This is a genomic window from Paenibacillus sp. FSL L8-0502, assembly GCF_038593055.1.
GTDB classification, from domain to species: domain Bacteria; phylum Bacillota; class Bacilli; order Paenibacillales; family Paenibacillaceae; genus Paenibacillus; species Paenibacillus polymyxa_D.
The window spans coordinates 3,402,745-3,460,415 of record NZ_CP151958.1; the positions used below are offsets into that span (position 1 = coordinate 3,402,745).

Below are 57,671 nucleotides of genomic sequence, written 5' to 3' on the forward strand. Positions count from 1 at the left end.
AATCGGCGAAACGGCGTAAACTCGTACATGCATTTGGACTGATACCATCATATGTATCCCCTCCGTAAAATATGTTTAGTTTTTTGAAAAATAGATTACGACAGAGCGATCATTGCAGAAACGATATTTTACGTTTGGTTCCACTCACCTAATATATGCGGGGCAGGACTCTCCCATGACTTCGTCGCTAGATTAAATAAAAAAAGGATGTTTCTCCTGACCGTTTAGAGTCGTCGGAAACATCCTTTTTCTATTCTCCTGATATAATCGGCATTACCACAGTTCATCATCCAGCGCCTGACGCTCCAGTTGCCGTCTGATAGCCGCCTTGAGCCTATCCTCCGGTATGGTTACCTCCATATCGCCTTGGACACGTGCCTGGCAGGATAAGCGCATTCCTTCATCCAGTAAAGGCCCCAGCTTACGCTGCTCTGCATCTCTGGGTTGGTCTGCAAATTCAGCCCATTCCGGTGATATTTGTACCTTACACATCAGACAGGCTGCTTTTCCGTCACAACGAGTGGGGATATATACACCCGCTTTACGAGCAGCCTGAAGCAATGACGTACCCTGACCGACCTGTACGCGCCTACCTGACGGCCTAAACGTAATCTGCACATTCATGAATAGTCCTCCAGTTGTCTTTCTCCTAACACACACAACTTATACTTCATTGCCCATCTGGATGACGGAGTGCAACTCTGGCCAAGGCAGAAGTTCTACAAGCTTGTCCAATTGCTCCTCATTCCAAATATTACTGACTAGTAGCTGCTTCAGTACAATTATATGACGTCGCGGGTCGCGCTTCATGACTTCTGCAATCGCTTTATATCGGTCGGGTCGATTTCGCAATATATTGAATAAAAGTTCATGACTGAGCGGCATCAGACGCAGTGAAGCACTCCCCAGCTCAAGCTGAACACCAGCCGACCAAAGTAGTCGCTCGATCTCTAAGCGGTATAACGCTCCGTCACATAATACTTCAAATCCCCCCACCAACTCGACTGGAAATCCCTCCAGATCATAGTGGCTCAGCAATGAAACGTAAGAGCCGCTACGATCAACCTGCTGTCGATCTATACTCATACCCAGGGGGTGCGCATGAAGTTGCTTTGCTGCATGAATATCCGCATAAATATCAATGTCCCGAGGCAGGCGATCCAGTTCAACTTCATGTACAAGTAGTGAACAACTCCCGCCTAGCATCCACGGAACCGACACTGTTGACCAGTTCTCAGCCAAGCTACTCAGCGCAACTGCCAGATTGTGAGGAAGCCTGTCTACTAACACCGATGATATTGCCTCCTTCAACATTGTTTCCTCCTTTGCTGTCTTTCCTTCCGTTTCCTGATGGGCATCATTATAACATGTTCGACAGGGCAGTTCGATATTTTGTGTACTGTAAAAGCGGTTACCCACTCCAAAATATAAAAAAACCGCGAACCTTCCCGGTCCACGGTGAATAATACTAACTGGCGTGCGGCCAGCGGTCTATTTTTTCATCATCATTTTCATCAACGCTTCCATATTGGAAGGATTCATTCCGCTCTTTTTGACGGCACCAACAATATCCCTTACTGTATCTTCCGACACCGGAATGTTGGCCATCGCAGACACTTGCTTGATAAGCTGACGCAGTTGCGCTTCGCTTTGAAGCGTGTCCGCCTTTACCGTGCCTGCCAGCTTTTTCACTGCATTTTCGGATATGTTTTTGCCGCCTTTTTTGTTAATGGCCTTCAATGCATCTTTCGGAAAGTTTTTATTCATAATCTCCCCTCCTCCGCCATTGCTCAACTCAGTCTATGAGTGGCGGAGACAAAAGGTGATTAAGCGTACATAAGACATGCCAAACGCCTAACTAAAAAAGGCTATCTCATTATAGAAAAAATCTACCATGAGACAGCCTTTATATTATTAAAGCTCATCTGAGCCTTTAAGAATGCCATTGCTCCCAAGTCTGAAGTGGCATGACTTCCATCTCGGTCTTAGGGTCGCGACCCATCAGCGCCTCAACGGCCTTACGGACGTCACGTCCTTCAAACAGTACTCCATACAGTACCTCTGTAATAGGCATCTGAACACCTAATTTTTGAGAGATGGCGTATGCCGCTTTTGTCGTTCGAATCCCCTCTACGACCATGCCCATAGATTCCAGCACATCATCAAGCTGTTGGCCCTGTCCTAATAGTGACCCTGCACGCCAGTTGCGACTGTGACGACTCGTTGCCGTGACCACTAGATCGCCAATCCCAGCCAGACCGGCAAAGGTTAATGGATTAGCACCCATCTCAACTCCGGCACGGGTAATTTCAGCCAATCCACGGGTCAATAAAGCCGCTTTGGCATTATCACCGAAACCAAGTCCATCTGACATTCCCGCACCCAATGCGATAATGTTTTTTAGCGCCCCGGACAGTTCCACGCCTAGCAAATCGCGGTTTGTATAGACACGGAAATAGGAGTTCATGAACAGCCCCTGAGCAGCCTGTGCAGCCTGCTCATTGGAGGAAGCTACAACGACCGTTGTAGGACATTTCCTCACCACTTCTTCCGCATGACTCGGACCAGACAGCACGGCAATATCGCCCTCCGCGACTTCCAGTTCTTCCGAGATCACCGTGGACATACGTTTAAGCGTTTCTGTTTCAAAACCTTTAATGGCATGCACTACCAGCATATCCTTGCTAAAATGAGCTTTCAGACTACGTGCTACCTGACGAGCAGCAGCAGAAGGAGATACGATTATCACTGCTTTAGCACCAGATACCGCAGTCTGCATATCAGTTGTAGCTGAAATGCGATCAGACAAAATAGAGCCCGGTAAATAATGCTCATTTGTATGCTTCTCATTGATTTCAGCTGCTTGCTGCTCGTTTCTCGTCCAGACAGAGACATCGTTGTTATTGGCCGCAAGAACGGAAGCCAGGGCTGTTCCCCAACTCCCCGCGACCAGCACAGCTATTTTCTCAGACAAGACGATCTCCTCCTTTGGAGCCAAGCTTATTCTCATTCCCCCGCACCAGCTTGACTATGTTGGTACGGTGTCTCCACACAGCGAACAGACAAATGATTAGAGCCGTCCAGAATAACGGCCATGCAAAACCAAGCACGAGTAATATCCAAGGGGTCAAAATGACAAAAATGAGCGATCCAAGGGATACGTAACGCGTCATTACGATTGCAAGTATCGCAATGATTCCGGCATATAGTGCGGGCAGTAAGGCAAGCGATGCCAATACACCAATAGCAGTCGCAATACCTTTTCCTCCACGGAAGTGAAAATATACCGGCCAGTTATGGCCCGCAATCGCCGCGATGCCGCACAAACCCGGTACCCAGGATGATTCCCCACCTAACCAGTGCCCTATTAGTACCGCAATAACCCCTTTAAGTACGTCCAGCAGCAGTACCAGAATAGCTGGGCCTTTTCCAAGCACACGCAGCGTATTCGTCGCACCGGCATTGCCGCTCCCATGTTGGCGAATGTCGATTCCTTTTAATTTTCCATACAGCAAACTAAAGCTGACAGAGCCAAGCAAGTAACTGAGTACGATGGCAACGATTTGTAAAATCAACCTATTCGCTCCTAACTTTCGTCAGACTTGCGCCGTGTAAAGATTCGAATTGGAGTTCCTTCAAAATTGAAGGCGGCGCGGATTTTGTTCTCCAGATAACGCTCATACGAGAAGTGCATTATTTCTGGATCGTTTACGAATACAACCATCGTAGGCGGCTTAACAGCAACCTGGGTCACATAGTTAATGCGCAGACGACGTCCCTTGTCTGTTGGTGGAGGATTGATGGCAACCGCATCGGAAATTACATCATTCAGCAAATGTGTCTGAATACGCAACACATGCTGCTGTGCCACATGCTGTACAACAGGAAGCAGCTTTTGCAGGCGTTGCTTCGTTTTTGCAGACAAGAACACAATCGGAGCATATGTCATAAACAAAAAGTGATCGCGAATTTTCGTTTCAAACTGGTGCATCGTTTTGTCGTCCTTGTCCACGACATCCCATTTGTTAACGACAAACAGCGAAGCTTTACCCGCTTCATAAGCATAGCCAGCAATGTGCTTATCCTGTTCAATAATGCCTTCCTCGCCGTTAATAACGACCAATACAACATCTGCACGCTCAATGGCACGCATGGCACGCATTACACTATATTTTTCGGTCGTTTCATATACCTTGCCACGTTTACGCATACCTGCCGTATCAATCAGTACATACTTTTGACCGTCTTTTTCAAAGGGTGTATCAATTGCATCACGTGTCGTACCTGCAATGTCACTAACGATAACCCGCTCTTCTCCCAGAATGGCGTTAACCAGTGAAGACTTACCTACATTCGGGCGGCCGATCAAGGCAACACGAATAACGTCTTCATCATAGTGATCTTCTTCCAGCTCAGGCAAATTGGATGTAATGGCATCTAGCAGATCGCCTATCCCTGTACCATGGCTACCAGAAACAGCGATTGGATCACCAAATCCATAAGAATAAAACTCATAAATCAGATCGGCGCGACTGAGGTTGTCCACCTTGTTGACAGCTACGATGATCGGTTTACCCGAACGATATAGCATTTGAGCAACCTCTTCATCTGACTGTGTAATTCCTGCTTTCGCATCACTCATAAATACAATTACATCTGCTTCTTCTATTGCAAGTTCGGCCTGCATACGGATGGATTTTAAAATGACATCCTCACCATCAATCTCAATGCCGCCGGTGTCAATAATACTGAAGGATTTACCATTCCACTCCGATATACCGTATATACGGTCACGAGTGATTCCGGGTTTATCTTCCACGATGGACAAACGATCCCCGATTATCCGATTAAAAATAGTGGACTTGCCCACATTCGGACGACCAACGATAGCCACAACGGGTCTTGCCATAAATTCACTCCTCCTGTCAATTCTTCCGCTATCATCATAGCAAAAAACATACCTATTGGCGATATGGTCACGTAACAACAATCGGCGAACCCTCTGGGTCCGCCGATGGTGTACGTTATGCATATTATAAAATGTATTGATTTAAACTCATTTAAATTTGTTCAGCTTATCGCCAAAACGCTCGCCGAGCGTGATGCTCAGACCGGAATTATTGAGGGAAACGTTAGGATTATTCAGTTCCTCACGAGGTGCACGAGATGCACGTGGTGCTCTTTCTGCTTTAGGAGCAGCTTCAGGAGCTTCCTCAGTTTCTTTAATGCTCAGGCTAACACGTTTTTCGGAAGGATTCATTTCAAGAATTTTAACTTTCACTTCTTGCCCTTCTTCCAGAACTTCTTGTGGAGTTCCAATGTGTTTGTGGGAAATTTGGGAAATATGAACCAAACCTTCCACGCCAGGAGCGATTTCAACGAATGCGCCGAAGTTAACCAGACGTTTTACAACACCTGTTACGATGTCATTGTTGTTGAATTGTCCAGCAGCCGATTCCCAAGGACCAGGCTGTGCAGCTTTCATGCTCAGGCTGATTTTTCCTTTTTCAGGATCTACTTTCAAGACTTTTACTTTCACTTGGTCTCCTTCAGAAACTGCATCAGAAGGCTTATCGACATGAGTCCAAGCAATTTCAGATACGTGAACAAGACCATCCACGCCGCCAACATCTACGAAAGCACCGAACTGAGTAAGACGTTGAACCGTACCTACGATTTCTTGGCCTTCTTTCAGCTCAGCCATTACTTTAAGCTTGTTGGCTTCGAATTCTGCTTCCAGAACGTCTTTTTGAGAAAGAATCACTTTGTTATTTTCACGATCCAGTTCTTTTACAACAACACGCAATGTGCGGCCTTTGTAATCACTGAAATCTTCTACGAAGTGACGTTCTACCATGGATGCAGGGATAAATCCGCGCAGACCCACGTCTACCACGATGCCGCCTTTAACGACATCATTTACAACGACTTCAAATACTTCTTTGCTTTCGAACAGTTGCTCCAACTTTTCCCAAGCATTTTCACTGTCGATTGCACGTTTGGACAGAACAAGTTTTTCCTTGCCATCGTCAATGCTGATAATTCTAGCTTCAACCTCTTGGCCTACTTGTACTGCTTCTTCTGCGTTATCCAGACCAGAAGACAACTCGCGAATTGGAATAATTCCATCGTATTTATATCCAATGCTTACTACCGCTTGGTTATCTTCCAATTTCACGATTGTACCCTTAACGGTGTCACCTTTTTTCAGGGAGACGATTTGATCGAGCTCGTCTTGATTTGCCGCTTCAGCAGCTTCTTGATTTTTAATTTCTTCCGACATGTCAATACCCTCCTCAATTCAAAAAAAACCATTTATTTAAACCTGCGCATGGCAGAGTTCAAAACATAAATAAACTTTTGTTCTAGTTTTCCGAGCTTAGACACAATTCATACAAGCCTTTCAGTTATTCGTAGGCTTACCCGTTTCCTTCATCGTGCGAATACGAGACATAATTGCTTCTGTTGCCAGTTCAAGTGGATCTCCTTCGATATCGGCACCCTTTTGGTAAGCTTCCAAATTGACAGGTTTACCGTATAACACTTTCGTTTTACGGAAAAGCTTGTAATCACCAATAATGGCGACCGGAACGGCAGCCGCTCCACTGCGTAGCGCAAAGCTTGCAGCACCCTTTTTACCGATTCCCCCAGCTCCTCTGGAACCTTCGGGAAAGATTCCCATAACCTTACCATCACGCAAAATGTTCAATGCCAACTTAATGGATTCCTTACTTACACCGCCACGTTTGACTGGAAAAGCTCCCAGTTTCCCAATTAGTGGACCCAGTACAGGAACATTAAACAGCTCGGCTTTTGCCATAAAGTGAACCTTTCTTTTCAGCAAAATACCAACTGTAGGAGGGTCAAGATTACTAATATGATTAGAACACAACAGCACTCCACCCTCAGCAGGAACATTTTCCCTGCCTACCGCCTCAAGTCTAAACAGAACGCGGTAAATGAGACGCAAAATACTGGCGCATACAGTATATATCATTGGCTGATCTCTCCATCCTTCTCCGTTAAGCAATAAGATACGATCGTATCAACGACATCCTGAATGCCCATTTGGGTCGTATCGAGCACGATGGCGTCCTCACTGCAACGAAGCGGAGATACCTCCCTCTCCTCGTCAAGCTTGTCACGTGCCGCAATGTCACGTTCCAGTTGCTCCAGAGTGATATCATCAGTTTCGCTCAGTTCTTTAAAACGGCGGGAGGCACGTTCCTGAACACTTGCGGTCATGAACACCTTGACTTCCGCATCGGGAAGTACAGTTGTTCCAATATCGCGACCATCCATAACGACACCCTTGCGTGCAGCCATCTCACGCTGGTTTTCAGTCAAACGTGTCCGTAAACCAGCAATACTTGAATACTGTGACACGTTGCTAGTCACTTCCATCGAACGGATCACAGTGGTTACATCTTCCCCGTTACAATAAACCTTTTGGCCTGTGGGGTCCGGTACTAATTCAATCACCAGCTCAGGTACATGTTGAAGCACTTTTTGTACATTTTCTGCAGGAATTTCCTTACGCATCATGTACCACGTTGCTGCTCGGTACATGGCTCCAGTATCTACATATACATAAGAAAGTGCTTTCGCCACCAAGCGGGCCACTGTACTTTTCCCTGCACCAGCAGGTCCATCAATGGCTACATTTATTTTGTTAATTGAAGATACATGTTGCCTTGCCAACAGGGAATTCCTCCTAACCTAACCTCAAGAAAAAAGCAGGCATTGCCTGCGACGTGAAAATTATACCACACATTTATAGGCGATGCAAAATAAGCGACAGGTTTACTAAAAAAGAAAAATTTCGGATGATTAAGATTTCCCCCGGAATTCCAGCTGTCTTTCAAAGCAATATTTAATCAGTTTTTGACGCTCCTGATCAGCGATTTCCTCATATTTCAGCATAATGAGTTTGCGACCGTTTTCCATCTGCTGAATGCGCACAATTTCAGATTGGAACGGAACATGCTCCTGAGTACCGTTTTTATATGGAACTAAAATCCAGCAAGACAATGATTCTCCTTCTTCAAGATGATGAGTTCCCTGGGTGTGAAAAGAAACACCCCCACCTCCTACATCATGTGTCTCTGCTACAAATCTGGACTCGTTCGCACCATGCTTTACAGCAATTTCCAAGTTGGCCTTAACCCGAAGAAAGTTTCGACGCTGAATTTTGCTGATGCTGTCTGGAGCAGGTTTGTGGATACGAATCATCCGGAGGATATCCTCTTTGAAACCCGTAACGTGGGTATTAAAATAATTTTTAATCCCACCCTCGCTCAAAAAAAATATAGACAGTTCTTCCCCTAGAAACAATTTTTTCAAATGCCCACTTGTTTGTGACATAGGAATTTCAATTAAAAAGTTCTGTGACTCCTCTTCTGCAATACGAGACTTAAATTCAAAAATCTCGTCCTTATGGTCAGTACCTGCCACTTGTATGTATAACACATCATTAATTTTGGGAAACAAATGATCCACCATCCTTGTCCATTAAAAGCTCTAATTAAGGTATATAATACCACGACTTTGTGCCTATATTAAGCATAATATTTGTTTGATCTATGACTAAAGCACAAAAAACCTCCTTCATGAAGGAGGTTTAGAGTGACTATTGATTCATTTTCATGTAATCAACTAGACATTACTTGCAGTAACCTGAGGTTCATCTGAATCTTTAACCTCTTCAATCGTTTCTTCCATCCCCGTATTGGCGTTAATGTATATCCGGTAAACGGAACCATTGATTTTACCACCAAATTCATAACAGAGAACTTCATTCGAAAGTTCATTTTCAATTAAGGCTTTACGGTGGTAAGTTTCACGAAACTCAGGATTCAATTTTGCTCGTGCTGCATTCAAATTCAATTTCGCTTGCGGTATGCGGCGGAGATGACTATGCTCATACACATAATCACTGGCTTGAAAACCGATCACTTGTCCGTTATCAAGGCCTGATCTGACTGCGATTTTTTCTGGATAGATAATCACATCCCCTTGTTGGCTCACAAATGTAATGTTAGCTAAATTCCCGCTTTCATCATACGCAACGGGCTTCATGTCTTTGTAACCTTTTTGTTCAAGGTATTCACTAGCATAGCGAATCGCTTCATTACGTGTTGCTTTTTTAGGACCTACTGCCCTCATGTCATGATAAGAAATAAGCTTGCCGCCTTTTTTCGTAAAATCCATACTGGCCACAGGCTGCTTCTTATTTAGCAGGGTAGCTGTATAAGATGCCCATTCCGTTCCTTTACCGTTTTCGTTCACCCTGATCTGACTTTCCGGTTTTCCTGTAAATTCAGCAGCATTTTGTTTAATTTGTTCTGCATTTACTGGCGGGAGACTCAATTTTTTCACAGAGCGTTTATCATAGATGCTGGCTACAGACGGTCCCCAATCCAGCTCTTTATAGTTTTCCACCTTTTTGTCCACGGTTTTAAAGCCATCAATAATGGTGTTGTCCTTCGGCCCAGTTTGAGAACCTGCCGCCATATCCACATCCGTCCAGCGCAAATTTTTGCTAATGACTTTCTGCTGCACTTCCTGCATGTTTTTCGAAATTTCTTTGGAATTGTTATACAACGTTTTCAGGTTCGAAATTTCTTTCTCGTTTAAGGGCTCGTGATCCAGATCACGGACAGCGGTCTGATACGAAAATGCAGATAGATGTGACAGCAAATCTTTAGCATGATTAAAAGGCATTACATTGAGGGGCAACTGATTAACCTCATTTTGAGCCTCACTTGTAATCCTCCACACGTTCATCAAACATTTGCGGTGCATCGCGTGTGAAGTATTATGGACAGCAACCGCGTTACCGAGTTGAGAATGCAGCTGATCCATATGAAACGACAAATCGTGAAACGCACGCTGGTATTGATTTTCCGCTTTTATCGACATGCTATTTGCCTGAAGAGACACCTCTTTTCTCATCTGGCTTTGCTGATAACCCCACACAAATGCTCCTATCATCATCAGGGTAACCACCGGGAACAATACGGAACTAAGTCGCTTATACATTGGGAGTCTCCTTTCTTCAAGTACACTACCGATAGTGTGACAAGAAGAAAGCTCTCTTATGCATGGTTTTCCATGACTTCAACAATAAACTCACAGTTATCGCAAATACAGCGTTTAAAGCCGGTCTGAATCTGTCCTTGCTCTATGCGTCCTCTCAGCACAAAGCGTTCTCCGCATCTTTTACAATGAATTCTAACTTTTATACGCAAAAAAGACACCTCTTTCTCTAACAGGTTTGTCAGATCAGTGTGTCCCATTTTGTTACATGTTAACCTTTTCTTCCCGTTTTAACAAACGAAAAGGAGAACGGTTATTAGCCCGACTGATCTTCGCCATTCCTCCATACCATAGAAAGGCCATAAGTGGAATGATAAACCAGATCCAGTCATGCGAAAATTTCGTTAAAATCAAATCGTATACTCCGTGCCAGAACCATGGAAGCACCAATGACAGCAGCAACATGTATTTGCTCCTCAAGCCTTCTGAAAACTTGGCCTTCCCCATGTAGTAGCCCATCATTACGCCAAACATCGCATGACCGGATACCGGTAGCAATGATCTCATCAGCATCATGCTAACCGAAGCATGGCCCGCCCAGGCATATAACAGATTTTCAACCGTTGCAAATCCGAGTGAGACTGCGGTCGCATACAAAATACCATCATAAGGCTCGTCGAACTCGGTATGATTATAGATGATGTGATACAACAGAAACCATTTAAAAAACTCTTCCACTCCGGCTGAAATGCCGAACGCCTGGATTAACGTGTGATCCCCTAGCCAAAGCAGCAGCCCTCGTTGAAAAATCATGACAGGAAGAACCACCAAAAAGCCGAGCAAAAACACTTTAATAACCATGTGCAGTGGCTCCGAATCATACCTGTCCTTCAAGTAAAAATACATCAATAAGGCGAGACCCGGCGCTGTGGCTGCCGCTATAACTGAAAACAGAAGCACCGATCATCCCTCCATAAAAATGAGTCGGCTCTGCTTTCAGCGCAGAGCCGACAAATTCACTTCAATATCACTTTTGATAAAACGAATCAAGAACGGCTGTCAAAATGAGTGCAGATGACAGCAACTGCCTGTTCAGGAATGACCAGTTTGCCGTACTCTTCCAACATAGCTGGTGTAACGGATGAGCCTTCTCCAAATTCAGCAAGAACCGCGATTAAAGCGGCAAGCTTGGACTCCTCTACTTCTTCTGGTTCCAAATGCAGAATCCATTTTCCTCTATAATGATACAGCTTACCTGCTTCCGTAGTGTTGCTACGAAGCATATGAGCCGCTTCTATGAGTACTTCGAAATCGCTAAACGCATAAACGATGGAATCACTATGCTCCAACGTGACTTCCATTTCGTAGACTTCCTCTGGAAGCTCCTCATCGGGACCCGAACCATACTGTTGATGGTCGTATTTACCCCGAGTGACGATAACAACCATTCCTTGAGCAGGAAGCGCAAAGACTTCGACAGCTAACGGTCCCGTGGCGTCGAAGCCCAGCTCACTGTATGCCTGATCCATCATTTCGGTAAACAGCTCATGAACTCTAGGAATTTCTTGCCACATATCGTCTTTTTGAATACCGCGTTCGCTCAAATCGTCAAAGGTAAGGAAAATCCGTATCTTGTCCTGACTTAATCTTTCTATTTTCATACTGGACCCTCCTCCTGGCAGCCGAGTGTTATTAACAGATTATGATGCAATTATGATGCCTGTGATGAAAATGGTTCTATGTAATCATGTTATCATTTTATAATCGTAAATGCACGCAATAAAAAGATAAAAAAAAGAATCATTTGAACGGCTTTTACAAAAAAGCCGCAAAATGATTCGGAATAAAGGTTTCTGGGTTACAATCCCGGTACGGCTGTATGAGTTTCTTTCAAAATTTGCTCGACCTCACGTTTAACATCGGGACTTGTGCTGATGAAGTCTTTAATCAACTTCATATTCTCTTCTTTGTTCTTGGCAGTATGGGCGTTATAAGCGGTTTTATCTGTTTGTGAATGATGGTCTTGATCCTTATGGGTGTCTTCTTTATTGAGCGTAATCTCGCCCATCCCGGGGAATGCCGCGTCCATCATTTTAGTACGGGCTTGCTGCACTAAATTGCCGCCTTTTTTTCCACCTATGTCCATAGATAAGCCCAACATGTTGCGGTTACGGGAGATCATAGAGCTTGCGACAGCGCCCAAAACGATTCCCAGGAAAAATGAAGATGTTTTCACAATTAGAACCTCCCTTTGTGGTAGAATCAAGCATAGTGTTCGTCAGTAGTGACAAACTCATACGGTATAAAATACAGGAAGGTGAGATGAAATAATGGGTACAAAAACAGCAGCCATTTTGTTCACCGCATGTCTGCTGCTTAGTGCTTGCACTGCAACCAAGCCTGAATCTGCGGCAACAAGCAACCAGCAGGATTCGGTAGCCTCTGACTCAAGTAACAGCGCCAAAGATCAGAGCAACGTCTCTTCCCCAAAAAGTAGCAGTAAGCAAGCAGGCAGTGATGATCACAACTCAGCGGATAAAACCAATGCACAAAATGATAAAACCAGCGAAAGCAACGAAACAGGAGCTGCGACATCTGCAACTACCAATAACAAAATGTATCACTTGGACAAAGCTTACAATGTAATCCCTGACCAACAAGGTACCGAAAAAAAAGTCGTGTTATTGACCTTTGATGATGGTCCTAAGGAAGCAGCCATGATTAACAAAATCATAGATGTACTGGACAAACACAAAGCGAAAGCAATTTTCTTCGTAAACGGTTACCGTGTAAAAAAGCATCCTGAGTTGCTTAAGCTTATCCATGACCGTGGACAGCCCATCGGCAACCATAGCTGGGATCACATCGTGCTGAAAAACAAATCTGAGCCCGAGGTCAAAAAACAGATTGAAACGGTACAAAAAGCTGTTAAGGACATTACAGGCCAAGCCCCTGTCTTCTTCCGCCCCCCTCATGGTGCAGGCGGGGACGTAGGTCGCAAGGTCGCTAAGGAAAACGGTCTCCTATACATGACATGGTCCGTCGGTTCTCTGGACTGGACAATGAAAAAGAATCGGCCTAATAAAACGGAGGCACTTCTCAAAAATGTAACAGAACAACTTCATCCAGGCAGCAATATCTTGATGCACGAACTGCCATGGACAGCTGAGGCGCTGGACAGTCTATTGACGCGCCTTGAGCAAAAGGGTTACCAATTTGTCGATCCGCAAGGGATTGAGGTTCCTGCCAGCTAGTAGACACTTGCGTATACTCCGGATTAACTATAGATGATGCAATTAAGGCCTCCATTCTCCGTTATTCATGTGGAGATGGAGGCCTTTTCGCCGTATCACTACGCGCCTTGACCTAAGCACAGACGTCCATAATAACTTTATATTACCAAAGCATTTCACTGATGGGTGGTGCACCCTTGACGCCCCACCACAGTAATGCTGCAGTAATCAGCACAAAAAGAGTGCTCAAAAAATTTAAAAACCACTTGCTTACCCGAATACGGCGGGACGGAAACATTTCTGCCCGCGTTCGGTACTCACTGGCAGGAGTGTCACCCTCCATCGTCACAGCAACTTCTGGTGCAGCGGCAACGTGAGCCAATTCTGGCACGGGCCGTGAAGCACGGGAGCGAACTGGTTTAGATTTTGACCTGTCCTCTTCCTTGCCTTTGCGACCATTTCGACGGCTACCATAGGTCTGCACTCTGCTAAGTTCCTGATTCATTCTTCATACCTCCGAAAACGTAATGCTAAACCAGATATAAGGTCAATCACAAAATGACAAATAATCGGTGCCCACAGACTACCGGTCTGCACATATATGTAGCCCAATCCATAACTGCTAAGAAAAACCCAGCCAGTGGGAATCCAATGCCGTAAATATCGGATATGAATCACCGCAAATAAAATGCTTGTCCAATAAGGACCAAAGCTGTACTGAATCGCACCTCTGAACAAGAGTTCCTCACAGATAGAAACGATAGCTGCTATACAAATAATATGCCAAACTGGACGATTTTGAAATAGCATTTGGTTAATACCACCGTCATCCATAGCATCCTCAGGCATAATCCGGGATAGCAACAGATCCACAAGTAACATAGCGGCGGCCAATCCCAATCCCCACCATAAGACGTGCAGAGTGTTCGGCAATGCAAATAGTTCTAACAAATTTCTTTTCTGAAAAAATATCCAGATTGCGCCAATCAGCAGGGTCAGCCCCTGAGTTAGATACAAATTGTAAAGCAGCAAGCGGTCGTTCAATTCATGAATTTGCGCTCTTTTCCATTTCACTTTAAGCTTTTTCATAGTTAGTTAGTCCTCTGCATAGTCTTCTTTAGCATCATAGCCAAAAAATCGGGCGGATTCAAGAAGACTTAAATCTTAATTTTCCGCATTCTGTAGCTATATATCTAACCTGCTATCCTCACATGTCGCATGTCCTATTGACATGCCCATGTAAGCCATGATACATTATGAAAAAATTATTAGCGACAACAACAATGATGGAGAAAAGGTATTGATTTCGTCCTCAGAGAACCGGTGCTTGGGTGGAAGCCGGTGACGAAGTAACTACTTTCAGCGCTCCTGAGTTATTGCACCGAGGTCTGGGGAATATTTCCCGGCATTAGATGCAATCGGCAGAAAACCGTTATCCTTTCGGTCATTTTATGACCGCTGAAGGCAGTCCATTGCGAAATGGCTGCGAATTAGGGTGGTACCACGATAACTCTCGTCCCTTACTATGGAGATAGTATGTGATTCGGGGGTTTTTTTGATGCCCGAAAACCGCAAAGCGTCTCCGCATAAGACTTTTGGTCGTTAGTTTGGTGCATAATGCTATTCCATCCCTTTTCTGCGTCAATGCGTTATCACACTAGTATTTCACACCGCTCTCCTGTACTTTTAGAAGCATTTCAAGTTTTTTCATGTTCTTTATGGAATGTATTTCAGTTTGAAGTGCATCCTGTCCATAAAAGAAGTTAACTTTGAGGAGGAAACCAAATGTTTAAAGTGTTAGTATCCGATCCAATCAGTGACCTGGGCATCCAGCAACTGATGGATGCAGACGATGTCACGGTGGACAAGAACACAGGTCTCAGCGAGGATGAATTGGTTCAAATTATTGGTGACTATGACGCATTACTCGTTCGAAGCCAAACTCGGGTAACCGAACGCATCATGACGGCAGGTAAGAACCTCAAGGTTGTAGGGCGAGCTGGGGTCGGAGTGGATAACATCGACCTCGAAGCAGCAACACAACGCGGGATTATCGTTATTAACGCTCCTGACGGCAACACGATTACGACATGTGAGCACACTTTTGCGATGATGATGGCTCTAGCACGTCATATTCCACAGGCATATGCCAAAACCATTGGCGGTACATGGGATCGTAAAACATTCCTCGGTGTCGAACTGCGTAACAAAACACTTGGAGTCCTCGGCATGGGACGTATCGGCAGTGAGGTGGCTAAACGTGCCAAAGCATTTGGCATGAGTATCCTCGGCTATGATCCATTTCTAACGGAAGAACGCGCTGAGAAGCTGGGCATTAAGCTTGCGAGCGTGGATGAAATTATCCGCAACGCAGATTTTATGACCGTACACACACCATTAACACCGGAAACGAAACATATGATTGCTCGTCCACAGTTTGAAGTGATGAAAAAAGGAATGCGCATTATCAACTGTGCCCGGGGCGGAGTTATCGATGAAATGGCTCTTGTTGAAGCCATTGATGAAGGTATCGTTGCCGGTGCAGCTTTTGACGTATTTGAGTCAGAGCCGCCAGCACAGGACCACCCATTCCTGAGCCACCCGAAAATTATCGTTACACCACATCTGGGTGCCTCGACTGTCGAAGCTCAGGAGAATGTAGCTATCGACGTGTCCGAGCAAGTGCTGCATATTTTGCGTGATGAGCCTTTTAAAAATGCGGTCAACATGCCTCCAGTACCATCCAACGTCATGACGCAATTGCAGCCATATTTCTCGCTTGGAGAGAAGCTGGGCAGCTTTGCCGCTCAGATCACGAATCAGGCTGTACGTGAAATTCAGGTAGATTACGCTGGCGATTTGTCCTCTGTGGATACACAGCCGCTGACACGGTATATTTTGAAAGGCGTACTTAGCCGTCATCTGGGCAGCGATGTGAACATTGTAAACTCTGTACATCTGGCCAAAACACGTGACATCCATCTTGTCGTATCTCAGGCGCCCGCCACCAAGGGTTTTACCAACCTGATTACCGTTACACTCAAAACGCAGAGCGGCGAAGAGCAACGTGTATCTGGCACCCTGCTGGCAGGCTATGGCGAACGTATTGTTAGGTTGAACCAGTTCCCAGTAGACGTGGCACCGGAAGCTCATTTCCTGCTCATCTCGCACAATGATAAACCAGGCATTATCGGTCGTGTCGGCACCTTGCTTGGGGAGAACGGCGTCAATATCGCTTCTATGCAAGTAGGGCGTAAAATTGTCGGCGGAGAAGCTATCATGATCCTGACCGTCGATAAAGCCGTGCCGAAAGACGTACTGATTCAACTCGTTGGTTTGCCAGAACTAAATACTGCCCAAGAAGTAGTGCTAGATTAGTTCCAGACCCTATTGAGAGGTCCATGGTTTTATAATAAAGAGAGGCGCCTGGCTACCCAGGCGTCTTTTTCTTATACCGAGTTATCTATCATGTGAGTAATCATTTTGAAACAGGATGTTCCACGTTGAACAAGATAAATGTTGATTTTTCAACAAAAAGCACCCTCTTCCGAGGATGCCTGCAAACCGGGGGATATCAGATTGGGCTTATAAGCCTGTTACAGACCCAGCTTAGTTTTGCTGGAGATAGGCAGCAAAATAGTAAATTCCGTCCCTTCCCCCAATACGCTGGCAGCAGAGACAGAGCCTCCGTGAGCCTCTACAATATTCTTGACAATAGCAAGCCCCAAGCCAGTCCCTTTATCCTCACCACGTACTCTGGCTTTATCTGCCTTGTAAAAGCGGTCGAAAATATAAGGTAGATCCTCGCTGGCAATGCCTACACCTTCATCCTTAATCCGAATACGGATTAACTCATGCCGTTCTCCCAAAATTCGATCCGCCGCAATAGTAACCTTTTTCCCACCGGGTGTGTGTCTAAATGCATTATCCAGCAAATTGGTCAATACCTGTTCCAACCGGTCTTCATCTGCCTCAGGCAGCAACAAACGCTGGCCATGCTCATGGTAATCGAGTGTCAGTCCCTGTTCCTTTGATCGTACCGTAAATTTACGGTGAACACGCTCGATCAACTCGTTCACATCCAATTCCTGTCGGTGCATGTCTGTATGACCAGCCTCCATTCGGGCCAGATCAAGCAGATCCTTGACTAACCTTCCCATGCGTAATGACTCATCATGGATGACCTGCACCAGTTCCTCGGATTCTTCTGGTGAACCCGCCATACCATCCAGCAACGCCTCACTGTAGCCCTGCATCATAGATAAAGGTGTACGGATTTCATGAGATACGTTGGCCACAAAATCGCTCCGCATCTTCTCTAGCTTCACTTCTTCCGTAATATCTCTAAGCACAGCTACTGCACCGCGGATTGCATTATCCGTATACAGAGGCGCCATCTGCACCGACCAGGAGCCCTTCTTGACATGGATATAGTCTCCGACATCCTCTCCCCTGTCCATAACGGTATGGAACAGAGACTGCAAAGGCTCAGGTACAGAAGCTCCAAACTCCTCCAGATCACGTTCCTGCCACTCCAGCTTTTCCCAGATATTCAGCAAACTTTGTGCCGGCGGATTCGTCAAGATGATTTGTCCGCTTCTGTCGAAGGTGATTACTGCATCAGACATGCTTCGCAGTACGCTGGATAAATGGTTTTTCTCCTCATTCAGACTGCGGATCGTTGCTTCCAGTTCCGTAGACATATGATTAAAAGTTTTCGCCAGTTCTCCAATTTCATCACTGGTCACCAGCGAAAGCCGAGTATCATACCTTCCCTCACGAATGGCATTCGCCGCCTGAATCAACAGCTGCATAGGCTGTGTGATTTTAGTAAAAAGAAATAGGGCAAAAAAGGTCGTCAATAAAAATCCGACTATACATGTATAGGTGAACAAATGCTTGATTTCCGTCGATTCATACGCCGCAAAATTTCTGTTGATGTACGGCAATAAAAAAAGCCCTAAAAAAATAAGCACAGAGCCTACAAGGCAAATGATGGTGATCCACAGCTTGCCTACCAGCGATCTCCAGAAGTTCACGTTATTTTGGAACCTCCAGCTTATAACCTACGCCCCACACGGTCGTAATCATAGCTGCTGCCTCTGGCGATACCTTATTCAGCTTTTCACGAAGCCGTTTCACATGCGTATCCACAGTGCGCAGGTCACCAAAAAATTCGTAATTCCAAACGTCTTTCAGCAGTTCTTCGCGTGAGAAGACTTTATCTGGTGACACCGCCAAATAATGCAACAGCTCGTACTCTTTAGGCGTGAGACTGATTTCAATCCCACCCGCAGTTACCCGGTGCGCATCATGCTCAATGATAAGATTCGGAAAAACAATACTATTGCTTGGTACCGCTTCTTTCGTTAAAAAGGCAGTTTCCGACGAACGGCGTAAAATCGCCTTTACCCGGTAAATGACTTCTCGCGGGCTAAAGGGCTTAACCACATAATCATCAGCTCCGACTTCAAAGCCTTGTACACGGTTCACTTCCTCGCCTTTGGCAGTCAGCATAATCACAGGTGTAGCTTTGGTCTGACGCAGCCGTGTACACACCTCAATCCCATCCATCCCTGGAAGCATCACATCGAGCAAAATAATGCTGTAATCGCTTGCAGTCGCTTTTTGGAGGGCAATCTCGCCATCCTCAGCTTCGTCAATTGCATATCCTTCTTTTTCCAGATACATCCGCAGAAGGCGTCGAATGCGTTCTTCATCATCTACAATTAATATGCGGTTGCTTTGTTCTGACATATTCCCAGCCCCTTCGCTAAAAAAAGCATTCTCTCTATTTTACTATTTTCCCGTGCTTGGTCAAACTTTACTCTCATCCAACAGTCTCTTTACACCAAAAAGGCCGGGGTTATGACCCCCGTCCTGTCCGTTTCTTTTTCGTGTTGTCTGATTTGGCAAGTTGAATGAGACGGTTGATTTCGTCCTTGGTTAGGGGTCTGGTCAGACCGCGCTTCAAGTTTTGTAGCAAAAGATCTCCGAAGGCTATCCGCTTGAGTCTGATGACTGGGTGTGAAATGGCCTCAAACATCCGTCTTACTTGGCGATTTCTGCCTTCATAAATGGTAATCTGGATCACAGACTCCTTACCATTCGGATCTACATCTTTATATTCTACCTCGGCTGGTGCAGTAATGCCATCTTCCAGCACGATTCCCTTTTTCAGCTTGTCCAGCTCAGTACCATGTGGAACGCCTTTGACTGTTGCCACATATGTCTTGGGCACATGATGCTTGGGATGGGTCAGCAGATTGGCGAACTCGCCATCATTGGTGAGCAACAGCAGTCCTTCGGTGTCGTAATCGAGACGTCCCACCGGATATACGCGTTCCTTAACGCCTTTCAGATAGTCTGACACGATTTTACGGCCTTCCGGATCGGAAGCGCTCGTAATGACCCCTTTAGGTTTGTTCATCATCAAATAGATTTTTTTCTCGGTTTTGATCGGGCGTCCCTTTACCGTAATCATATCTTGATCAGGGTCTGCCTTCGTTCCCAGTTCAGTTACGACAACCCCGTTCACTTCCACGCTACCCGCCTGAATAAGCTCCTCACATTTACGTCTGGAAGCTACACCAGCTTGGGCCAATATTTTCTGCAATCTTTCCATGTTCGCTAATTCACCTCATGCTAATGATACCCATCCATGAGCAAAATCACAACCCCCGTTCAAAAAACGATGCAGAAATTAAAATACAAGCAGGCAAATCGCAATGGCTGCCACAAAACCAACCACATCTGAAAATAGTCCTACCTTCAAAGCATACCGTCCATTGCGGATACCTACCGCACCAAAATATACAGTTAGCACATATAGCGTCGTGTCTGTGCTGCCCTGAATCGTTGAAGCGATCCGACCGATCATGGAATCCGGGCCATAGGTGCGAATTAGATCCGTCGTAAACGCAAGTGAACCAGTGCCCGTCAATGGACGAAGCAAGCCTAAAGGCAATACCTCGCCCGGTACACCCCAGTGTTTAATCCAAGGGGTAACCCAAGAGATCAAATAGTCCAAGGCGCCGGATGCTCGAAAAATGCTAATCGCCACCATCATGCCTACGAGATGAGGAATAATGCTGATGGCGGTAGAAAATCCGTCTTTGGCTCCATCCACAAAAGAATCGTAGACAGGGACCTTTTTAGCATATGCATATAAAGGAATAAAAGCGAGAATAACCGGAATGGCCCAAGTCGATACGAGGTTTATAAAATTAAGCATGCCTCCCTCATCCTTTCCAAGTGGTGTCCCTGCCCTTGGCAGCCGTGATTCCCGTTCGCGGAACGGCAGGTGAAGATACGGGCAACGTAGTTGAAGAGGCAGCAGATGTTGGTGCTGGTGGGGCGAGTGGCGTCAAGGATGACTGGGACGGCGGAATCGCCGGAGGACGGCGGCGCAATTCTCGACTACGGTACCAACGATCCGCCGCAATTGCAGCAAAGGTGGCTATTGCGGTCGCTACCAGTGTCGTACCGACGATTTCTGCCGGATGTGCGGAATGAAAATTTAGCCGTATCGCGATCAACGTCGTAGGAATAAGCGTAATACTGGCTGTATTCAGGGCGAGTAGCGTACACATGGCTGGTGTGGCGGTTTGCTTATCTGGATTGAGCGTCTGCAGCTCTTGCATCGCCTTGATTCCCATCGGTGTGGCTGCATTCCCCAGACCCAGCAGATTGGCGCTCATATTGGACAGAATGTAACCCATAGCGGGATGATTACGCGGAACATCAGGGAAGAGAAAGGCAACTAAAGGAGAAAGAAGCTTGGATATTTTCTGTAAGAGCCCGCCATCTTCAGCCAGCCGCATCATGCCCATCCAGAACACCAGCACACTTATCAGTCCAAAGCACACTGTAACCCCCGTAGTTGCCCCGTCAAAAGCCGCTTTCGTCACCACCTCAATATTTCCCTGCGCGGCAGCAAATACAAATCCAATACAAATCAAAGCCACCCATATGAGATGAATCATGGCTGATTCCTCCTTTTCCCAATGATGTGACACGTACAGCTCTATTTCCTGGTTGCCCTATGCTCCAAACAAATTTTTAAGGATTTCGTTCCATCTGCTCGTCCAACCTCGTTGCTGAGTATTGTTCGCAGGTTCTTGTGCAGTTGGAGTCTCCTTCTGTGGCTGTACGGTTTTTTGAGCAGGCAGCTTACTACCTTTTGCATACACAGGAACAGAACCGATAAGTTTACCTTCCAAAAGGAATTCAACCCGTCCTCGTAAGCCAAAAGATACGTCCGCTCTATCGGCAGAAGCGGAATTTTTATACAACACCAGTCTTTTGTGCAACTGGGTTTTCTCGCCATCATGTAAAGGATAGGCAAAGCTTGTACCTGTTAATAGTGGGTAACCATCGATAGGTTGCTGCTTGTCCGTAATCGGAATGAGCGGATAATATCGGAATCCGTAATCAAGCATACGGGCATGATCGTTCCAATCGTCCCCGTCATTCAAGGTAACAGCAGCGAGCTGGCGACCGTCACGTGTAGCCGAACTGACCAGACAGCGAAACGCTTTTTTGGTAAAGCCTGTTTTCACCCCGTCAGCTCCGTCATACAGCCGCAGCATTTTGTTTTTATTGTGCCATGAGTAGTCCCAAGAGTCGTTGGGATTCGGTGCTTTTTTCAATTCTGTTTTTACGATACGGGCAAAAGTTGGATTATGCAGCGCATAAGCAGTAAGCCGGGCCATATCATTGGCTGAGGAATAATGTCCCTCGGCATCCAGCCCGTGCGGATTAGCAAAATGTGTATGGCTTAGCCCAAGCTGAACCGCCTTGTCGTTCATCAAATGAACAAATCCCTCTTCTGTCCCCCCCACATGCTCAGCAATGGCAGAAGCGGCATCATTACCAGAACGGAGCATTAAGCCGTACAGCATATTTTCCAATGACATTTGTTCACCCATTTGCAGAAAAAGCGAGGACCCTTCTTTGGCATATGCGGTTGGGCTCACCTTTACCCGGTCCTGCAAGCGTCCATGTTCAATAGCCACGATCGCTGTCATAATTTTGGTCAGGCTGGCAATACGTAGCTCCCGGTCACCTTCGGAAGAATAAATGATTCTTCCTGATGTAACATCAATTAAAGAAGCAGCCTGTGCATGGGTTCCTAATGCGGGCGGCGCTACTTCTGTTTTTATCGCTCCCCGAACGGGCTGCGGACTTAGCAACGTAAGCGGCAATGACAAAATAAGCAGAAATACCAGCGGCAAAACAAATGCGCGTGCCTTATTCAAGAAATGGCTGTGGTCCGCGTGAATGTGTTGCTTTTTTTTAAACATTTGGATTCCTCCGGTTTTGAGCAAGTCTTGTACCATTCTATGTCCAAGCTGTTCAAAGTATGTCCACCTTTATAACAGAAAATTCCTTTACAGGACTAGCCATTAGCTGCTCCTTTTTCGCTTTCTTTCTACACAAACCAAGCAACATGCCCTCCTGAGCACATATATATTAGTTACTAAACGTTAAATATGGATCGAGGGGTTATAACATGCAGCGACTACAGTTTGAAATGATTTTAAGATCGCGGATTGTAGAGTCCGCAGAAGCATTGCATCGAAGCGGTGTATCCTTTGCCACTTTTGCTACCGCACGTTGCAACCCGCAATTTTGGAATTTAACGGAAAAAGGTGGCTTTCAGATCAAAGCAGGTGTCACACCAGCCCAAGGCATCAGAGATATCTTTTTAAACGGTCATCAATACGCTTTTGAATGTGCAACAGCTATGGTTATTGTGCTGTACAATGGAGTGCTGGATTCCATTCTGGAAAGTGAGTTTAATCGGATTTTTGCAGATATGCTGCTGTATGACTGGCACTATGACAGCGACCTCAGGCTCATACAGCAGGAAGGAAGTCATAAAGCGGCTCCTGGCGATATTCTGTATTTCAACAATCCGGATGTGTCGTCTGAAACATTAGAATGGAAAGGAGAAAATGTCGTTAAGCTGAAGGAAGACTTGTTTTATGGACATGGGATTGGCATCTTGCCGGCGAAAGGTATTATCGATTCCCTGAATCAACATCGTCGGCCTGATGCCACGGTATCCGCTTATTTGACGAATGAAGTGATCTATCCGGACTTCATCTACCTATCGCAGTTTGCTACCGAAGGAAATCGAAAAAATGAAATCTCGCTGCATACTTTATATCAACAGGAATACAGTCACCATATACATGCTTTCATTGGGGGAAGGCAGTATATTCGGGGATAGGCCCAAGTACAAGCAGAAAAGAAGGTATTCCTTAGCCTATACTCGGCTTTGGGATACCTTCCTGAGAGAATGCTTTTAATTTCAATAACTTTTACAAGTAAGCCGGGCCAGAATTACTGTGATCCGTAGCAACATCTACAGGTACCTGTGGGGGGGGAGTCTGCAAGTCGCCGCCTGAATTCCGGAAGATAGACTGAACCTTATCAATCAGGTATGGCGTGGAGTCAATGAGCTTCTCAATCAGATGCGTTTGATTGTCCAATGGAACGATTTGTGCCCCCTGTTTGCCAACAACCAGAAAAGCAATGGGATGAATAGATACACCACCACCGCTACCGCCTCCAAAAGGATGCCCTTCCTTCCCGCTATGATTACCCGACGCCGAGGAAGTATGAAGTGCCTCTTCGTCTACGTTAAAATCACTTCCCCCGGCAGCGAAACCAAATCCCACCTTACTGATTGGCAAAATAACAGAACCATCGGGTGTTTCCACTGCGTCTCCTACAATCGTATTCACGTCTACCATGGCTTTGATGTTTTCCATTGCGGTTTGCATGAGCCCTTGAATCGGGTGATCTGACATGATTTATTCCTCCTCTGCTTATCTCAAGCGTAGACTGCCTTTTCTTTCGCTATTGTGCGCAGGGGTTCAAGGAAATATGTATGTCATTCGATAGTTCAGAAAGGATTGAGTCTCACCTCTCTCCACTGTTTACCATTCATTGTTAGCTTGATGATCCGCCGCATTTTTTTTGAAAAAAACCCGTTTCCATGCCTCCGGTCCACCCGGAACGCGCCATATGCGGTAAGATAAGATGAGCATGGAGAACATTAAATAGCCGAGCGATACGTTTGCTTCACAGTTCAAAGTGGTGGTAAAACGCAAGCGATCCACCCAATAGGGCACAACATACAGCTTAGGGGTACAATCCATGCGTACAAAGCTTGAAGCATAACCGATCAAGGTTGTTTTTAATCCCCACAAAATACCAGTTGAGGTAGCTGTATATGCCGCGTCAGCAAGACTAATGTTGGTAGACCATTCCATTTTGGACATCGTCACATGTGCCAATGTATGTCGCAACCATTTATTAAAGGATTTCGTTCCCTTGAGCAAAACCCGTATATCATGTATAAATTGCTTGATTTTTACTGTATCAATATTACCGCTATCCACGGAAGCATCCGTTTTATGTATGTTTTTGTTGCGATCTAGCCGATAGAGAAGCCCCTTTTTCAACCCTGTTATGAGAATGGCCGGCACATCGTAATTCATTTTTATCATCCCGTATAGAAATCTGATCTCTAGATGCGCCCGATCATCATTGTCATGTTTGGCAATATTCAGCTTCAAACGAATACGAGAGAGCAGAACTGCCAGTACAAGTAATATAACGACGATGATGGCGATACTGATCCATTTCCACACTGGCGTGTCCTCCCTACCTTTTTGCTATAGAATATCATGGCAAAAATAGTATGACCGTTCGCCGGAAAATCATGCATCTTAAAATACCAACAGCCAGCCCCCAACGATATGAGGACTGGCTGTCTGTTTGAACTTTTACATAAGTGAACCGCAAGATCCGGAGCAACTTTATTGGGATTCAAGATTTAGATCGTTGGCCGCAGGCTGGCTACTCTCCAGACGCTCGAACAATAATTGAGTCTCTTCCTCCAAATTGTCCGAATTCTCGAACAGCTCCGGTTGCGGTAGATCTGCCAGAGAGCCCAGACCGAAATAATCCAAAAATGATTTCGTCGTTCCGTACAATATCGGCCGTCCGATGGCTTCAGCTCGACCTTTCTCTTCAATGAGCTCCTTGTTGACCAGTGTATGTATGGCCCGCTCGGATTTAACCCCCCGAATCTCTTCGATTTCAACTCTTGTAATGGGCTGGCGGTAGGCCACAATGGCCAGCGTCTCCAAAGCAGCTTGAGACAGTGACGCACGTGCCGGAGAGTATGCGAGCTTTTCAAAGTAAGGTGCATGTTCGGATAAAGTTGCAAGCTGATAATGACCGGCAATACGGACAAGTTGCAGGCCTCTTCCCCCCTGCTCCATGTCCTGCTTCATATCTTCCAGGCACTGTTCAACCAGCTCTTGCTGCTGCTCTACAATGTCGGCGATCTGCTTGGTGGACAACCCTTCCTCTCCTGCTAGAAACAGCAGTCCCTCAATAATTGATTTCAGCTTCAGATAATCCATTAACCCGTAAATCCCCTCTCCACTCCATTACAATATCATCGAAAAGCTTCTCCTGATAACAGAAAATTTGCTTCATTTTCATCAGTTCAAGGATAGCCAAAAAGGTCACAACCACTTCATGCCGATACATATCCTCATGCATCAGCTTGGAGAACAGCAGCCGTCCTCCATTCCCCACCATCTCTAAAGCCCCGATAACTTGCCGGATACGGTCCTTGACTGAAATTTCGTCCCGATGAACACGGGTTACCGTCGTACGTCGTTCTGCTTTGCGCAAAGCACGCTGAAAGGCTGCGACCAAATCGCTTGCATGCAGCCCATGCACCGGATTTACGGGTTCAGTGGGCAGGAATGCACTCAGATCTTCTGGCTCTTTGCCATAAATTAGACTCCGCTCCCACTCACGTTCACTTAGATGGCGAGCAATCCCTTTATATTTACGATACTCCACCAGCTTGCGGACCAGTTCCTCACGTGGATCATAATCCTCTTCCTCATAAAAATCCAAATCGTCATATTCCATCACAGGTGGCTTGGGAAGCAACAATTTACTCTTAATGGATAAGAGCGTCGCCGCCATCACCAGAAACTCGCTCGTAATGTCCAGTTCCAGCTCCTGCATACTGTGCAAAAAAGCCATATACTGATCAGTAATATCGCTAATCGGGATATCCTGAATGTCGATTTCGGCTTTATCAATCAGATGCAACAGTAGATCCAGCGGACCCTCGAATGTTTCCAGCTTGTAATTTACGACTGTCAATGTGCTTCCCCCTGCCTTACTCCAATCATCATTCAACAATACCTTTCCCTATAGCACTTATGCTCTGCGTTATCAATCCCTCTTTCTGTAGTATATACGTCATCGCCTTGCTTAACAATCCAATCCCTTTTTTCCCCTTGCAGTTTATACCGTTCTATTCAGCTATTCCTATCATTAAAATTGCTTGCTGAGATTGGCCATTTCAATCGCAGCCAGTGCTGAATCCCAACCTTTATTACCAGCCTTCGTACCTGCTCGTTCAATAGCCTGTTCAATGTTTTCTGTAGTCACTACCCCAAAAATAACAGGTACTCCCGTTTTTAGGCTGCTCGCTGCCACACCCTTGGCCACTTCATTGCAGACGATATCATAATGTGAAGTAGAACCACGGATGACCGTACCCAGCGTAATTACGGCATCATATTTGCCGCTTGCAGCCATTTTTTGCGCAATTAGTGAAATTTCAAATGCACCCGGAACCCAGGCTACATCAATTTCATCTTCCTGTGCACCATGTCGTTGAAGTGCGTCAATTGCACCGCTTAACAGCTTGCTCGTAATAAACTCATTAAATCTGCCCACCACAATACCATATTTTAAACCGTTCGATACAAGATTACCTTCTAGAAAACGTGCCATAATTAATCAACCTCTCTTAATTTAAATTATTTACAATGACAAACGACGACGGTAGTCCACCAAATCCTGAATACTGATCAGCTTCAATTGATGTCGCTTGGCGACCAATGCCAGATCAGGCAGGCGGGCCATTGAGCCATCTTCCTTTATAATTTCACAAATGACTCCAGCAGGCTTGAAGCCACTGAGTCGAGCCAGATCAACAGTCGCCTCCGTGTGACCAGCACGCTGCAAGACACCCCCATCGCGAGCAATCAGCGGGAACATGTGACCAGGCTTGCGGAAATCACTTCCTGTGACTGCTTCGTCTGCCAAGGCGCGTACAGTCAAGGAACGCTCGGCCGCTGAAATCCCCGTTGTTGTCTCCATATGATCTACCGATACCGTAAAGGCAGTACCGTGGAAATCTGTATTTTGCTCTACCATAGGATGCAATTCCAAGGCCTCGGCTCTTTGTCGTGTGATCGGCACACAGACCAACCCGCGACCTTCTGTAATCATGAAATTAATGACCTCAGGCGACGCTTTTTCAGCCAAAGCGATAAAATCGCCTTCATTTTCGCGCTGTTCATCATCCACTACAATGACGACCTTACCGTTTTTTAAGTCCTCCAACGCTTCTTCGATGGAATCCAAACGAATCTCTTCGCCATGTTCCAACTCGCCATGCTCTATGACGTTTGCCATTGCACTTGTTTGGCTACCTCTATCCATAACACTTTCCTCCTTATGTCTTGTGCCACGAATGCTCCTAAACAGGCTTACCATTCAATATCAGGCAAAACCGTGTTTCGCCAAATAGTCCAAACTGAGAGGAGCTTCTTCTACTCTCTCCGCCTCCGTTGCACCTCTGTAATTTAAAAGCTGTTCTACATATTTGCCCAAAATATCGCATTCGATATTGACGGTATCCCCCTCACGTTTGGCTTGTAAGGCCGTTTCGGATAAGGTGTGGGGAATAATGGATACGGCAAAGGTATCTCCCGTACGCTGTGCGACTGTGAGGCTTATACCATCAATTGTGATTGACCCTTTGAGAAGAATATATTTAAATAATGTTTGATTTTTAGGCTCAATTTCGAACACCACTGCATTCTGGTCTGATGTCACCCCGCGAATCGTTCCCGTCCCGTCCACATGTCCTTGCACGATATGTCCTCCGAACCTTCCACTCGCCGCCATCGCTCGCTCCAGATTGACTCGGCTGCCGGATCTCAACTCTTTCAGATTAGTGCTACGAAAGGTTTCCGGCATCACATCAACCTTAAAGTCTTTCGTACCGATCTGTATCGCCGTCAGGCAAACGCCATTCACTGAGACACTGTCTCCTATTTTTAAATCGCCCAACACCACGGAACCCGAAATCCCCAGCACCATCGCTTCACCGCTTTTGGAAATGGTTTGAATACGACCCACTTCCTCGACCAATCCGGTAAACATGCCTTCACTCCTTTCCACTACATCTCAGTTTATCCCTAATTCATCAGCTATAAGCGCAAAAAACCCCCAGTTCGGATTCAATCCGTCATGGGGGTGATGAGAGTCACATTTGTAGTATACAAGCGCAGTTCATTTGCATCTTAAGACGACATGAAATCATAGGTTTGCCAATAGAAAGCATGACTGAGTATACAACCAAATACGCTCAGAACACCCATCAAAAAGAAAGCTTAAGCAAGCTATCGCCCGATGCTGTCCTACAACGAAATAAGCCGTACGCACAATTGGGTATGCTAAAAATCGGCACATGTCACGTCATGCACATGCGCTTCGTATCCTTCTCCCATCCAGACTATACTGTCGGTCCCGGATTTGCACCAGGTCCACCTTCTGCTGATCATTCAGCATCCGGGTCACGGACTAAGCCATGCTGTTTCTCACAAAAACGATCCACAAACATGTCATCACCGCCGGTGGGGAATTTCGCCCCGCCCCGAAGGATCTTGCTCTTATTTAATTGAATTAACATTAAACTTGTTACGTATATTAGCACCGACTTCTAAAAAAAGCAAGTTATCAAATAGAAGCTCCTGCTTTGGTTTTGACATATTGGCTGGAGAGTTCTTCAAACCAGGTTTTATCGTTCATATGAAGCGCCAAGTCAATCAGATCGGCCAGTTCCTCGACTCCCAGCTCTGTTGCATGATCAAAGGTAATTACGGCTGAAGCAACCGGTCCTCGCCCTTCCTCAGAACATGCTTCATAATCCAGTCGTACATCAACATGTCCGTCAATAAACTCACATTTTAGAAAATAAATAATTTCGCACATTAAAATGGGGCGTACTTGTGTTTCTAACACGCAATCCATCACCTTGGCAGAATAATGCTGGTTCGTCAGCGTAAATTTGTGTTCTGTCGCTGCCAGCGAGGTCCGTCCAAAATCATCCGTAAACTTGAGTTCCACTGGCTTGATGTTCATAACCTTAGGGATTTGCTTCTTTATAATTTCGATTATTTCAACTGTATTCAGCTTAATCATTACCTGCACCTCATTGCATCTTAAAATTCAGAAGAAAACTTTTTAACGTGCCTCTTATAGGCCTCCACTCCTATATCGGAAATCATTACCTGTTTTTTTATGCTTCAACCCATAAACGACAAAAAAGATTCTTTGCGCAAAAAGCGCAAAGAATCTTGATCGAGCCACTACAGTAACAGCGGCTAACAATGTTAATCGATGATTATGCAAAAAACAGGATTATAGCTCTGAAATTTCATGTTTCTTTTTCAGGATAGTCCAGCGACGCTCAATCTCCTGTTCAAAGGTCGCCAGCGTAGCCTCCTCCTTAATAAGATGCTTCGTTTTACCCATTAATTTCAGCCATTCAGCAGCTGGAATTCGTTTTCCTTTGTCCTCCGGATTGTACGTAATCGTCGTACTGCCTTGCTCTATTTCGTACAAAGGAAAGAAACAGGACTCGACTGCGGCGCCCACAATGCTGGTACCCAGTCTGTCTTCGGATTTCCAATTCAGCGGACAGGCGCACAGGATTTTACCATAGGCCGTACCCACGTTGTTTGCATACCATTGAGCCTTGGCTGCTTTACGCAGCATATCCTGCGGATGACTTTCAGCAGCGGTAAAAGCATACGGAATGTTACAAGCAGCCATGATTTGCACGGTATCCTTGTGATGCCCTTGCTTTCCTTTTTGCATTTTACCTACACCCGACGTACTGGTCATGTGACCGAGCGGAGTGGAGTAAGATTGCTGTGAACCTGTATTCATGTACCCCTCGTTATCATATTCCAGCATGATTAGCTTATGATTACGCAGAGCTGCACCAATCGCAGAACCCATACCAATATCCATCCCACCGTCACCACTAATCATGATAAAGGTCGGATCGTCCGACATCTCAATTTCATTACGCCGTTTCATTTCCATGTAAGCTTCCAGCGCTCCTGAAAGGGTAGCGGCCCCGTTTTGAAAAAGATTGTGGATCATCGGTTGTTTGTGTGATGTATATGGATACCCTGTCGTCGTCACATATACGCAGCCTGTCTGGAACAGCACGACAATATCCCCTTCAATACCTTTGAAAAACAGTTCCAGCGCAGACAATGCCCCACATCCTGGACAAGCTCCGTGGCCTGGTGAAAGACGCCGTGGTTTGGTTGTCAACGACCGCAAAGGTGGTACCTTGACCTTGAGCTTCCCGGTCTCCTCGTCCGGCGTAACCTGAATCAGACCCGTCCGGTAATCATTACCACGTGGCGGCTGCATAACTTGCGGCATCACCTTGTCCGGTGAACCCGAATTAATTCCGTAGTAATCAAAGGGCTTCTCTACTCGTCCGGCCTCTGCCGCCTCGATTGCAAGCTGGAAGAACGCCTCTGCATCTTCTGCATAAAAATCTTTGCCGCCCAAGCCAAAGATACGGCTCAACACGAGTGTCCGATTCAGCGGGTCCTCCTGCAAGGCCGCTTTAATTTCATGCGTTAAATTACCGCCGTCCGCCCCATACGAGTCTGCACGTTCACCTACCAGCAACGCCTTGACATTGCGTAATGCTTCCCGCAGTTGTGCGGCTGGGAACGGTCGGATGATGTTCGGACGTATCACACCAGCTTTAATTCCGCGCGCGCGGAGTTGATCCGCCACATCCTTGGCCGATTCAGCCGCCGAATTCAACAGAAATACCGCAACCTCAGCATCCTCCATTTGATACAGATCTAAAATCGGGTATTCCCGACCGGATAAAGCGGCATATTCTGCTGCTACCTGCTCATATACTCCTTCTGACAGCTTCAGTGCTTCGGACAGCTGAACATGATTATTCGTCAAGTCATCGCCGTTCATATGCGCGCCCACAGTAACAGGATGATCAAAATCCGTAATATTCGGATAATTTAAGTTCGGGTTAGGACCTACAAAACCACGCACGGTCTCAGCATCGGCAAAATATTGCACTTTACGTTTTTGATGGGACGTATAAAAACCGTCATATGCGACCATTACAGGCAGCCGAACATCGCTGTGCTCTGCAATTTTTAGTGCCATAATGTTCATATCATACACAGCCTGTGGTGTACTTGCCGTCAAAATGACCCAGCCTGTATTCAAACCATAGTACAGATCCGAATGATCTCCGCGAATATCTAGGGGACCACTGACAGCTCGTGTCACCAGATTCATAACCATAGGAAAACGGGTACCTGACTGAACAGGTAACTGCTCCAGCATGTACAGGAAACCTTGCGAACTAGTGGCGTTCACCACCCTCGCTCCCGCTGCGGCAGCTCCATAACAAATCCCTGCCGATCCGTGTTCTCCGTCTGCTGCAACCAGCTTAATATTATGCTGACCTCTCGTTCTCATCTGATCTAGATACTGCGCTACCTCGGTAGATGGAGTAATCGGGAAATATCCCATCATATGATAATTAATCTGCGCAGCCGCCGTTGCTGCCATTTCATTACCGGATTCGAACGTTGTCACTTGCGCGGCGCCTGTCTGTTTGAGTTCTTCCTCCAGTTTTGCCATTACGCACGCCCTCCTTCATATACCGGAAATTGGTGGGCAACTCGATTCTGTTCAGCCCATCCCCATTGCTCGCGACGCGAGCTTAGTGCCCCCGATGGGCAAATATCTACACATTTCAGACATCCTTTGCAATACTGGTAATCAATCCCTTGCAAAAATGGCATCATTCTTCCGCGTTTGTCTGCTTGCTCTTCCCATACAAAACAGTAATCCGGGCAAATCGAATCACACTTGGCACAATGGGTACATTTATCAACTTCATATTCAGGCACATACCCCTGACGTGAACCACTAACATCTCTCGTTATGCTGTTTCCCTGAGTTGCAATAACGCCCCCCAGTAATTGCGTTTCGTATCCCAGCAATGGCTGCGGACGTTCAAAAACCCGATCCTGCGCGTCATCAGTAACCGGATATACGTGCAGTTCCATTTCATCATAACCACGGTTAAACGTACGCAGATTAGGTTCCACTAACAGTGGATTTTTCTTTTCAAAGGTACTGCGTATAACCGATCTCATCGCTTCCGGGTCCAGGAAGTCACAGACACGGAACAAGGCACCGAGCATGGACGTATTTAGTTTGGTTCGCTCTTCCAGTGCGATGCCCATCGCATCCACCACCGCTAATGTTCCGGATACCAGTCCCAAATCAGCCCGTATTTCTTCTGCCGGACGCGTGGAATTAACCACTACAATCCCATCCGCTGGCAGTCCGCTGATTACATTTACCGTTTTGTATAACGTTTCATGGAAAATGCCTACCACATGCGGTTGCTCAATCGGACTGTGATCCCGAATATCGACTTCTGGCTCACAGAAACGGACGAAACTTTTAACCGGAGTTCCCTTTTTTTCCGAACCGTAGGACGAAAAATTTGAAGCATTCAGCCCCAGACCAAGCACCCCGGTTTCGGCCAACATTTTGCCAGCCAGATTAGCGCCGAGTCCACCAATGGATTCCAGCCGGATTTCAAAAAATCCGAGTCGATTTGTGCTCGTTAAAATAGACAATGTGATAAGCCCCCTTCTTTTCCAATCCTTAACGAGTTTGAATACTCATATAAAAAAAATTGGAAATTGCATTCTTATGAAAAGGCTATCACAACACTTACTTTTCGAATGTGATCTTACGCACTGTAATGCCTACGTGATTGCGAAAATCAATAAACCGTCAAACAAAAGACAACAAAAGCCGCCCTGTCCAAAGACAGAACGGCTTAGGTGCAACGCTATTTAAAAAAGATCATGTAATTAACGGTAAAATTACACGTCAAATACTTTAACCTCTTTCATTTTGTCGCCTTGTTTTACAGCATCGATGAATTCCATACCTTTGGTTACTTTACCAAATACAGTATGTACTCCATCTAAATGTGGTTGTGGAGCGTAGCAGATAAAGAATTGGCTGCCACCTGTGTTGCGACCTGCATGAGCCATGGACAGAACGCCTTTGGCATGCTTTGTTGTATTCGTAGCTGTTTCACAGTCAATCGTGTAACCAGGACCGCCTGTACCGTTACCGATCGGACAACCACCTTGAGCAACAAAGCCAGGAATGACACGGTGGAAGCTCAAACCGTTGTAGTAACCGCTGTTTGCCAGCTTTTCAAAGTTAGCAACGGTGTTTGGAGCTTCTTCTGGGAAAAAGTCAATTTCGACGATACCGCCGTTTTCAAGATCTATTCTACCTTTTTTCATTGTTTGTATCTCCTTTTCAACCTGTTTTGAGAACTAAATAACATCAAGTTCCAGTTTACTATGAATTGCTGCGCTTAGCAAAGTCTTGTCCAAAAAAGGGCCATTGACCCCGGTATATGATTACCGACTCAATGGCCTGCTTGATCTTACAATGTTAAAATCAGGACGAAACCGTAATCTTGGCGTTGGGCTGAACCGCCGGACTGGCTTGCTCACGAATCAAGCGCTGTGGCACAACATCGTTGCGTACGATATCTTCGTAGGTTTCCCGACGCACCACCAACTCGGCCTCACCGTTGTTGACAAATACAACTGCTGGTCGACGTATTCGGTTATAATTACTCGCCATCGAGTAATTGTAGGCTCCGGTTGAGGCAACAGCGAGCAAGTCGCCGCTATTTATACGAGGCAGCTCTACATCCCAAATCAGCATATCGCCGCTTTCGCAGCATTTGCCCGCGATGGACACCGTCTCTTCGTTCGTATCCTGCGCTCGATTAGCCAGCATCGCTTCATACTTGGCCTGATACAGTGCAGGGCGTGGATTATCTGTCATCCCACCATCTACCGAAACATATTTACGTACTTGCGGAATATCCTTGATGCTTCCTACCGTATATAAGGTCGTGCCTGAATCGCCTACAATACTGCGTCCCGGCTCAATCCAAATTTCTGGAAGTTCATCGTAAAGTCCTGAAAAATAAGTTTTCACCGCTTCGCCGATAGCCTGCACATAGGTGGAAACTTTCAGCGGTGTGTCCTCCTCTGTGTAGCGAATGCCAAATCCCCCACCCAGATTAATCACTTTGAAAGAAAACTGAAGCTGTTCCTTAATTTCTCTGGAAAAAGCTGCAACCCGTTCAGCAGCCATTTGGAAGCCATTCACTTCGAATATTTGCGAACCGATATGAGAATGTACCCCCAGCAGGTTAAGATGATCTAGCTTGATAGCCTGTTCCACTGCTTGGCGTGCTGTACCGTTCCCAATGTCAAAGCCAAATTTCGAATCTTCTTGACCTGTGGCCATATATTCATGCGTGTGCGCCTCAACCCCTGGTGTAACCCGCAGTAAGATATTCACCTGCTGTTCCTTCTCAGAGGCAAGGGCCTGCAACAAATGCAACTCCATTTCGCTATCGACGACGAAGCAACCAATTTGCGCATCTAACGCCATTTCAATTTCTTCCGGTGTTTTGTTATTGCCGTGAAAATGGATTCGTTCTGCCGGGAACCCTGCTTGTAGCGCAGTAAATAATTCTCCACTGGAAACAACGTCAAGCGACATCCCTTCTTCAGCAGCTAAAGCGCACATCGCCATAACACAAAACGCTTTGCTTGCATAAGCAACTTGAAACTTCAATCCAGTTTCACGAAAAGCTTCTATGAATTCCCGGCAACGCCGGCGGACTAACTGTTCGTCAACAATATATAGCGGCGTGCCAAAACGCTCTTTCAAAAGCGTTGTATCACAACCGCCGATCTCCAAATGTCCATTGCTGTTAATTTTACTGCTTCCATGCAAATACATGTTCTGGCGCCTCTCTTTCTGGAACAAGCTAGTCATATTCCATCGAATGTTTACACCAGTATAGCAAAAAAAACATCAAGAACAATGGATTTTTATGCAGATCATTTATATTAATGCTCCTGTCCATTGCCTGAGTTCGAATCTGTGTCGGCATCCGTATGGGGCATACGCGTATTGTCCCTCGTTTTGTTAGATGACGGGCGGTTAGCCGCATCTAGTACAGGCATACGGAACAAGATGGAAGCTAACGCTTTGGCATTAAAAGGAATGAACGGCCACAAATACGAAGAATTATATGACCGATGCAGCGTCAGCATCAAAATGATCAGTGTCGTACCCACGACAAAGCCCGGTACGTGAAAAATCGCAACAGCAACCAGCAGGAATAGTCGAATCAGTCTATTTGCCAGCCCCAGCTCGTAGCTCGGTGTTGCGAACATTCCTATGGCAGCGACAGCCATATACAGCACGACCTCATTCACGAAAAGTCCCGTCTTAACCGCTATATCACCGACCAGAATGGCTGCGATCAAGCCCATAGCGGAAGCCAGTGGTGTCGGAGTATGCACAGCCGCCATTCGCATGAGATCGACCCCTAGTTCCACGATGATAAACTGTGCAATCAGCGGAAGATGTGCTTCCTTTTGAGGACCAATAAAATCAAGAAAAGCTGGTTTTAATTCGGGATTGATGACCATTAGCAGCCACATCGGAAGCAGAAACATTGAGGCGAATATGCCTAAAAAACGTACCCACCGCAAATAACTTCCCATAAAAGCGGTTTGCCGATTTTCTTCTGCATGCTGACACAAGTCAAAAAAAGTGGTAGGCAAGATCATCACGCTGGGTGAGGTATCTACGAAAATAACGAGTCTCCCTTCCATAATATGCGATGCCACGACATCTGGTCGCTCCGAATATCGTACTAATGGATATGGATTCCAACCTTTATTGATAATCGTCTCCTCTAATTGCTTATCGGCCAGCGGAATACCATCCAAATTAACATTTTTAATTTTGTCTCGTACAGTATCCACCATCACCTTATCTACAATATCGTCAATATAGCCCAAGCATACGTCCGTTCGAGTTCGGCGTCCGACCTGCATAGCCTCAAATTTAAGTCCTGGGTCCCGCAAACGCCGGCGTACCAGACCTACATTTGTAAGCATTGTTTCAGTAAACCCGTCGCGGGCACCGCGCACAACCCGCTCCAAAGAGGGTTCCTCTGGACTACGCACCGGATAATTACGGGTATCCAGAATAAGGGAAAAACGTTCACCTTCCATGAAAAAGGCACTCATCCCCGTCAGTACCTTGTTAATGACGACTGACATCTTATCTGTCTTCTCCACCTGAATATGTGGAATAAAGTTTTCGAAATACGCTTGTAGTCCATCGGAAGAGAGATTATCCGGCGTCAGATAGGTGAGCCGCTTTAGCACTTCAAGCATAATTTGATCCTTCGCAAAGGTATTCAGGAACAGATATCCAGTATGACGCCCTCCCAGTGTCATTTCCCTGAATACGACATCAAAGGTCTCCCCCAAACCTAATACTGTTTCAAGTGTATTCTTGTTATCCTTCATCCTCGGCGATATATTATCTTCGGCCTGCCAGTAGCGAACGGACTCCTCTACGTTATCAGATCGCTCACTCTCTTTTTTGTGTTTAAAACGTGCAGATTCCTGCGCCTGCTTTTCCTGCCATGGACTCAACTTTTCTTCGCCAGTATGATATTCCCTTCCGATTACCCCGTCTTCTTGATGCTGCTCCCGATGCTCTTGATCCGCTCTGTGATCCATATTCCTTGTCCCCTTCGCTTTCGTTGTTAACGGTTGTATACAAACCAGTCAAATAAGGAACCCGTCACCTTACCAAGCACCATTGCCATTAGCAGACCGAGCATATACACGGTCATGTGGAGTCGCTTGGCGAGTATAGGCAGGAGATTTAATACCTCCGTTAAAGCCGCGGCGAGCAAACCAATAAACACTCCGCAAAATAGCCCAGGTATCCATGTAAATATGCCCGGTAGTGGCAAACAAATGTTCCAAAAATCGACCACAGTCCCCAGCACTGAACCTATAATCATTGCCTTTTCGTATGCACGTGATTTTTTATACGTACGGGTGAGTTGAGCTAATCGCGGCATGATATCCAGCACAATAAAAAAAGCAATTACACCGCTACCCACCGCAAGGCCCCCAGCAATACCTAAAATAATCTGAAGTGCAGCCTGTACAAATATCATGGTTTCTTAGCCTTTGTCTGCAGACGGGCCATCTTTTCATATTCCTCTGCCACAACATACTGATCCACATTTTCCTGGTACAGATACATTTCCACCTCCAGCGGTGTCGGCTCCTCGTTCCAATTTTTCTTGAACAAGTGATTAAAAAAAACGATCATGCCAAAGCCGATGCCGATTGAGTAAGCAATTTGAAACAGGTACGGATGCTCATCCTTATGTCCCGTAATCATCTCCACAATCCGAACCTGTACTTCCATCATGCTAACGTCGGCATGAAAATTCATAATTGTCAGCGCAGAGCCAAAAAACAGAAGCACCCATACCAAAACAAACAGTATTTTGGACGGCTTACGGGGTTTCTCCACGAGTTCGACAAGTACATGCGGCTTCCCAAGAGATTCAACTACGACCCCCGGAATATGATCTCTAATTTTTGCTATGATCTGCAGCATATCTATCAGTATCAGATTACCGTCCTGGTGCTGCGGCCGCTTGAGAACAAGCTCAAGCAGTTCCTTTTCCCATTCAGGATTAGTCAGCAAATTGGCTACATCACCCAAATGTAAATCCTGTCCTTGTATCATGCGGACACGGCTGCGGAGCCGCAAGTAGACAATAGGAGCTACTGTAGGAGCCGGAGTATGAGTCATCCGATCCCCTCCTTATCCTCGTAATTATCAGTTAGTATGGAACGAAGCAAGGAAACCTATTCTGTGTATTGTCTTTTATCCCACGCAAAAAAGAGTACCCCTGACCATTAAAATGGCTTTGGAATACCCTTTAAAAATACGTAAGCATAAGGATTTCACTAAGATCCTGACTGTTATTATTGGGCAATCTGATCGCGGATCAGTTGTAAAATCTTTTTTTCCAGCCGTGATACCTGCACCTGAGAAATACCAAGCCGACTTGCAACCTCTGATTGCGTCTGATCCCGGTAATAGCGCAGGTACACAATCAACCGCTCCCGCTCAGATAGTCCGCCAATGGCCTCATTGAGTGCCAGCTTGTCAAACCATCTTTCCTGGGATTCGTCAGCAATCTGATCCATAAGTGTAATCGGATCACCGTCATTTTCGAACACCGTTTCGTGAATTGAAGTAGGCGGCTTATTGGCCTCCTGCGCAAAAACAACGTCCTCTGGCGTCACTCCCAGCTCATCAGCAACTTCCTTGACTGTAGGCAGGCGGTTGAGCCGTTTGGATAGCTCGTCCTTCATTTTGCGGACCTTATTGGCCGTTTCCTTCAAGGAACGGCTAACCTTGAGTGTACCGTCATCACGCAAGAACCGTTGAATCTCACCGATAATCATCGGTACTGCATATGTTGAAAATTTGACTTCGTAGCTGAGATCGAATTTATCCACCGATTTTAACAAGCCAATGCAACCAATTTGAAAAAGATCGTCAGGTTCATACCCCCGGTTCATAAAGCGCTGCACGACAGACCAGACGAGCCGGATATTACTATTGACCAGTGTCTCACGAGCCTCATTATCACCGGATTGACTCAATGCAATAAGCCGCTTGACTTCCGCATCCTCTAAATAGCTGTGCGAAGTTTTTTTTCCTCCTGCTTCCATAGGATCAACTCCTAATTATATAAAGCTTTCTTGGATTCAATCCTTTTCTTCATCCGGACCGACGTGCCTCTGCCCGGCTCACTGACTGCTTCAAACTCATCCATGAAATTTTCCATAATTGTAAAGCCCATGCCGGAGCGTTCCAATTCAGGTTTGGACGTATATAAAGGCTGCTTGGCGAGTTCTAGATCCTCAATTCCTCGGCCTGCGTCCTCAACAACCAACGTGATCACGTCCGCTTCAATCCCGACTCTAATCGTTACGACACCTGACGGGTCGCTGTCATAGCCGTGAATGATACTGTTTGTCACCGCTTCAGACACCACGGTTTTCAAATCACTTAGCTCATCCATTGTGGGATCAAGCCTGGAAATAAAGGCCGCGACAGCCACACGAGCAAATGCTTCATTCTCGGATTTTGCAGCAAACTGCAAGCTCATGAAATTGTTACCCGTGCCTTCTCTCATGACACTACCTCCAGTTCCGTGAGCGCATTTCCCTCGTTGTCATAAATGGGCATGATTTTGAACAGCCCTGACATATCCAGCAGTCGGTGTACTGGCGGATTGACATCACAGACTGCCATTTTTCCGCCCTTTTGCTTGATCAGTTTGTACCGTCCCAAGATAACGCCAAGGCCGGAGCTATCCATAAACTGAAGATTCTTCAGGCTGAGCACAATATGCTCGCATTGCCGGCGCTGAATCGCCTCATCCATTTGCATACGGACCATGTCCGACGTATGGTGATCAAGCTCACCAGACAGCCTTACAATCAGTACCCCCCGGTGATGCTCCATTTCAATTTGCAGGTTCATGCTTGCTCACTCTCCTCCCGGTCTTGGACAAGGATTTCTACGTAGCCGCAGACGATTCCTGCCCTCCGACAAAACTAGAAGAAAACCCCGTAAAATCTACAAAGAAAATAGGTTCGACATGGTACGTTTAAACAATTTCCACCATCCGGCCTTCTCGATAGCCACAGGCGAAGTGATATTAAACTCCTTAAGCCGTTGTCCATCCTGATAGACGACCAGCTTACCAACTGGATCACCAGCCCGGACAGGAGCTTTGAGGCTTGGGGCCAGTTGCAATTCATGACGCAACGTTTGTTTGTTGCCACCTTTTTTCACCAGCACACTGTAAGAACGATCAGCCTGAATTTTCAGCTCTGGCAACACGCCTTTTTCAACTTTTACGCTGCCCAGCAATTCACCCGGCTTGTATATGGATTTCATTGTATATTGAGAAAATGCATAGTCGAACATGGAAGACACTTCATTGTTGCGTATCTTCGTATTTGGCTCCCCGAGCACGACAGCCACGACACGCAAGCCATCACGCTTCGCGGTAGCGGAAAGACAGAACTTTGCTTCTGCCGTATAGCCTGTTTTCAGCCCGTCTGCTCCAGTATAGAAACGGACAAGTTTATTCGTATTCACCAGCCAAAAGGGCTTGACTGAGGACTTACGCAAATAGTCCTGATAGGCTCCCGTATATTTCGTAATTTGCGGGTATTTCAACAACTCCCGACTCATAACCGCAATATCATGCGCAGAAGAATAGTGATTCTCTACGGGTAAACCGTTGCAATTGGCAAAATGCGTATCCTTGAGCCCGAGTTGCTGCACCTTGGCGTTCATCATCTCAACAAATGCCTGCTCAGACCCTGCAAGTTTCTCAGCCATCGCCACAGAGGCGTCGTTGCCTGAAGCCATCGCAATTCCCTTCAGCATCTCATCGACCGTCATTTCTTCTCCCGGCTCCAAGAAAATTTGCGAGCCCCCCATTGAAGATGCATATTCGCTGGCACGAACTTTATCGGTCAGCTTAAGCTTGCCATCCTGAATGGCCTCCATTGTTAGCAACATCGTCATAATCTTGGTGATGCTCGCTGGAGGAAGCTTTTCACGACTGTTTTTTTCATAGATGACTGTGCCCGTATCTGCATCCATCAGGATCGCCGAGAGAGCCTGGGGAGCTAGCTCAGCCGCTGATCCCTCTTTGGTTTTGCTATCAGGTATGCTTTCTTCGGCCCAACCGCCGACAGGGACGGCAGTCAAGGCTACCAGGCAAGCCAGGATGAACGCCACCACTTTTTTCTTCACAATCGGTTCCCTCCTCAACATATTGGCGTAAACCACCGGAGCCTATTTACTTACTCCTCCGGCCTATTCGCTGTGCTGCTAACCATTGTCGTCAGAATGAAAGAAAAATATTCCATATGACTAAAAACATCAAATAGCACCAAGCTGAGTCAGCATGGTGCGCATTTTCCAATATCTAAAATGACAGAACATCTATCGTCTGTGAAATAATTGTTTAAATTCGGCTTACGTTGAGATATGTGATACCTCCACCTGGTAGAATATCCATTGCATTTTGACTGAACACCCGTATATCAATAAAAGAATTCGCTTCCAGTCTAAGTTCCATTGCTCCACTCAATGCACTATAGTTCAGTCCGCCAATTATCCTGTCATCGAGATAAGCATAGGCGGAACTCCCGGCAAGCTGCTCATCATTCAAGTGAAGTGCTAACCGTGTACGGTTTCCATCAACTTGGGGATCGGTCGAAATGTAGACTTGTATTCTGTATTTCCCAGCTCGCTTGGCTCGCCATCGACTATTCACCGCATCGAATTCGATCAGCTCATCCTGGTTGATTTGATTGAACTTCACCTTCTGCCAACTACCTGCCGGAAGATTTTGTCTCGCTCCCAGGTAGGCTTTAACAAAGGTTTCGTCCAAATGCTCAATTCCGTTGTTCGAGTATTTCTCGACCAGCAGCAAAGCCTGCCCTGTCCCATTATTCTCGTCATAACGATTATTGTTATAGTTAAAATCCAAATGTGAGCGAAGTGTCACCTGCTGTGTGGAAGAACTACCAGAGAAAGAAATAAGCTTTTTTAGATTACGGGGATACCCTCCCACCTCGTCCACCAAAACTTTTTTGCCAATGACCACATCTACAAAATAGTTACATACGGATTGGGTATCATTGAATTTATCCGCTATCGCTAAAATGGAGTCACGCAATGCCACATTTTTGGTTTCTTTAGTAGCACCAATTTGAATAAAAGAAGGTACTGTCATCTTATGCTCTCTGCTTAGTCCCTCAAACCAGCAGCCTATAAATTCAGCGTTCATAAAATCATTAATGAGAATGGGAATATCATTGGAACTTCCATCCTTAATGTGCTGGCTAGCCAAAAATCTAGCCCCGTTGGAGCTATTCAGATCCAATGCCGTATCGTTCCCCAATGTAAAAAGCGCTATGCTAGTAAACTGTGAACTTCTATTCTGCAAGTGAATCCCTGTTTTATTGTAATTAATCTCTGTGCATTTAAATAAATTGACATCACTTTCGTAGCCCCAAAAAGCCGTTTCGAAATGCTCAATTAGGACATTATCCAGGGCAACTCCGCCGCCCTTCCAATCCTGAATACCCAAAGTACCTTTACCATAATATCCACGCTTCACCGACTGCGAAAACGGATTATTTAATGTGGCTCTGTCAGCCCCCTCGTACCGGATCGATAAGTCATGAAACTGCACATTTTGAAATCCGCTAAACGTTGGTAGACTTTCATCTCCAATTTGAAAACAAGGGCCCGTACCATAATATTCAATCGACGTAACCCCTTTGCCTTGTCGGTATCTGCCCTTATGAATGCCAAAAATGCGTACACCCTGCTTGCGAATCTGTAGGGTAGAGGTTATTTTGTATCGTCCACTGGGAATGTGAAGAATAGAATAATCGGGGGTCTTATTAATCAATTCCTGCAAAGCTGCCGTATCATCCTGAATACCATCACCAGCAGTTCCAAACCAGCTTACGTTTACACTGCGTTCAATGAATTCTTTTTCAATGGTTTTAAAATTTTCATTTAATTGCTGCGGCGTTAACTCTTTGCCCGTACCACTCAAATTCAACTTCAAACGGTCTGTAAAAAAATGATCCGCCACCCGAACACCCCCATGTTTAAAAACGTAAAAAGTTCCTCTTTGACCAGCCGAAGAATCCTTCATTTTCTTAGCATGGACTGAGTATATGCACAAGAGGGCTTGCTCTAGGCGTGGGAAAAATGAAAATAAATATTTTATTATTATTGTACAAGAAGATACGTTTTGTATATTATAGATACATAACGTATCTAGGCGGTGGAACCGTGAAACATATACTTACAGTAGCTGGTTTACTGGCTTTTTCGATTCCCTATGCTTGTCAGGGTTTGTCTCCCAGAGTTATCACGATTTCCCTGCTCATCTTGTTGTTTAGCTATATCATGCTACTACCTTCACTCAGATCATTGATCGCAACCTTAGCCGACAATCCGTTGCTGACTTTACTCATGCTGTACATCGCTGCCTCCTGTTTGTGGGCTGAACAAGAGCAGACCTCTTCCTTGCTGATGGTTCTCAAATTTCTTGCCTTCTCTACCTTTGGGCTCTATTTGGCCACCCATTATACAATACAGGGCTGCATTCGTCTCTTAGTCGTTACGTTAAGTATTTTGAGCATACTCAATTTACTCGCCGTTTTGCTCGTTCCCTCCTTTGCTATTCATGGTGGCGTGGAACATACTGGGCTATGGAAGGGCATCTCTGGTCATAAAAATACACTCGGAACTCTCTCTCTGTTAGGTTTTGTTTCACATGTCATTTACTTTTTCAGGGGTAAACATAAAGTTTTGCATATTGGCTTCATCTTACTCAATGCCTTATTGCTCATCAAGTGCCAATCTACCACCTCTTTGATGCTGACATCTTCGTTCTTCGTATTTATATTGTTTATATTGCTATTCAAGAGAATCCGAAGCATTGCGTTGCGTGGTTTCTTCATTAGCTGTTCCTGCTTGCTCGTTCTTTTGGGTTTGGTGTTCACTTTTACTTATGGAGATGCGATTGCGTCGGAATTCGGAAAGACAACGACCTTAACTGGAAGAACGGAAATCTGGCAGGGGATTGCTGGTGCGATTCAGAGCCATTACTGGTTCGGACATGGTTATGGCTCCTACTGGGCAGCCCGGCCCAGTATCTATGCGAATGGAATTCGTTTTGATCTGACAAGCAGCCATAGCGGTTTCCGAGATCTGTGGATCGATGTGGGCCTTACAGGACTACTGGCAACCATTACACTCGCCATAACCACTTTATTTAAATTTAGAATTGGCAAAGCAGATATGTATACATGGCTGACGGCAGCTGTTTTTTTCCTGTTTATCATATTGAACAATATAACGGACAGCCGTTTCCTGAACTCGCTATCCATTTACTGGATTATTTTTATGGTTATTGTGATCAAGGTGCAAGAACGACATACACTGGCTGTAGCAGAAAAAGCGAATTCAACTGCATTGAGCACACAGCCTCTCCATTAGGAGATGTTACTCAAATCAACCGCTGTATGTAAAAAAGAACCCCATACCCACGCCATCAAAAGGCGTTTGGATATGGGGCTCTTGGGATATATGTCCACCACTTCGGTTGAACATGATCCCCAATCTACATTTGTGGAATAATCGCTAGCACAAGTTTTAAAAATTGCTCACGTACCTTCTCTGCCGTCTCCATCACTTCACCATGGGACAAAGGCTGATCCAGAATGCCTGCGGCCATATTTGTGATACAAGAGAAGCCCAGTACCTCAATTCCTGCATGACGGGCTACAATAACCTCAGATACGGTCGACATACCCACTGCATCTGCACCCAGTGTACGCAGCATGACGATTTCAGCAGGCGTTTCATAGTTAGGTCCCAGCAATCCAGCATATACACCTTCCTGCAGGCTGAAGCCCTGTTGGTTAGCCGTTTGCTTGGCAATTTCACGCAAACGGCGGCTGTACGCCTCCGACATATCTGGAAAACGAACGCCCAGACCGGCATCGTTTGGTCCAATCAGCGGATTTTGTCCTGTCAGATTAAGATGATCCGAGATGACCATCAGATCGCCTGCTTCGTAGGAAGTATTTACACCACCTGCTGCATTCGTCACCAGCAGACTTTGAATCCCCAATTGCTTCATCACCCGAACTGGGAAAGCCGTCAGCTGCGGGCCATAGCCCTCATACATATGGAAGCGCCCTTTCATCATGACGACAGCGCGACCTTCAATCGTGCCTAACAGTAATTCACCCTCATGACCTTCTACCGTCGATACAGGAAAATGGGGAATATCCTGATAAGGAATACTAATTCCATCCTGAATTAAATCGGCCAGAATACCGAGACCCGATCCCAGAATAAGGCCAATCTCTGGACGTATTCCGCTCTTGGCGCGGATATAATCTGCTGCTTCCTGAATTGTAGCTTGGTTGGCTGTTGACATTAATATCTCTCCTGACTTGTACAATCGTAAAGTTATAGTCATTATCACATTTTCTATGAAACCAAAGTATCGTTATGTTCGATCTTTGCTTTCATGAGAAGTGCGGTTGCCGCCGTGCGGGTGATGCTTTTCATATACTTCCTTCATATTCCGTCTGGCCGTCTGCGCATATACCTGCGTCGTTGACAGATCAGCATGACCCAGCATTTCCTGTACAGAGCGTAAGTCCGCTCCGCCCTCCAGCATATGTACCGCAAAGGAATGCCGCAGCGTGTGGGGCGTGATATCCTCGCTTATGCCTGCTTCCTGGCCGTACTTCTTAATCATTTTCCAGAAGCCCTGTCTACTGAGACGCTGTCCAGATACGTTCAGGAACATGGCATCCTGCTCTACCTGAGCTTCTTCACCCTGCCCGGATCTCAGCAATAATAGACGCTGCTCGTCCATATAGGCTTGTGCCCACTGTGATGCCTCACGGCTGATCGGTACAACACGCTCCTTGCCTGCCTCGCCGCCACAGTGCACAAAGCGCAGATCGGTGCGCACGTCACGCACGTTTAAGGCAATCAGCTCTGATACGCGAATGCCCGTCGCATACAGCAACTCCAGCATCGCCTTGTCTCGCACCCCTTGCGGGGCAGTCACATCTGGCGCGGCCAGCAAACGCTCTATCTCATCCTGCGTTAGCACCGAGGGCTTCTTTTTAGTCGCTTTGGGCAGCTCCAGCAGAACAGACGGATCATGGATCGTAATTCCCTCCCGAATAAGAAAATGAAAAAAGGAGCGAATGGAGGCGACGCTACGTGATATTGTCGCCGCAGCCTTTCCCTGTTCCTTCAAATGGCCCAAATACAGTACCAGATGTGACCGTTGGACATTATCCGGCTGCTCAATACCACAGCTTTCTGCGAACTCGACAAACTGCTGTACGTCTCGTTGATACGCTTCCAAAGTGCTGCGCGACAAACCCTTTTCCTCTTCCATAAATTGAACGAAAGGTTGAATGTACATTTTCATGAGTTCCAAAAGTCTCCTTGTTCTGCATACAGCGGTTCAGTCTCAGCGCCTGCTTCTTCGTGTGCTACCTTCATCATTTCATAAGCTCATCAAGACCGATTACTTAGACTATTCACCATACCAGTAAAAGAAACGTAAACGTTCCAACACTGCTATTCGATGCTCGGACCCTTCATTTACTTTTTGTCCGCCAAATACCTTCACTGCATGTCCTTCCGGTATTCGGTAATGATCTACAGGTGTTATCCAATCTGTAAACAGCCTGAGGCTAAAAAAGAACATACATGCCAGCGCCCCGAACAAGATTACCAAACGTAGCCATTTTAGTCCTCTCCGCAACGATAGTACCATGTGGATCAGCCGCCTTTTCCCCAGAATATGGTCCTAATTAGGACTCTCTATGGAAGGGTATGACAAGCTATTCCTTTTTATACCGCTTAATCCCGAACAACAGGCTCCGAACCAAAAAAGCTCTCCCGAACGCATCTTCGTCGGTGAGAGCTTGGGTAGTCAGCTTTTAGTCCTGAGATTTGTTTTTTCTGGATTTGCCCAAAGATTTCTGAGCGGTCGTATCGTTCTTCGCCTTACAACGATAACAAATACCGTGGAAGTCCAAACGATGATCCACTACGGTAAAGTTATATTCCCGTTCCAAGCGCTCCTCCAATGGTCCAAGCCAATCTTCCAGTATTTCATCTACACTGCCACACTGCACACATATCAAATGGTGATGGTGATGTTTGGTTGTATCGCCGCGCAAATCATAACGCGCAACGCCATCACCAAAATTAATTTTCTCCACGACATGCAGTTCACTTAGCAGTTCTAGGGTACGGTATACGGTTGCCAGACCGATTTCGGGAGCTTTCTCTTTGACGAGCATAAATACATCTTCCGCACTCAGATGATCATCTTCGTTCTCAAGTAAAACTCTGACGGTGGCTTCCCGCTGAGGCGTTAGTTTGTAGCCCTGGGATTGCAGCTGCTGCTTAATTTTTTCGATCCGTGCTTCCATGTGTCTCCCTCCCCCTGCAAAGCTACTGCCTACTGCACTTTTTTCACTCCTATTATTATAGGGGGTCTATACAAATAAAGTCAAACATTTTGAAAGGGATCAAGATGACACGGAAGCTGTCAGCATAGGAGTGACCCATTGCATCATAACCGGGGTGATCCAAGTTTCAAAGGACGCGCTACCAATAAGAAGCACGATCATCACAGCAGTCAACCCTGCGTAAGACAGCAACGGACGCAGCATTCCGTCTGACGGCCGGGTAGCGAGTATTTTGGTTTTGATCATATGGATGGAAAAAGCCATCGCAGCCACGCTGCAGACGAGCAGTACCGGAATCACGAGCAGGTTATGGGGAGCAACTGAAACCAAAGAAAATAGCAGTCCTTTCCACGAATATTGCCCCACCAGATAACCTACTGAAAATCCGATTAGCACACCCTTGAGGAAATTCAATACAAGAATACCCGGTAGACCAATAACCGAAAGGCCACACACCCAAATTAGGCCGACCCATTTCAGATGTAAAGATACGCTATCCCAAAAGGTCGAAGCCGCCTGCGAATCAGCGAATCCCTGTTCGTTTTGATTGACCGTTACAAAAAAATCCTTCAGGTAACGGGACAAATCCTGTAACTGCTCCAGCGAGAGTGCGTTTACCATAAGTGCGCCAAAGACGACTCCCACCAGAAACAGCACAGCCAAGAACACATAATATGGCGTCTGATCCTTTAACGTATGACGAAACCATTGCATCGGCGTCCTGCCCCTTTCATCTGCTTGTTTGTCCAAAAAACAACCGTAATCCGACGGCTGATGGCTAGAAATGGGGCAGCTTTCGCTGCGGATCAAACATCACGAATGATGTGCCAAGCCAGCGGCATAGATAATTTATGGTTATGAACAAGCAGACGCTGATATGCCTTTAGAGGGACAAGACTTTACTAGGACTTAGCTATTTTGCCGTATGTTCCACCACCACCGGATACAAGCGACAGTCGCCCCTCGCGTGAAAGCACAATTTGCTCTGCCAGCACTTTTCCGACGACTGCTGCTAACTCCTCCTGTGTAACCTCATGTAAAATATTCATTTCTGTTCCAAATGCAGCCAATAGCTGGTTCAGCTTGGCTTTGCCCAGACCTGGAATAAATTCCAGTGGAATCTGGTAAATGTACGGCGGACGATGGGAGGGAATCATGGGTTGCTCACGGTCGGCAATGCTCCATATTCGATCCAGCACTCCTCGCACCAGCTTGGTATGACCACAGTCAGGACAGCGTTCATCCGCCATCTGTTGCTCGTCAATAATCGTACCGCAGCTTTGACAGTAAGAGCGATGGTATTTGCCCAGTTTTGGATTTAATCCGTAGTTGGCACGCACCCGTCGTCCTTCCCGCCGCTCCAAAGCCATTCTGAATTCATCAAAACACGGCTTCGCCAGTGATAATTTATTGTATTCTCGTCCGATTTTCCCGAGTGAATGGGCATCTGAATTCGTGAGAAAGCTGAAGCGATCCAGTTCCGAAATTAAACCGGCCATAGACGAATCTGCGCTCAGTCCCAGCTCCACCCCACTAATGAGCTCCATATCCAGCAGTTCCTCCATACGGGCCGCTGAACTGCCGTATATGCCCTTATGAGGAGTAAACACGTGCGCTGGCACCATAATGCCTCCACGTCCGTAAATTTGCTGCTGCAACTCGCGTGGCGGTGCATAGATTCGTTGTGAGCTGAGATTAACATTTTTCATATGCCGGGCCAGCCATTGGGTAAAATCCTCCATCGCCGCCAGATCTGGAAAGTAGGCCAGTACGTGCGCCTCAGGGCGACCTTCAGCACGTATTTCCAGCTCCGTGCCAAGGAGAATAACCGTATCCTGGTATGCGATACCGCCGCCGCTGATTTCCTTCATTTCACCCGTATGTAAATAGGTACGAATATCCTCCTGTACATTAGGTGCATGGCAGTCAATGATACCGATCAGCCCAATTCCTTTGCGACCGGAGGCTTCCTTAGCTATGTTGGCAAAGGTCAGATCGCGACTGCCACTAATTTTGACCGGATTTCCCTTCTCTGTCCTGCCAATATGAATATGCAAGTCTGCAAAGTAGTCGTTAAGTTCTACTATATTTTCATCCATACGCTTAGAAGCTCCCTGTAAGTTGGCGGAGTTGCCATGCATAGACGGCCAGAATCGTTTTGGCATCACTAATCCGTCCTTCACGAATGAGCGTCTGTGCTTCTTCCAGCGTCACCTCAAACAGCTCCAGAAATTCATCCTCATCCGGTTCCATCTCACCTAACTCCAGCTCTTCGGCCACATACAGATGAATGATTTCATCCGCAAACCCAGGAGAGGTATAAAAGGAATGCAGCAGCTTCAACGACTTGGCAGTATAACCTGTCTCTTCTCTCAGCTCACGTCCCGCTGCTTCCATCGGGTCTTCACCCCGCTCCAGCTTACCTGCAGGAATTTCCACCTCACAGCGCCCCATCGCCTGTCTGTACTGGTCCACGACCAGCATTTTCCCTTCATGTAGAGCCAAAACAGCCACCGCACCTGGATGCTTTACGATCTCACGCTTTCCAGTGGAGCCGTCGGGAAGCTCTACCGTGTCCACCTGTAATGTAATAACCTTTCCCTCAAAGATAGGCTGTGTGGACACGGTCTTTTCGTCTAGCGCAGGATTCGAATAAGGCTTGCGAGGTGCATCGTTTGTTGAATTGTTCAATTGTCCATTCGTTTGCTCGTTCATCAGTAAGTTTCCTCCTTCATATCTATCTTTCTTTATTAATTATCACCAAAGTTAGTCTAACTTGTCCACTTTGTACATAAGTTGGTGGTAGAATAACAAACTTCCTGTCATGAGGAGATGCAGAAATGAAAAGCTACCGTACTGAAAGCACCCTCCATATCGTTGGTAAAGCTTGGCAGATTCAAGCACTCTTGCGCCAATGGCAAAAGGAACACGGACCTACAGCCACTATCGCTTCGCTAGTTGTTCCAAAAAAGGTTCAGGTCTAAAGACGAAGGAACACTGTTCCTGTCTTTAACCTGAACCTTTTTTCAATATATTGCAAGTGTATGATACAAGTTTATTTTGTGGTTTCTTGAATCAGAGCTACGACAACTTCAGCAACCTTCACCAGGTCATCGGCCTTGATCTTTTCCTCTGTTGTATGGATGTTCTGATAGCCCACAGCCAAATTCACCGTCGGAATTCCAAGCCCGTTGAACACATTTGCATCTGAGCCACCACCGGAATGAAAGGTTGGCGTTGCCAGTCCCAGTCCTTGAATTGCACGTTGTGCAACCTGTACAACTTCATCATGCTCCGTAAAGCTGAATGCCGGATAGATGACTTCACTGCGGAACTCTCCCTGTGCACCAAATTCGCGTGCGGTGGTTTCCAGCGCTTCACGCATATGCTGAATTTGATGATTAACCTTTTCCTGCACAATACTACGTGCCTCTGCACGGATCAACACAAAATCGCATACCACATTCGTCGCGCCGCCGCCCTCAAAACTGCCGATGTTAGCGGTCGTTTCCTTATCAATCCGTCCTAGTTTCATTTTAGAAATTGCTTTAGAAGCGACCTGAATGGCACTAATGCCATCTTCGGGATTTACCCCCGCATGAGCGGACTTCCCAGTAATCTTCATTTCAATACGTGCCTGCGTGGGGGCAGCTATACAAATAGAGCCGACCTCACCATTCGAATCCAAAGCATATCCGAAATCAGAATCTAGCACGTCTGGCTTCATCGCACGTGCCCCCATCAAACCAGATTCCTCGCCAGCCGTAATCACGAACTGGATTTGACCATGGGGAATATTCTGTTCACGCACGACACGAATCGCCTCGAACAAAGCAGCAATTCCCGCCTTGTCGTCAGACCCCAGAATCGTTGAACCGTCACTACGAATCCAGCCATCCTCACCCAACTGCGGCTTAATGCCTTTACCCGGAGTAACGGTATCCATGTGGCAGGTAAAAAATAATTTGGGTGCTTGCTCTACACCTTCCGCTTTCCAGGTGACGATCAGATTGCCTGAACCATGTCCAGTTCTTTCACGAGAATCGTCTTCCATTACTTCCAGCCCGAGAGCATTAAACTTTTCTTTTAGGACGCGTGATATTTCCTGCTCATTTCTCGTTTCGCTATCCACCTGTACGAGTTCCATAAATTCCTGTACGATTCGGTCTTTTACTACTTTTACTGTCATTAAACTTTCCTCTCTTTCCCGATTACGCTACAATACGGATAGATGTTCTTATCTATGACTTAAACCTATCCTAAAGGAGTTACACATGTCGAACAAAAAATGGGTTCGTTTTTTCGTCTACATTATGCTCGCAGCTATGATTGGTTCTACACTGTTCATGGTAATTGAGCCGTTTATTATGCCACTATAATAACTATACCGCTCAAGGTATCCGGCTGCTCTAAGGCATTATGAAGCCTTGAGTGGACGAGCTGTTACGTAAAGCAAACAGGCGGGCTCCCGTGTAAATACACAATAGCCCGCCTTACCTTTATTGGAAAGAATGCGTTTGCCATTGCGCAGCAAATGAAAATTGCTGTTCAAAGTACGGTACAATTTCCTTCGCAATCTGCTCCACCGACGTAGGCTTCTGTATGCAGTCCTCCAATGATGTCACACCGTATTCCTGAATTCCGCACGGGACAATGCCCTCAAAGCCCTCATGCTGTATCCCTGATTTGATGTTAAAGGCAAAGCCATGGCTGGTTACGAAGCCCCGGCGGTGCTTACACTTGTTGAATTTGACACCAATGGCCGCAATTTTAAGATTCCCGATCCATACCCCCGTATATTCAGGCTTACGACTTCCCTCAACCCCATAAGATGCCAACAACCGAATGATCACTTCCTCCAGACTTCGAAGGTATCCATGCAGATTCAGCGCCTCCCGGTTGCCGAGCATAAGTAGAGGATATCCGACAAGCTGCCCCGGCCCATGATATGTAATGTCTCCCCCACGGTCAATCTGAAAGACGCTGATTCCCTGCTCCTTCAGTTGCTCTGGTGTGAGGAGCAAATGCTCAGGATGCCGCTGAGAGCCAATCGTGTAGGTCGGTGGATGCTGGAGAAGCATAAGCGTTTCTCTTGCCTCTCCCGCATCCAGCTTTCCCACAATCTCCTTCTGGACATCCCATGCATGGGCATATTCCATCCTATTCGTATAGGTTACATCAAGCGGTCGTCTGTTCACGGCCTGTCACTTCCTCTCCGTACATTTCCTCAACTGTTCGGATGATTAGTACAGCTTCGTATCCAAAGTGTAGCCTTCAAGATTTTCTTTAACCCGTTGCAAGAATCGTCCACAGATCACTCCATCCAAAATACGATGATCCAGCGACAAGCACAAATTAGCCATTGAGCGAACTGCAATCATATCATCGATAACCACGGGTCTTTTGACAATGGATTCAAAGGTAAGAATTGCAGCCTGCGGATAGTTAATCACCGGATAAGATAAAATGGAACCAAAGGAGCCTGTGTTGTTTACAGTGAACGTTCCGCCTTGCATGTCGTCCAATTTGAGCGTGCCTTCCCGGGTTTTACGTGCCAAATCGTCAATTTCACGAGCTAATCCAGCAATATTTTTCTGATCCGCTTTTTTAATAACAGGGGTAAGAACGGAGTCCTCTGTACCCACGGCTAGCGAAATATTGATGTCTCTTTTGACGATAATTTTATCCACTGCCCAGACCGAATTCATAATCGGATATTCCTTGATTGCATTCACGACTGCTTTCATGAGGAAAGCCAGATACGTAATATTAATTCCTTCTTTTTGCTTAAATTCGTTTTTAATCTTGTTGCGGAGCATCACCAGATTGGTCACATCCACCTCAATCGTCGTCCATGCATGTGGAATTTCCGAAACGCTTTGTCGCATATTGCGAGCAATTGCACTGCGAATGGGTGTAACATCAATAAAATACTCGGATCTGTTATTGTTGCCACCCTCAACTTCGATCACAGGAGCTTTTGGAGCCTCCGTCAAATGAATCCCACTGTTACGAACCGGAATAGCAGGGTCCATATTTTGAATCGGTGTACTGTACTGAGGGGCAGACTGCTGTCTTCCTGCAAAAGGAGAGCCTTGTCCTGTTGCCGTCACAGTCGGCTGTCCAGATGCTCCAGTGGCAGCGGAACTGCCCCGCTGCACATAATTCAGCACGTCTTTGCGGGTAATTCGTCCCCCCATGCCCGTGCCTGGTACTTGGCTTAAGTCCACATTATGCTCAGCAGCCAGGGTTTGCACCGCTGGGGAAAACCGTCCTCTCATGGACTGATCCGATCCAGCACTCTGCTGAGTTTGTGTTTGTACGGTGCTTTGAGATGCTGGTGCAACAGGTGTCGCCCCTGATGCCACTGCAGGTGCAGCCGACTTCGTCTGAATACGGCAAATTAACTCACCTACCGCTACTGTCTGACCTTCCTCTGCCAACAGATCACCCATAATGCCGTCCAATGTGGATGGAATTTCTGCATTCACTTTATCTGTAATAACCTCGCAAATCGGCTCGAATTGCTCTACCGTTTCCCCAGGTTGTTTGAGCCATTTGGCAATTGTCGCCGATACGAGCGATTCTGCCAATTGTGGCATGGTCACGTCGTTCCATTGTGTTTGGTCTGACATTTTTTCAACTCCTTAACATCATAGAAGGGCGCGTTTTACCGCTACCCCACTACACTTTTGGAATGCTTTCGTCCAATCTTCCCTATATTAATACATTGCAAGACGGCGCATGGCTTCCTTCACTTTATCCTTGTTTAACATATAAAACTTCTCCATCGGTGGGCTAATCGGCATGGCTGGCACATCAGGAGCACATAGGCGCTCAATCGGTGCATCCAGCTCGAACAGACATTCCTCATTAATAATAGCCGATACCTCGGCACCGATGCCGCCCGTTTTGTTGTCCTCATGCACGATTAATACCTTACCCGTATGTCGTGCAGCCTCAACAATGGCTTCGCGGTCCAGCGGTTGGAGTGTGCGCAAATCCACAACCTGTGCAGTAATGCCCTCTTCCTTCTCCAATTCCTCAGCAGCCTGCATGACAAAATGCAAAGGCTGGCTATAACCGATGACCGTAATATCGTCACCCTCACGTAATAGATTAGCCTTGCCAATCGGAACGATATAATCATCCTCAGGCACTTCACCCTTGATCAGCTTGTAGGATTTTTTATTTTCAAAAAATAGCACTGGATCAGGGTCACGAATGGCTGCTTTCAGCAATCCTTTTGCGTCATAAGGTGTAAATGGAGCAACAATTTTCAAACCCGGCGTACCAAAAAAGATAGATTCTGGACACTGAGAGTGATACAAACCGCCAAAGATCCCTCCACCGATTGGTGCGCGAATTACAACAGGACAGTTCCAATCGTTGTTAGAGCGGTAGCGGATTTTAGCTGCTTCACTAATAATCTGATTCGTCGCCGGAAGCATGAAGTCCGAATATTGCATTTCAGCAATCGGCTTCATTCCGTACATGGCTGCACCAATCGCTACCCCGGCAATAGCCGACTCAGCCAATGGCGTATCCATGACACGTTGCTCACCGAATTGGTCCATCAGTCCCTTTGTCGTTGTAAAGACACCGCCCTTCACCCCAACATCCTCACCTAATACAAAAACTGTTTCATCCTGCTCCATCTCTTCTTTCATCGCAAGACGAATCGCATCAATATATTCCATAATCGCCATCGTTACAGGCCCTCCCCATCGCTATCTGCATACACATGCAGCAGCGTATCTTCGGGCTTTGGAAAAGGCGCATTATCTGCATATTCAATCGCTTCCTTGATTTCGAGCAGCAGCTCAGCCGACAGATCCGCATCCTTGGCCTCATCCCAAATGCCGCATTCAATCAAGTAGCTTTTCATACGGGCTACGCCATCCTTGGCCCAATTCTCATCCACTTCCTCCTTGGTTCGGTAAGCCAGATCATTATCCGAGGTGGAGTGAGGAGACAGACGGTACATCATGGCTTCGATCAACGTAGGACCTTCACCACGGACAGCACGTTCCCGTGCTTCTTTCACCGCCGCATATACGGCCAACGCATCATTACCATCGACTCGAATCCCTGGGAATCCATATCCCAATGCACGGTCGCTTACCTTGCCTGCCAACTGTTTATGAATCGGAACCGATATCGCATATTGATTGTTCTCGCACATAATGATGACTGGCAGCTTCTGTACACCAGCAAAGTTACAGCCCTCGTGAAAATCTCCCTGATTGCTGGAGCCTTCCCCAAACGTAACAAATGATACAAAATCCTTTTTCTGCATTTTGGCAGCCAAAGCTACACCCACTGCATGCGGAACCTGTGTCGTTACTGGGCTGGAGCCTGTCACAATACGTAGCCGTTTACTACCAAAATGACCTGGCATCTGGCGACCACCGCTATTGGGATCATCTGCCTTAGCAAATGCCGACAGCATCAGTTCGCGCGGCGTCATTCCTACCGCAAGCACGAATCCATAATCCCGATAATAGGGAAGAAAATAGTCCTTTTCCCGGTCAAGGCCGAAAGCTGCACCTACTTGTGCCGCCTCCTGTCCAATGCCAGAAACGTGGAAATTAATTTTCCCTGCCCGTTGCAGGAGCATGTTGCGCTCGTCAAATCTTCTTGCGAGCAACATATATCTGTACATATCAATAACTTGTCCGTGAGTAAGTCCCAGCTGCTCATGTCTGAAGCCAGCGTCTACAGCGCCTTTAGAACTCATTGAGGCACCTCCTTAAGTGTCAAACATCCTACTTCCAGTACCTAGTACCATCTTGTCTTAAAACCTGGTACTAAACTCTGGCTAACCCCATTATAATCCTTTTCTGCCCAAAAAGAAAAGCACCGATTTATTTGAAAGGTCTATATGCCAATCGCCTGTCCATCAACGGCCAACATCGCTTCTCCCAAAATCTCCGACAACGTCGGATGCGGGTGAATAAGCTGTCCGACTTCCCACGGCGTAGCATCCAGCAGTTGCGCAAGAGCGGCCTCGCTGATCAGATCCGTCACATGCGTACCGATCATATGTACACCGAGAATATCATGGGTCTTCTCGTCGGCCACTACTTTGACGAAGCCGTCCCGACTGCCGTATACTAGCGATTTTCCGATAGCTTGAAAAGGAAATTTCCCTGTCTTCACCTGATGTCCACGCTCACGGGCTTCTTGCTCCGTTAAGCCGACGCTCGCGGCTTCAGGCCGTGTATAAATACACCGCGGAATCAGATGGTTAGGTACACTGTGAAACTCTTCGCCCGCCAGATGATGAACCGCCTGCAAACCTTCATGGCTTGCCGCATGCGCCAGTTGTAAGCCGCCGATACAATCTCCAATGGCGTAAATATGTGGCTCATTCGTCTGCAAATGCTCATTAACCGAGATAAAGCCATGCTCTACGCGGATATCCGTATTTTCCAGCCCGATATTTTCCACATTGGCCTGACGCCCTACAGAAATGAGCAATTTGGAAGCGCTGAGGGTTTCGGTTTCTTCCCCTTTTTGCACGTCAATCTGTACGCCTTCCTCATCTTTGCCGTATGTTTTAGCCAGCACTTGTGAACCCGTCAGCACCTTGACACCACGCTTGGTTAACAAGCGCTGCATTTCACGCGAAACGTCTTCGTCTTCCGTGGGGATGAGGCGATTCGCGGCTTCAACCACCGTAACCTCTACGCCAAAATCATTTAGCATGGAAGCCCACTCCACGCCAATCACACCACCGCCCACGATAATCAGGGATGCGGGTAGCTCCTCCATCGTTAACGCTTCGTCACTGCTCAGAATAAATTCGCCATCTGGCTCTAGCCCGGACAGCACACGCGGGCGTGATCCCGTTGCAATAATGAGATGTGCAGGAACAATCGTCTCCATCTCGCCATCTTCTAATTCCACAGCAACTGCCCCGCTTTTTGGAGAAAATATAGACGGCCCAATCACGCGTCCCTTACCGCTCAGCACCGTAATTTTATTTTTACGCATCAAAAATTGAACGCCCTGATGCAACTGCTCCACAACGGCTTCCTTACGCTCCTGAACCTTGGGAAATACAAGCTGTGCTCCCGATGTCTCAATACCG

61 protein-coding genes, 1 riboswitch and 1 other annotated feature (1 of these 63 running past the window's edge) are annotated in these 57,671 nt (G+C 46.4%); of the genes, 6 read left to right on the plus strand and 55 right to left on the minus strand.

Going from position 1 to position 57,671, the window contains the following annotated elements:
* Positions 1–273: 273 nt before the first annotated feature.
* The 14 genes from NSQ57_RS14580 to NSQ57_RS14645 all read right to left on the minus strand — a co-directional run bounded on the left by NSQ57_RS14580 (position 274) and on the right by NSQ57_RS14645 (position 12,274).
* Positions 274–624 carry a 2Fe-2S iron-sulfur cluster-binding protein gene (locus tag NSQ57_RS14580; protein ID WP_029517325.1) on the minus strand — a complete coding sequence of 117 codons (351 nt, stop codon included), beginning with the start codon at positions 622–624 and terminating at the stop codon, positions 274–276.
* Positions 625–663: 39 nt separating this feature from the next.
* Positions 664–1,314 carry a hypothetical protein gene (locus NSQ57_RS14585; protein WP_340932495.1) on the minus strand — a complete coding sequence of 217 codons (651 nt, stop codon included), beginning with the start codon at positions 1,312–1,314 and terminating at the stop codon, positions 664–666.
* A gap of 177 nt (positions 1,315–1,491) precedes the next feature.
* Entirely contained in the window at positions 1,492–1,767 is a 276-nt protein-coding gene (locus NSQ57_RS14590; protein ID WP_013310741.1) for a stage VI sporulation protein F, read from the minus strand.
* A gap of 166 nt (positions 1,768–1,933) precedes the next feature.
* Positions 1,934–2,974: an NAD(P)H-dependent glycerol-3-phosphate dehydrogenase gene (locus NSQ57_RS14595; protein WP_029517324.1), complete on the minus strand. Its 1,041-nt coding sequence runs from the start codon at positions 2,972–2,974 to the stop codon at positions 1,934–1,936.
* Positions 2,967–3,575, minus strand: a complete 609-nt coding sequence (plsY, locus tag NSQ57_RS14600; RefSeq protein ID WP_029517323.1) for a glycerol-3-phosphate 1-O-acyltransferase PlsY — start codon at positions 3,573–3,575, stop codon at positions 2,967–2,969. The genes NSQ57_RS14595 and plsY overlap by 8 nt, the downstream gene beginning before the upstream one ends.
* A gap of 11 nt (positions 3,576–3,586) precedes the next feature.
* Entirely contained in the window at positions 3,587–4,909 is a 1,323-nt protein-coding gene (gene der, locus NSQ57_RS14605; RefSeq protein WP_013310744.1) for a ribosome biogenesis GTPase Der, read from the minus strand.
* Positions 4,910–5,056: 147 nt separating this feature from the next.
* Complete coding sequence (gene rpsA, locus NSQ57_RS14610; protein ID WP_029517322.1) at positions 5,057–6,283, minus strand: 30S ribosomal protein S1; 1,227 nt, start codon at positions 6,281–6,283, stop codon at positions 5,057–5,059.
* A gap of 120 nt (positions 6,284–6,403) precedes the next feature.
* Positions 6,404–6,997 carry a lysophospholipid acyltransferase family protein gene (locus NSQ57_RS14615; protein ID WP_029517321.1) on the minus strand — a complete coding sequence of 198 codons (594 nt, stop codon included), beginning with the start codon at positions 6,995–6,997 and terminating at the stop codon, positions 6,404–6,406.
* Positions 6,994–7,701, minus strand: coding sequence for a (d)CMP kinase (cmk, locus tag NSQ57_RS14620; protein WP_322251811.1), 708 nt, complete (start codon positions 7,699–7,701; stop codon positions 6,994–6,996). The genes NSQ57_RS14615 and cmk overlap by 4 nt, the downstream gene beginning before the upstream one ends.
* Positions 7,702–7,830: 129 nt before the next feature.
* Positions 7,831–8,490, minus strand: coding sequence for a flagellar brake domain-containing protein (locus NSQ57_RS14625; protein ID WP_029517319.1), 660 nt, complete (start codon positions 8,488–8,490; stop codon positions 7,831–7,833).
* Between the two features lie 165 nt (positions 8,491–8,655).
* Positions 8,656–10,041: a germination protein YpeB gene (gene ypeB, locus NSQ57_RS14630; RefSeq protein ID WP_029517318.1), complete on the minus strand. Its 1,386-nt coding sequence runs from the start codon at positions 10,039–10,041 to the stop codon at positions 8,656–8,658.
* A 261-nt stretch (positions 10,042–10,302) separates the two neighbouring features.
* The gene (gene prsW / locus NSQ57_RS14635; RefSeq protein WP_029517317.1) at positions 10,303–10,998 is read right to left on the minus strand and encodes a glutamic-type intramembrane protease PrsW; all 696 of its coding nucleotides are present in this window, start codon (positions 10,996–10,998) and stop codon (positions 10,303–10,305) included.
* 86 nt (positions 10,999–11,084) lie between these two features.
* A complete protein-coding gene (locus NSQ57_RS14640; protein ID WP_013310751.1) occupies positions 11,085–11,699 on the minus strand; it encodes a genetic competence negative regulator in 615 nt (204 codons plus the stop codon).
* A 197-nt stretch (positions 11,700–11,896) separates the two neighbouring features.
* Positions 11,897–12,274: a hypothetical protein gene (locus NSQ57_RS14645; protein WP_029517316.1), complete on the minus strand. Its 378-nt coding sequence runs from the start codon at positions 12,272–12,274 to the stop codon at positions 11,897–11,899.
* A 94-nt stretch (positions 12,275–12,368) separates the two neighbouring features.
* Here NSQ57_RS14645 and NSQ57_RS14650 point away from each other — a divergent pair, with 94 nt between their 5' ends.
* On the plus strand, positions 12,369–13,292 hold the full coding sequence (locus tag NSQ57_RS14650; protein ID WP_340932501.1) for a polysaccharide deacetylase family protein: 924 nt from the start codon (positions 12,369–12,371) through the stop codon (positions 13,290–13,292).
* A 142-nt stretch (positions 13,293–13,434) separates the two neighbouring features.
* Here the strand turns inward: NSQ57_RS14650 and NSQ57_RS14655 are convergent, their stop codons facing one another.
* Positions 13,435–13,776, minus strand: coding sequence for a hypothetical protein (locus tag NSQ57_RS14655; RefSeq protein ID WP_029517314.1), 342 nt, complete (start codon positions 13,774–13,776; stop codon positions 13,435–13,437).
* Complete coding sequence (locus tag NSQ57_RS14660) at positions 13,773–14,360, minus strand: type II CAAX endopeptidase family protein (RefSeq protein ID WP_069012705.1); 588 nt, start codon at positions 14,358–14,360, stop codon at positions 13,773–13,775. The genes NSQ57_RS14655 and NSQ57_RS14660 overlap by 4 nt, the downstream gene beginning before the upstream one ends.
* Positions 14,361–14,545: 185 nt before the next feature.
* Positions 14,546–14,795: a binding site (T-box leader), on the plus strand.
* Between the two features lie 261 nt (positions 14,796–15,056).
* Between NSQ57_RS14660 and serA the strand changes: the two genes are divergently transcribed.
* Complete coding sequence (gene serA, locus NSQ57_RS14665) at positions 15,057–16,649, plus strand: phosphoglycerate dehydrogenase (protein ID WP_013310756.1); 1,593 nt, start codon at positions 15,057–15,059, stop codon at positions 16,647–16,649.
* A 218-nt stretch (positions 16,650–16,867) separates the two neighbouring features.
* On the opposite strand, the gene NSQ57_RS14670 is transcribed toward serA, so the two are convergent.
* From NSQ57_RS14670 to NSQ57_RS14695, 6 genes are all read right to left on the minus strand, one after another.
* Complete coding sequence (locus tag NSQ57_RS14670) at positions 16,868–18,310, minus strand: ATP-binding protein (RefSeq protein WP_069012706.1); 1,443 nt, start codon at positions 18,308–18,310, stop codon at positions 16,868–16,870.
* 1 nt (position 18,311) lies between these two features.
* A complete protein-coding gene (locus NSQ57_RS14675; RefSeq protein ID WP_029517311.1) occupies positions 18,312–19,028 on the minus strand; it encodes a response regulator transcription factor in 717 nt (238 codons plus the stop codon).
* A 109-nt stretch (positions 19,029–19,137) separates the two neighbouring features.
* Positions 19,138–19,896: a pseudouridine synthase gene (locus tag NSQ57_RS14680; RefSeq protein WP_023989197.1), complete on the minus strand. Its 759-nt coding sequence runs from the start codon at positions 19,894–19,896 to the stop codon at positions 19,138–19,140.
* Between the two features lie 78 nt (positions 19,897–19,974).
* Positions 19,975–20,505: a spore maturation protein gene (locus NSQ57_RS14685; RefSeq protein WP_013310760.1), complete on the minus strand. Its 531-nt coding sequence runs from the start codon at positions 20,503–20,505 to the stop codon at positions 19,975–19,977.
* A 7-nt stretch (positions 20,506–20,512) separates the two neighbouring features.
* Complete coding sequence (locus NSQ57_RS14690; protein ID WP_340955779.1) at positions 20,513–21,256, minus strand: nucleoside recognition domain-containing protein; 744 nt, start codon at positions 21,254–21,256, stop codon at positions 20,513–20,515.
* 57 nt (positions 21,257–21,313) lie between these two features.
* Positions 21,314–22,576 carry a D-alanyl-D-alanine carboxypeptidase family protein gene (locus NSQ57_RS14695; protein ID WP_340955780.1) on the minus strand — a complete coding sequence of 421 codons (1,263 nt, stop codon included), beginning with the start codon at positions 22,574–22,576 and terminating at the stop codon, positions 21,314–21,316.
* 209 nt (positions 22,577–22,785) lie between these two features.
* Here NSQ57_RS14695 and NSQ57_RS14700 point away from each other — a divergent pair, with 209 nt between their 5' ends.
* Positions 22,786–23,508, plus strand: coding sequence for a hypothetical protein (locus tag NSQ57_RS14700; RefSeq protein WP_029517308.1), 723 nt, complete (start codon positions 22,786–22,788; stop codon positions 23,506–23,508).
* A gap of 91 nt (positions 23,509–23,599) precedes the next feature.
* Here the strand turns inward: NSQ57_RS14700 and ytfJ are convergent, their stop codons facing one another.
* The 20 genes from ytfJ to NSQ57_RS14800 all read right to left on the minus strand — a co-directional run bounded on the left by ytfJ (position 23,600) and on the right by NSQ57_RS14800 (position 43,140).
* Entirely contained in the window at positions 23,600–24,091 is a 492-nt protein-coding gene (gene ytfJ / locus NSQ57_RS14705) for a GerW family sporulation protein (RefSeq protein WP_029517307.1), read from the minus strand.
* A 129-nt stretch (positions 24,092–24,220) separates the two neighbouring features.
* Complete coding sequence (locus NSQ57_RS14710; protein WP_029517306.1) at positions 24,221–24,937, minus strand: DUF2953 domain-containing protein; 717 nt, start codon at positions 24,935–24,937, stop codon at positions 24,221–24,223.
* A gap of 168 nt (positions 24,938–25,105) precedes the next feature.
* Positions 25,106–25,717 (minus strand): SMC-Scp complex subunit ScpB, encoded by a 612-nt coding sequence (scpB, locus tag NSQ57_RS14715; RefSeq protein WP_342424976.1) that lies wholly within the window; start codon positions 25,715–25,717, stop codon positions 25,106–25,108.
* Entirely contained in the window at positions 25,686–26,480 is a 795-nt protein-coding gene (locus tag NSQ57_RS14720) for a segregation/condensation protein A (protein ID WP_029517304.1), read from the minus strand. Before NSQ57_RS14720 ends, scpB begins: the two co-directional genes overlap by 32 nt.
* Before the next feature lie 174 nt (positions 26,481–26,654).
* Positions 26,655–27,119, minus strand: coding sequence for a 6,7-dimethyl-8-ribityllumazine synthase (gene ribE, locus NSQ57_RS14725; protein ID WP_340955781.1), 465 nt, complete (start codon positions 27,117–27,119; stop codon positions 26,655–26,657).
* A gap of 30 nt (positions 27,120–27,149) precedes the next feature.
* Entirely contained in the window at positions 27,150–27,833 is a 684-nt protein-coding gene (gene ribB / locus NSQ57_RS14730) for a 3,4-dihydroxy-2-butanone-4-phosphate synthase (RefSeq protein ID WP_340955782.1), read from the minus strand.
* Between the two features lie 60 nt (positions 27,834–27,893).
* The gene (gene ribE / locus NSQ57_RS14735) at positions 27,894–28,559 is read right to left on the minus strand and encodes a riboflavin synthase (RefSeq protein WP_340955783.1); all 666 of its coding nucleotides are present in this window, start codon (positions 28,557–28,559) and stop codon (positions 27,894–27,896) included.
* A 331-nt stretch (positions 28,560–28,890) separates the two neighbouring features.
* Positions 28,891–29,064, minus strand: a riboswitch (FMN riboswitch).
* A 71-nt stretch (positions 29,065–29,135) separates the two neighbouring features.
* Positions 29,136–29,600 (minus strand): IDEAL domain-containing protein, encoded by a 465-nt coding sequence (locus NSQ57_RS14740; protein WP_029517301.1) that lies wholly within the window; start codon positions 29,598–29,600, stop codon positions 29,136–29,138.
* A gap of 219 nt (positions 29,601–29,819) precedes the next feature.
* A complete protein-coding gene (locus tag NSQ57_RS14745) occupies positions 29,820–32,108 on the minus strand; it encodes a thiamine pyrophosphate-dependent enzyme (RefSeq protein ID WP_165147036.1) in 2,289 nt (762 codons plus the stop codon).
* The gene (locus NSQ57_RS14750; RefSeq protein ID WP_029517299.1) at positions 32,108–33,121 is read right to left on the minus strand and encodes a 2-oxoacid:acceptor oxidoreductase family protein; all 1,014 of its coding nucleotides are present in this window, start codon (positions 33,119–33,121) and stop codon (positions 32,108–32,110) included. Before NSQ57_RS14750 ends, NSQ57_RS14745 begins: the two co-directional genes overlap by 1 nt.
* Positions 33,122–33,373: 252 nt before the next feature.
* On the minus strand, positions 33,374–33,808 hold the full coding sequence (locus NSQ57_RS14755) for a peptidylprolyl isomerase (RefSeq protein ID WP_013310775.1): 435 nt from the start codon (positions 33,806–33,808) through the stop codon (positions 33,374–33,376).
* 160 nt (positions 33,809–33,968) lie between these two features.
* Positions 33,969–35,336, minus strand: coding sequence for a diaminopimelate decarboxylase (gene lysA / locus NSQ57_RS14760; protein ID WP_340955786.1), 1,368 nt, complete (start codon positions 35,334–35,336; stop codon positions 33,969–33,971).
* Between the two features lie 110 nt (positions 35,337–35,446).
* Entirely contained in the window at positions 35,447–37,141 is a 1,695-nt protein-coding gene (locus NSQ57_RS14765; protein ID WP_029517297.1) for a spore germination protein, read from the minus strand.
* Between the two features lie 26 nt (positions 37,142–37,167).
* Positions 37,168–37,590, minus strand: a complete 423-nt coding sequence (locus NSQ57_RS14770) for a stage V sporulation protein AB (protein ID WP_029517296.1) — start codon at positions 37,588–37,590, stop codon at positions 37,168–37,170.
* Positions 37,587–38,240 carry a stage V sporulation protein AA gene (locus NSQ57_RS14775; protein WP_029517295.1) on the minus strand — a complete coding sequence of 218 codons (654 nt, stop codon included), beginning with the start codon at positions 38,238–38,240 and terminating at the stop codon, positions 37,587–37,589. Before NSQ57_RS14775 ends, NSQ57_RS14770 begins: the two co-directional genes overlap by 4 nt.
* 176 nt (positions 38,241–38,416) lie before the next feature.
* Positions 38,417–39,172 (minus strand): RNA polymerase sporulation sigma factor SigF, encoded by a 756-nt coding sequence (sigF, locus tag NSQ57_RS14780; protein ID WP_023989213.1) that lies wholly within the window; start codon positions 39,170–39,172, stop codon positions 38,417–38,419.
* Positions 39,173–39,183: 11 nt separating this feature from the next.
* A complete protein-coding gene (gene spoIIAB / locus NSQ57_RS14785; RefSeq protein ID WP_069012715.1) occupies positions 39,184–39,639 on the minus strand; it encodes an anti-sigma F factor in 456 nt (151 codons plus the stop codon).
* Entirely contained in the window at positions 39,636–39,989 is a 354-nt protein-coding gene (spoIIAA, locus tag NSQ57_RS14790) for an anti-sigma F factor antagonist (RefSeq protein ID WP_013310782.1), read from the minus strand. The genes spoIIAB and spoIIAA overlap by 4 nt, the downstream gene beginning before the upstream one ends.
* A 96-nt stretch (positions 39,990–40,085) precedes the next feature.
* Positions 40,086–41,279, minus strand: a complete 1,194-nt coding sequence (locus NSQ57_RS14795; RefSeq protein ID WP_029517293.1) for a D-alanyl-D-alanine carboxypeptidase family protein — start codon at positions 41,277–41,279, stop codon at positions 40,086–40,088.
* A 214-nt stretch (positions 41,280–41,493) separates the two neighbouring features.
* The gene (locus NSQ57_RS14800) at positions 41,494–43,140 is read right to left on the minus strand and encodes a glycosyl hydrolase family 28-related protein (protein ID WP_342424977.1); all 1,647 of its coding nucleotides are present in this window, start codon (positions 43,138–43,140) and stop codon (positions 41,494–41,496) included.
* 203 nt (positions 43,141–43,343) lie between these two features.
* Between NSQ57_RS14800 and NSQ57_RS14805 the strand changes: the two genes are divergently transcribed.
* Complete coding sequence (locus NSQ57_RS14805) at positions 43,344–44,555, plus strand: O-antigen ligase family protein (RefSeq protein WP_029517291.1); 1,212 nt, start codon at positions 43,344–43,346, stop codon at positions 44,553–44,555.
* Between the two features lie 124 nt (positions 44,556–44,679).
* Here NSQ57_RS14805 and NSQ57_RS14810 read toward each other — a convergent pair whose 3' ends face one another.
* From NSQ57_RS14810 to NSQ57_RS14840, 7 genes are all read right to left on the minus strand, one after another.
* Positions 44,680–45,504, minus strand: coding sequence for a purine-nucleoside phosphorylase (locus NSQ57_RS14810; protein ID WP_013310786.1), 825 nt, complete (start codon positions 45,502–45,504; stop codon positions 44,680–44,682).
* Between the two features lie 72 nt (positions 45,505–45,576).
* Positions 45,577–46,521 (minus strand): site-specific tyrosine recombinase XerD, encoded by a 945-nt coding sequence (gene xerD, locus NSQ57_RS14815; RefSeq protein ID WP_029517290.1) that lies wholly within the window; start codon positions 46,519–46,521, stop codon positions 45,577–45,579.
* A gap of 108 nt (positions 46,522–46,629) precedes the next feature.
* The gene (locus NSQ57_RS14820; protein WP_029517289.1) at positions 46,630–46,872 is read right to left on the minus strand and encodes a YqzK family protein; all 243 of its coding nucleotides are present in this window, start codon (positions 46,870–46,872) and stop codon (positions 46,630–46,632) included.
* Between the two features lie 166 nt (positions 46,873–47,038).
* Positions 47,039–47,536, minus strand: a complete 498-nt coding sequence (locus tag NSQ57_RS14825) for a Fur family transcriptional regulator (RefSeq protein WP_013310789.1) — start codon at positions 47,534–47,536, stop codon at positions 47,039–47,041.
* A 99-nt stretch (positions 47,537–47,635) separates the two neighbouring features.
* Positions 47,636–48,289 carry a stage II sporulation protein M gene (gene spoIIM, locus NSQ57_RS14830; RefSeq protein WP_342424978.1) on the minus strand — a complete coding sequence of 218 codons (654 nt, stop codon included), beginning with the start codon at positions 48,287–48,289 and terminating at the stop codon, positions 47,636–47,638.
* A 188-nt stretch (positions 48,290–48,477) separates the two neighbouring features.
* On the minus strand, positions 48,478–49,674 hold the full coding sequence (locus tag NSQ57_RS14835) for an endonuclease Q family protein (protein WP_029517287.1): 1,197 nt from the start codon (positions 49,672–49,674) through the stop codon (positions 48,478–48,480).
* Between the two features lie 4 nt (positions 49,675–49,678).
* Entirely contained in the window at positions 49,679–50,290 is a 612-nt protein-coding gene (locus NSQ57_RS14840; RefSeq protein ID WP_029517286.1) for an NUDIX hydrolase, read from the minus strand.
* 125 nt (positions 50,291–50,415) lie between these two features.
* Between NSQ57_RS14840 and mciZ the strand changes: the two genes are divergently transcribed.
* Positions 50,416–50,559 (plus strand): Z-ring formation inhibitor MciZ, encoded by a 144-nt coding sequence (gene mciZ, locus NSQ57_RS14845; protein WP_080658620.1) that lies wholly within the window; start codon positions 50,416–50,418, stop codon positions 50,557–50,559.
* Positions 50,560–50,630: 71 nt separating this feature from the next.
* Here mciZ and NSQ57_RS14850 read toward each other — a convergent pair whose 3' ends face one another.
* The gene (locus tag NSQ57_RS14850; RefSeq protein WP_029517285.1) at positions 50,631–51,764 is read right to left on the minus strand and encodes a tripeptidase T; all 1,134 of its coding nucleotides are present in this window, start codon (positions 51,762–51,764) and stop codon (positions 50,631–50,633) included.
* A gap of 85 nt (positions 51,765–51,849) precedes the next feature.
* On the opposite strand from NSQ57_RS14850, the gene prli42 reads away from it, so the two are divergent.
* A complete protein-coding gene (prli42, locus tag NSQ57_RS14855) occupies positions 51,850–51,954 on the plus strand; it encodes a stressosome-associated protein Prli42 (protein WP_023989226.1) in 105 nt (34 codons plus the stop codon).
* 120 nt (positions 51,955–52,074) lie between these two features.
* Here the strand turns inward: prli42 and lipB are convergent, their stop codons facing one another.
* The 5 genes from lipB to lpdA form a co-directional block, all read right to left on the minus strand.
* A complete protein-coding gene (gene lipB / locus NSQ57_RS14860) occupies positions 52,075–52,773 on the minus strand; it encodes a lipoyl(octanoyl) transferase LipB (protein WP_029517284.1) in 699 nt (232 codons plus the stop codon).
* Positions 52,774–52,818: 45 nt separating this feature from the next.
* Positions 52,819–54,210 carry a dihydrolipoamide acetyltransferase family protein gene (locus NSQ57_RS14865; RefSeq protein ID WP_340932510.1) on the minus strand — a complete coding sequence of 464 codons (1,392 nt, stop codon included), beginning with the start codon at positions 54,208–54,210 and terminating at the stop codon, positions 52,819–52,821.
* 87 nt (positions 54,211–54,297) lie between these two features.
* Positions 54,298–55,284: an alpha-ketoacid dehydrogenase subunit beta gene (locus NSQ57_RS14870; RefSeq protein ID WP_029517282.1), complete on the minus strand. Its 987-nt coding sequence runs from the start codon at positions 55,282–55,284 to the stop codon at positions 54,298–54,300.
* A 2-nt stretch (positions 55,285–55,286) separates the two neighbouring features.
* A complete protein-coding gene (locus NSQ57_RS14875) occupies positions 55,287–56,315 on the minus strand; it encodes a thiamine pyrophosphate-dependent dehydrogenase E1 component subunit alpha (RefSeq protein WP_029517281.1) in 1,029 nt (342 codons plus the stop codon).
* Positions 56,316–56,455: 140 nt separating this feature from the next.
* Positions 56,456–57,671, minus strand: partial view of a dihydrolipoyl dehydrogenase gene (lpdA, locus tag NSQ57_RS14880; protein WP_069012719.1) — the 3' portion only. The gene runs 206 nt beyond the window's last position; 1,216 of the gene's 1,422 nt are visible here — the last part of the coding sequence; its start codon lies beyond the right edge, outside the window; the stop codon is at positions 56,456–56,458.

What these genes read in the sequence shown, in the direction of transcription:
- NSQ57_RS14580 (WP_029517325.1), bottom strand. Translation starts at nt 624, where the DNA reads ATGAATGTGCAGATTACGTTTAGGCCGTCAGGTAGGCGCGTACAGGTC.
- NSQ57_RS14585 (WP_340932495.1), bottom strand. Translation starts at nt 1,314, where the DNA reads ATGTTGAAGGAGGCAATATCATCGGTGTTAGTAGACAGGCTTCCTCAC.
- NSQ57_RS14590 (WP_013310741.1), bottom strand. Translation starts at nt 1,767, where the DNA reads ATGAATAAAAACTTTCCGAAAGATGCATTGAAGGCCATTAACAAAAAA.
- der (WP_013310744.1), bottom strand. Translation starts at nt 4,909, where the DNA reads ATGGCAAGACCCGTTGTGGCTATCGTTGGTCGTCCGAATGTGGGCAAG.
- rpsA (WP_029517322.1), bottom strand. Translation starts at nt 6,283, where the DNA reads ATGTCGGAAGAAATTAAAAATCAAGAAGCTGCTGAAGCGGCAAATCAA.
- NSQ57_RS14615 (WP_029517321.1), bottom strand. Translation starts at nt 6,997, where the DNA reads ATGATATATACTGTATGCGCCAGTATTTTGCGTCTCATTTACCGCGTT.
- ypeB (WP_029517318.1), bottom strand. Translation starts at nt 10,041, where the DNA reads ATGTATAAGCGACTTAGTTCCGTATTGTTCCCGGTGGTTACCCTGATG.
- NSQ57_RS14640 (WP_013310751.1), bottom strand. Translation starts at nt 11,699, where the DNA reads ATGAAAATAGAAAGATTAAGTCAGGACAAGATACGGATTTTCCTTACC.
- NSQ57_RS14650 (WP_340932501.1), top strand. Translation starts at nt 12,369, where the DNA reads ATGGGTACAAAAACAGCAGCCATTTTGTTCACCGCATGTCTGCTGCTT.
- NSQ57_RS14655 (WP_029517314.1), bottom strand. Translation starts at nt 13,776, where the DNA reads ATGAATCAGGAACTTAGCAGAGTGCAGACCTATGGTAGCCGTCGAAAT.
- NSQ57_RS14660 (WP_069012705.1), bottom strand. Translation starts at nt 14,360, where the DNA reads ATGAAAAAGCTTAAAGTGAAATGGAAAAGAGCGCAAATTCATGAATTG.
- serA (WP_013310756.1), top strand. Translation starts at nt 15,057, where the DNA reads ATGTTTAAAGTGTTAGTATCCGATCCAATCAGTGACCTGGGCATCCAG.
- NSQ57_RS14675 (WP_029517311.1), bottom strand. Translation starts at nt 19,028, where the DNA reads ATGTCAGAACAAAGCAACCGCATATTAATTGTAGATGATGAAGAACGC.
- NSQ57_RS14680 (WP_023989197.1), bottom strand. Translation starts at nt 19,896, where the DNA reads ATGGAAAGATTGCAGAAAATATTGGCCCAAGCTGGTGTAGCTTCCAGA.
- NSQ57_RS14685 (WP_013310760.1), bottom strand. Translation starts at nt 20,505, where the DNA reads ATGCTTAATTTTATAAACCTCGTATCGACTTGGGCCATTCCGGTTATT.
- NSQ57_RS14690 (WP_340955779.1), bottom strand. Translation starts at nt 21,256, where the DNA reads ATGATTCATCTCATATGGGTGGCTTTGATTTGTATTGGATTTGTATTT.
- NSQ57_RS14695 (WP_340955780.1), bottom strand. Translation starts at nt 22,576, where the DNA reads ATGTTTAAAAAAAAGCAACACATTCACGCGGACCACAGCCATTTCTTG.
- NSQ57_RS14700 (WP_029517308.1), top strand. Translation starts at nt 22,786, where the DNA reads ATGCAGCGACTACAGTTTGAAATGATTTTAAGATCGCGGATTGTAGAG.
- ytfJ (WP_029517307.1), bottom strand. Translation starts at nt 24,091, where the DNA reads ATGTCAGATCACCCGATTCAAGGGCTCATGCAAACCGCAATGGAAAAC.
- scpB (WP_342424976.1), bottom strand. Translation starts at nt 25,717, where the DNA reads ATGGATTATCTGAAGCTGAAATCAATTATTGAGGGACTGCTGTTTCTA.
- ribE (WP_340955781.1), bottom strand. Translation starts at nt 27,119, where the DNA reads ATGGCACGTTTTCTAGAAGGTAATCTTGTATCGAACGGTTTAAAATAT.
- ribB (WP_340955782.1), bottom strand. Translation starts at nt 27,833, where the DNA reads ATGGATAGAGGTAGCCAAACAAGTGCAATGGCAAACGTCATAGAGCAT.
- ribE (WP_340955783.1), bottom strand. Translation starts at nt 28,559, where the DNA reads ATGTTTACCGGATTGGTCGAGGAAGTGGGTCGTATTCAAACCATTTCC.
- NSQ57_RS14740 (WP_029517301.1), bottom strand. Translation starts at nt 29,600, where the DNA reads ATGATTAAGCTGAATACAGTTGAAATAATCGAAATTATAAAGAAGCAA.
- NSQ57_RS14745 (WP_165147036.1), bottom strand. Translation starts at nt 32,108, where the DNA reads ATGGCAAAACTGGAGGAAGAACTCAAACAGACAGGCGCCGCGCAAGTG.
- NSQ57_RS14755 (WP_013310775.1), bottom strand. Translation starts at nt 33,808, where the DNA reads ATGAAAAAAGGTAGAATAGATCTTGAAAACGGCGGTATCGTCGAAATT.
- lysA (WP_340955786.1), bottom strand. Translation starts at nt 35,336, where the DNA reads ATGTATTTGCATGGAAGCAGTAAAATTAACAGCAATGGACATTTGGAG.
- NSQ57_RS14765 (WP_029517297.1), bottom strand. Translation starts at nt 37,141, where the DNA reads ATGGATCACAGAGCGGATCAAGAGCATCGGGAGCAGCATCAAGAAGAC.
- NSQ57_RS14770 (WP_029517296.1), bottom strand. Translation starts at nt 37,590, where the DNA reads ATGATATTTGTACAGGCTGCACTTCAGATTATTTTAGGTATTGCTGGG.
- NSQ57_RS14775 (WP_029517295.1), bottom strand. Translation starts at nt 38,240, where the DNA reads ATGACTCATACTCCGGCTCCTACAGTAGCTCCTATTGTCTACTTGCGG.
- sigF (WP_023989213.1), bottom strand. Translation starts at nt 39,172, where the DNA reads ATGGAAGCAGGAGGAAAAAAAACTTCGCACAGCTATTTAGAGGATGCG.
- spoIIAB (WP_069012715.1), bottom strand. Translation starts at nt 39,639, where the DNA reads ATGAGAGAAGGCACGGGTAACAATTTCATGAGCTTGCAGTTTGCTGCA.
- spoIIAA (WP_013310782.1), bottom strand. Translation starts at nt 39,989, where the DNA reads ATGAACCTGCAAATTGAAATGGAGCATCACCGGGGGGTACTGATTGTA.
- NSQ57_RS14810 (WP_013310786.1), bottom strand. Translation starts at nt 45,504, where the DNA reads ATGTCAACAGCCAACCAAGCTACAATTCAGGAAGCAGCAGATTATATC.
- xerD (WP_029517290.1), bottom strand. Translation starts at nt 46,521, where the DNA reads ATGAAAATGTACATTCAACCTTTCGTTCAATTTATGGAAGAGGAAAAG.
- NSQ57_RS14820 (WP_029517289.1), bottom strand. Translation starts at nt 46,872, where the DNA reads ATGGTACTATCGTTGCGGAGAGGACTAAAATGGCTACGTTTGGTAATC.
- NSQ57_RS14825 (WP_013310789.1), bottom strand. Translation starts at nt 47,536, where the DNA reads ATGGAAGCACGGATCGAAAAAATTAAGCAGCAGCTGCAATCCCAGGGC.
- spoIIM (WP_342424978.1), bottom strand. Translation starts at nt 48,289, where the DNA reads ATGCAATGGTTTCGTCATACGTTAAAGGATCAGACGCCATATTATGTG.
- NSQ57_RS14835 (WP_029517287.1), bottom strand. Translation starts at nt 49,674, where the DNA reads ATGGATGAAAATATAGTAGAACTTAACGACTACTTTGCAGACTTGCAT.
- NSQ57_RS14840 (WP_029517286.1), bottom strand. Translation starts at nt 50,290, where the DNA reads ATGAACGAGCAAACGAATGGACAATTGAACAATTCAACAAACGATGCA.
- mciZ (WP_080658620.1), top strand. Translation starts at nt 50,416, where the DNA reads ATGAAAAGCTACCGTACTGAAAGCACCCTCCATATCGTTGGTAAAGCT.
- NSQ57_RS14850 (WP_029517285.1), bottom strand. Translation starts at nt 51,764, where the DNA reads ATGACAGTAAAAGTAGTAAAAGACCGAATCGTACAGGAATTTATGGAA.
- prli42 (WP_023989226.1), top strand. Translation starts at nt 51,850, where the DNA reads ATGTCGAACAAAAAATGGGTTCGTTTTTTCGTCTACATTATGCTCGCA.
- NSQ57_RS14865 (WP_340932510.1), bottom strand. Translation starts at nt 54,210, where the DNA reads ATGTCAGACCAAACACAATGGAACGACGTGACCATGCCACAATTGGCA.
- NSQ57_RS14870 (WP_029517282.1), bottom strand. Translation starts at nt 55,284, where the DNA reads ATGGCGATTATGGAATATATTGATGCGATTCGTCTTGCGATGAAAGAA.
- NSQ57_RS14875 (WP_029517281.1), bottom strand. Translation starts at nt 56,315, where the DNA reads ATGAGTTCTAAAGGCGCTGTAGACGCTGGCTTCAGACATGAGCAGCTG.